Annotated in this window: 50 protein-coding genes, 1 rRNA gene and 1 pseudogene (1 of these 52 running past the window's edge); 19 read left to right on the top strand and 33 right to left on the bottom strand. The window is 65.1% G+C overall.

What is annotated here, in order from left to right; translation table 11 throughout:
* The 10 genes from DK926_RS22015 to DK926_RS21970 form a co-directional block, all read right to left on the bottom strand.
* A protein-coding gene (locus DK926_RS22015) for an excalibur calcium-binding domain-containing protein (protein ID WP_114332203.1) crosses the window boundary here: on the bottom strand, positions 1-539 show its 5' portion. 178 nt of this gene lie to the left of the window's left edge; only the first 539 of its 717 coding nucleotides appear in the window; the start codon lies at positions 537-539; its stop codon lies beyond the left edge, outside the window.
* Between the two features lie 171 nt (positions 540-710).
* Positions 711-1,814, bottom strand: coding sequence for a hypothetical protein (locus DK926_RS22010; protein ID WP_243636962.1), 1,104 nt, complete (start codon positions 1,812-1,814; stop codon positions 711-713).
* 103 nt (positions 1,815-1,917) lie between these two features.
* Positions 1,918-3,321, bottom strand: a complete 1,404-nt coding sequence (locus tag DK926_RS22005; RefSeq protein ID WP_114332201.1) for a dicarboxylate/amino acid:cation symporter — start codon at positions 3,319-3,321, stop codon at positions 1,918-1,920.
* 197 nt (positions 3,322-3,518) lie between these two features.
* Complete coding sequence (locus DK926_RS22000; protein ID WP_114332171.1) at positions 3,519-3,707, bottom strand: hypothetical protein; 189 nt, start codon at positions 3,705-3,707, stop codon at positions 3,519-3,521.
* A gap of 246 nt (positions 3,708-3,953) precedes the next feature.
* A complete protein-coding gene (locus DK926_RS21995) occupies positions 3,954-4,307 on the bottom strand; it encodes a VOC family protein (protein ID WP_114332200.1) in 354 nt (117 codons plus the stop codon).
* A 122-nt stretch (positions 4,308-4,429) separates the two neighbouring features.
* On the bottom strand, positions 4,430-6,013 hold the full coding sequence (locus tag DK926_RS21990; RefSeq protein ID WP_114332199.1) for an FAD-dependent monooxygenase: 1,584 nt from the start codon (positions 6,011-6,013) through the stop codon (positions 4,430-4,432).
* 116 nt (positions 6,014-6,129) lie between these two features.
* Positions 6,130-6,900 (bottom strand): SDR family NAD(P)-dependent oxidoreductase, encoded by a 771-nt coding sequence (locus DK926_RS21985; protein ID WP_114332170.1) that lies wholly within the window; start codon positions 6,898-6,900, stop codon positions 6,130-6,132.
* Positions 6,901-6,904: 4 nt separating this feature from the next.
* On the bottom strand, positions 6,905-8,239 hold the full coding sequence (locus DK926_RS21980; RefSeq protein WP_243636961.1) for an MFS transporter: 1,335 nt from the start codon (positions 8,237-8,239) through the stop codon (positions 6,905-6,907).
* A 40-nt stretch (positions 8,240-8,279) separates the two neighbouring features.
* Positions 8,280-9,728, bottom strand: a complete 1,449-nt coding sequence (locus DK926_RS21975) for an FAD-dependent oxidoreductase (protein ID WP_114332196.1) — start codon at positions 9,726-9,728, stop codon at positions 8,280-8,282.
* Positions 9,721-10,545 (bottom strand): SDR family oxidoreductase, encoded by an 825-nt coding sequence (locus DK926_RS21970; protein ID WP_243636960.1) that lies wholly within the window; start codon positions 10,543-10,545, stop codon positions 9,721-9,723. The genes DK926_RS21975 and DK926_RS21970 overlap by 8 nt, the downstream gene beginning before the upstream one ends.
* 209 nt (positions 10,546-10,754) lie before the next feature.
* On the opposite strand from DK926_RS21970, the gene DK926_RS21965 reads away from it, so the two are divergent.
* Positions 10,755-11,417 (top strand): helix-turn-helix domain-containing protein, encoded by a 663-nt coding sequence (locus DK926_RS21965; protein WP_240930920.1) that lies wholly within the window; start codon positions 10,755-10,757, stop codon positions 11,415-11,417.
* Here DK926_RS21965 and fahA read toward each other — a convergent pair.
* The 5 genes from fahA to DK926_RS21940 form a co-directional block, all read right to left on the bottom strand.
* On the bottom strand, positions 11,414-12,580 hold the full coding sequence (fahA, locus tag DK926_RS21960) for a fumarylacetoacetase (RefSeq protein WP_114332169.1): 1,167 nt from the start codon (positions 12,578-12,580) through the stop codon (positions 11,414-11,416). The two genes, DK926_RS21965 and fahA, sit on opposite strands and share 4 nt — an antisense overlap.
* A gap of 54 nt (positions 12,581-12,634) precedes the next feature.
* On the bottom strand, positions 12,635-13,456 hold the full coding sequence (locus DK926_RS21955; RefSeq protein ID WP_114332168.1) for a hypothetical protein: 822 nt from the start codon (positions 13,454-13,456) through the stop codon (positions 12,635-12,637).
* Positions 13,423-14,616 carry a homogentisate 1,2-dioxygenase gene (locus tag DK926_RS21950; RefSeq protein ID WP_114332167.1) on the bottom strand — a complete coding sequence of 398 codons (1,194 nt, stop codon included), beginning with the start codon at positions 14,614-14,616 and terminating at the stop codon, positions 13,423-13,425. Before DK926_RS21950 ends, DK926_RS21955 begins: the two co-directional genes overlap by 34 nt.
* Positions 14,617-14,695: 79 nt before the next feature.
* The gene (locus tag DK926_RS21945) at positions 14,696-15,223 is read right to left on the bottom strand and encodes a MarR family transcriptional regulator (protein ID WP_068427152.1); all 528 of its coding nucleotides are present in this window, start codon (positions 15,221-15,223) and stop codon (positions 14,696-14,698) included.
* Positions 15,224-15,262: 39 nt separating this feature from the next.
* Positions 15,263-15,676 (bottom strand): nuclear transport factor 2 family protein, encoded by a 414-nt coding sequence (locus tag DK926_RS21940; RefSeq protein ID WP_114332166.1) that lies wholly within the window; start codon positions 15,674-15,676, stop codon positions 15,263-15,265.
* A gap of 137 nt (positions 15,677-15,813) precedes the next feature.
* Between DK926_RS21940 and recC the strand changes: the two genes are divergently transcribed.
* The 3 genes from recC to recD are packed head-to-tail and all read left to right on the top strand — an operon-like array spanning position 15,814 to position 24,217.
* Positions 15,814-19,083: an exodeoxyribonuclease V subunit gamma gene (gene recC / locus DK926_RS21935; protein ID WP_114332165.1), complete on the top strand. Its 3,270-nt coding sequence runs from the start codon at positions 15,814-15,816 to the stop codon at positions 19,081-19,083.
* Positions 19,032-22,355, top strand: a complete 3,324-nt coding sequence (locus tag DK926_RS21930) for a UvrD-helicase domain-containing protein (RefSeq protein ID WP_114332164.1) — start codon at positions 19,032-19,034, stop codon at positions 22,353-22,355. Before recC ends, DK926_RS21930 begins: the two co-directional genes overlap by 52 nt.
* Positions 22,352-24,217 carry an exodeoxyribonuclease V subunit alpha gene (gene recD, locus DK926_RS21925; RefSeq protein ID WP_114332163.1) on the top strand — a complete coding sequence of 622 codons (1,866 nt, stop codon included), beginning with the start codon at positions 22,352-22,354 and terminating at the stop codon, positions 24,215-24,217. Before DK926_RS21930 ends, recD begins: the two co-directional genes overlap by 4 nt.
* Here recD and DK926_RS21920 read toward each other — a convergent pair.
* The 3 genes and pseudogenes from DK926_RS21920 to DK926_RS21910 form a co-directional block, all read right to left on the bottom strand.
* Entirely contained in the window at positions 24,179-25,045 is an 867-nt protein-coding gene (locus tag DK926_RS21920; protein WP_243636959.1) for a hypothetical protein, read from the bottom strand. The genes recD and DK926_RS21920 overlap by 39 nt on opposite strands.
* A 116-nt stretch (positions 25,046-25,161) precedes the next feature.
* A pseudogene (locus tag DK926_RS21915) lies at positions 25,162-26,524 on the bottom strand (sulfite reductase subunit alpha).
* 75 nt (positions 26,525-26,599) lie between these two features.
* Positions 26,600-28,060: a DUF2079 domain-containing protein gene (locus tag DK926_RS21910; RefSeq protein ID WP_243636958.1), complete on the bottom strand. Its 1,461-nt coding sequence runs from the start codon at positions 28,058-28,060 to the stop codon at positions 26,600-26,602.
* A gap of 201 nt (positions 28,061-28,261) precedes the next feature.
* Between DK926_RS21910 and DK926_RS21905 the strand changes: the two genes are divergently transcribed.
* Positions 28,262-28,486 carry a DUF2510 domain-containing protein gene (locus DK926_RS21905; RefSeq protein ID WP_068427164.1) on the top strand — a complete coding sequence of 75 codons (225 nt, stop codon included), beginning with the start codon at positions 28,262-28,264 and terminating at the stop codon, positions 28,484-28,486.
* Positions 28,487-28,493: 7 nt separating this feature from the next.
* Here the strand turns inward: DK926_RS21905 and DK926_RS21900 are convergent, their stop codons facing one another.
* A complete protein-coding gene (locus DK926_RS21900) occupies positions 28,494-29,486 on the bottom strand; it encodes a S1 RNA-binding domain-containing protein (RefSeq protein ID WP_114332160.1) in 993 nt (330 codons plus the stop codon).
* 74 nt (positions 29,487-29,560) lie between these two features.
* Here DK926_RS21900 and DK926_RS21895 point away from each other — a divergent pair, with 74 nt between their 5' ends.
* A complete protein-coding gene (locus DK926_RS21895) occupies positions 29,561-30,538 on the top strand; it encodes a sigma-70 family RNA polymerase sigma factor (protein WP_114332159.1) in 978 nt (325 codons plus the stop codon).
* 42 nt (positions 30,539-30,580) lie between these two features.
* On the opposite strand, the gene DK926_RS21890 is transcribed toward DK926_RS21895, so the two are convergent.
* Positions 30,581-30,988: a VOC family protein gene (locus DK926_RS21890; protein WP_114332158.1), complete on the bottom strand. Its 408-nt coding sequence runs from the start codon at positions 30,986-30,988 to the stop codon at positions 30,581-30,583.
* 203 nt (positions 30,989-31,191) lie between these two features.
* On the opposite strand from DK926_RS21890, the gene DK926_RS21885 reads away from it, so the two are divergent.
* Positions 31,192-31,929 carry an SDR family oxidoreductase gene (locus tag DK926_RS21885; protein WP_114332157.1) on the top strand — a complete coding sequence of 246 codons (738 nt, stop codon included), beginning with the start codon at positions 31,192-31,194 and terminating at the stop codon, positions 31,927-31,929.
* A gap of 93 nt (positions 31,930-32,022) precedes the next feature.
* On the opposite strand, the gene DK926_RS21880 is transcribed toward DK926_RS21885, so the two are convergent.
* From DK926_RS21880 to DK926_RS21850, 7 genes are all read right to left on the bottom strand, one after another.
* Positions 32,023-32,286 (bottom strand): hypothetical protein, encoded by a 264-nt coding sequence (locus tag DK926_RS21880; RefSeq protein WP_114332156.1) that lies wholly within the window; start codon positions 32,284-32,286, stop codon positions 32,023-32,025.
* 354 nt (positions 32,287-32,640) lie between these two features.
* The gene (locus DK926_RS21875) at positions 32,641-33,402 is read right to left on the bottom strand and encodes an aldolase/citrate lyase family protein (protein WP_114332155.1); all 762 of its coding nucleotides are present in this window, start codon (positions 33,400-33,402) and stop codon (positions 32,641-32,643) included.
* Positions 33,403-33,416: 14 nt separating this feature from the next.
* Entirely contained in the window at positions 33,417-34,373 is a 957-nt protein-coding gene (locus tag DK926_RS21870) for an aldo/keto reductase (protein ID WP_114332154.1), read from the bottom strand.
* Positions 34,370-35,209, bottom strand: a complete 840-nt coding sequence (locus DK926_RS21865; protein ID WP_114332153.1) for an ATP-binding cassette domain-containing protein — start codon at positions 35,207-35,209, stop codon at positions 34,370-34,372. The genes DK926_RS21870 and DK926_RS21865 overlap by 4 nt, the downstream gene beginning before the upstream one ends.
* The gene (locus tag DK926_RS21860) at positions 35,206-36,051 is read right to left on the bottom strand and encodes an ABC transporter ATP-binding protein (RefSeq protein ID WP_114332152.1); all 846 of its coding nucleotides are present in this window, start codon (positions 36,049-36,051) and stop codon (positions 35,206-35,208) included. Before DK926_RS21860 ends, DK926_RS21865 begins: the two co-directional genes overlap by 4 nt.
* Position 36,052: 1 nt before the next feature.
* Positions 36,053-36,985: an ABC transporter permease gene (locus tag DK926_RS21855; RefSeq protein WP_114332194.1), complete on the bottom strand. Its 933-nt coding sequence runs from the start codon at positions 36,983-36,985 to the stop codon at positions 36,053-36,055.
* Positions 36,982-38,001, bottom strand: coding sequence for an ABC transporter permease (locus DK926_RS21850; protein WP_240930905.1), 1,020 nt, complete (start codon positions 37,999-38,001; stop codon positions 36,982-36,984). The genes DK926_RS21855 and DK926_RS21850 overlap by 4 nt, the downstream gene beginning before the upstream one ends.
* Positions 38,002-38,285: 284 nt before the next feature.
* On the opposite strand from DK926_RS21850, the gene DK926_RS21845 reads away from it, so the two are divergent.
* The 8 genes from DK926_RS21845 (at position 38,286) to DK926_RS21810 (ending at position 47,237) form a co-directional block, all read left to right on the top strand.
* Positions 38,286-39,863, top strand: coding sequence for an ABC transporter substrate-binding protein (locus DK926_RS21845; protein WP_114332151.1), 1,578 nt, complete (start codon positions 38,286-38,288; stop codon positions 39,861-39,863).
* Positions 39,864-39,882: 19 nt separating this feature from the next.
* Positions 39,883-41,115 (top strand): exo-alpha-sialidase, encoded by a 1,233-nt coding sequence (locus tag DK926_RS21840; protein WP_114332150.1) that lies wholly within the window; start codon positions 39,883-39,885, stop codon positions 41,113-41,115.
* Positions 41,094-41,786, top strand: a complete 693-nt coding sequence (locus tag DK926_RS21835) for an SDR family oxidoreductase (protein WP_347812650.1) — start codon at positions 41,094-41,096, stop codon at positions 41,784-41,786. Before DK926_RS21840 ends, DK926_RS21835 begins: the two co-directional genes overlap by 22 nt.
* A gap of 91 nt (positions 41,787-41,877) precedes the next feature.
* A complete protein-coding gene (locus DK926_RS27120; RefSeq protein ID WP_114332149.1) occupies positions 41,878-43,056 on the top strand; it encodes a four-carbon acid sugar kinase family protein in 1,179 nt (392 codons plus the stop codon).
* Entirely contained in the window at positions 43,053-44,066 is a 1,014-nt protein-coding gene (gene pdxA, locus DK926_RS27115) for a 4-hydroxythreonine-4-phosphate dehydrogenase PdxA (protein WP_114332148.1), read from the top strand. Before DK926_RS27120 ends, pdxA begins: the two co-directional genes overlap by 4 nt.
* Before the next feature lie 28 nt (positions 44,067-44,094).
* A complete protein-coding gene (locus DK926_RS21820) occupies positions 44,095-44,856 on the top strand; it encodes a DeoR/GlpR family DNA-binding transcription regulator (protein ID WP_243636955.1) in 762 nt (253 codons plus the stop codon).
* A gap of 49 nt (positions 44,857-44,905) precedes the next feature.
* Entirely contained in the window at positions 44,906-46,072 is a 1,167-nt protein-coding gene (locus tag DK926_RS21815) for an FAD-dependent oxidoreductase (RefSeq protein ID WP_114332146.1), read from the top strand.
* Between the two features lie 70 nt (positions 46,073-46,142).
* Positions 46,143-47,237 carry a hypothetical protein gene (locus tag DK926_RS21810; protein ID WP_114332192.1) on the top strand — a complete coding sequence of 365 codons (1,095 nt, stop codon included), beginning with the start codon at positions 46,143-46,145 and terminating at the stop codon, positions 47,235-47,237.
* 57 nt (positions 47,238-47,294) lie between these two features.
* Here DK926_RS21810 and DK926_RS21805 read toward each other — a convergent pair whose 3' ends face one another.
* From DK926_RS21805 to DK926_RS21790, 4 genes are all read right to left on the bottom strand, one after another.
* Positions 47,295-48,734 carry a gluconate:H+ symporter gene (locus DK926_RS21805; protein ID WP_068427188.1) on the bottom strand — a complete coding sequence of 480 codons (1,440 nt, stop codon included), beginning with the start codon at positions 48,732-48,734 and terminating at the stop codon, positions 47,295-47,297.
* A 76-nt stretch (positions 48,735-48,810) separates the two neighbouring features.
* Positions 48,811-49,434 carry a bifunctional 4-hydroxy-2-oxoglutarate aldolase/2-dehydro-3-deoxy-phosphogluconate aldolase gene (locus DK926_RS21800; protein WP_114332145.1) on the bottom strand — a complete coding sequence of 208 codons (624 nt, stop codon included), beginning with the start codon at positions 49,432-49,434 and terminating at the stop codon, positions 48,811-48,813.
* A complete protein-coding gene (locus DK926_RS21795) occupies positions 49,431-51,026 on the bottom strand; it encodes a D-aminoacylase (RefSeq protein ID WP_114332144.1) in 1,596 nt (531 codons plus the stop codon). The genes DK926_RS21800 and DK926_RS21795 overlap by 4 nt, the downstream gene beginning before the upstream one ends.
* A gap of 8 nt (positions 51,027-51,034) precedes the next feature.
* A complete protein-coding gene (locus DK926_RS21790; RefSeq protein WP_114332143.1) occupies positions 51,035-52,306 on the bottom strand; it encodes an alanine racemase in 1,272 nt (423 codons plus the stop codon).
* Between the two features lie 126 nt (positions 52,307-52,432).
* Here DK926_RS21790 and DK926_RS21785 point away from each other — a divergent pair, with 126 nt between their 5' ends.
* From DK926_RS21785 to DK926_RS21775, 3 genes are read left to right on the top strand one after another with little or no spacing between them, the layout of a single operon-like run.
* Entirely contained in the window at positions 52,433-53,440 is a 1,008-nt protein-coding gene (locus DK926_RS21785) for a sugar kinase (RefSeq protein WP_243636954.1), read from the top strand.
* The gene (locus tag DK926_RS21780) at positions 53,437-54,231 is read left to right on the top strand and encodes an IclR family transcriptional regulator (RefSeq protein ID WP_114332142.1); all 795 of its coding nucleotides are present in this window, start codon (positions 53,437-53,439) and stop codon (positions 54,229-54,231) included. The genes DK926_RS21785 and DK926_RS21780 overlap by 4 nt, the downstream gene beginning before the upstream one ends.
* On the top strand, positions 54,228-54,629 hold the full coding sequence (locus tag DK926_RS21775) for a RidA family protein (RefSeq protein WP_068427194.1): 402 nt from the start codon (positions 54,228-54,230) through the stop codon (positions 54,627-54,629). Before DK926_RS21780 ends, DK926_RS21775 begins: the two co-directional genes overlap by 4 nt.
* A 40-nt stretch (positions 54,630-54,669) precedes the next feature.
* Here DK926_RS21775 and DK926_RS21770 read toward each other — a convergent pair whose 3' ends face one another.
* Positions 54,670-55,836, bottom strand: coding sequence for a hypothetical protein (locus tag DK926_RS21770; RefSeq protein ID WP_114332141.1), 1,167 nt, complete (start codon positions 55,834-55,836; stop codon positions 54,670-54,672).
* A 77-nt stretch (positions 55,837-55,913) separates the two neighbouring features.
* Complete coding sequence (locus tag DK926_RS21765; protein WP_114332140.1) at positions 55,914-57,065, bottom strand: nucleotide pyrophosphatase/phosphodiesterase family protein; 1,152 nt, start codon at positions 57,063-57,065, stop codon at positions 55,914-55,916.
* Positions 57,066-57,551: 486 nt separating this feature from the next.
* Here DK926_RS21765 and DK926_RS21760 point away from each other — a divergent pair.
* Positions 57,552-57,671: ribosomal RNA gene (locus tag DK926_RS21760) — 16S ribosomal RNA — on the top strand; the annotation flags it as partial.

The following is a 57,671-nucleotide window of genomic DNA, read 5'->3' as shown; positions in this document are numbered from 1 at the left end:
GACTCGGCCATGTAGACCGGCGCGGGAGCGGGCGCAGGGACGTACGCCTGGGTCGTCGTCGGGGGAGGTGCATAGACGGTCACGGTCTCCGGTGCCGGCGCGACGGTCGTCGGGACAACCGTGGTCGTCGTGGGAGCAATCGATGTCGTGGTGGGGGCTGTCGTCGTCGGACGTGCCGTCGTCGTCGAGACGTCGGCGATCGCGGGTGCGGCGAACGCTGCGGCGGCGGGAGCTTCCTCCGGCTCCGGCGTCGGAGCGGTGATACCGAGTGCCACCAACGCCGGAAGGAGAGCGACGGCCGGCGTCGCCCAGATCAGTCGGCCGCGCGAGGGCGCGACGAACAAGTACAAGCCGCCTGCAGCTGCCGCACACAGTCCGACGACGAGGCCGGCGAGGGAGAAATCGACAAGAGAGGTCAGCACGAACAGGACGCCGAGCACGAGCGCGACCCATCCGATGATCTTGCCGAAACGTGGTCGTGGAGTCTTCGGGCGCTCGGCACCGGGAAAGACATAGGGCTGGGAAAATGGATCGGTCATGACGGAGTCCTCGGGAATCGGGCTGTGGATACGGCGCACGAGCACCGCGGATCGACAGACCTGACCGAGGGGCTCCGAGCAGGAATCCGGCGGCCGCGGGCTGCTTCACGACTGACATCGCCGAATTCCGAGCACCATGTCGGTCGACGCGCCCGTCTCGTTACAGACCGATCAGAACTCTTTCCGAAGGTCGTCCTCCCCGAACGGCTCGGCGAGTTCGACGCCCGCGAGAACTGCACGCCGGAGGGCCTTCGGGACCTCGAGCGAATCGTCCTCTCGAGCGAGGACTTTCTGCTCCTGCAGCGAACGCACCCGGTAGTCGATCAGCTGTGCGGTGCGGAGATCCTCGTCCTCGAGCCCCTCGTAGTCCTCGTCGGCGTTGTCGAGAGGGAGGTCGTCGGTCATCGCAGCCAGCAACGTCTGCACGGCGAAGGTGTTGGCGAGACCCATCGAAACGTCGTCCTCGCTCGACGTCAGCTGATGTCGGATGTGGTGGGTGAGCAGGTCGCGGAGGGTGCCCAGCGACCGGGAGCGTAATCCGTCGACAGCAGGTCCCGGAACGACGGTCTCACCGTCGACCGCCAGAACGTCCGATGCGAAGGCTACGGCCCATCGATCGAGAGCGGTGAGGTCCACGAGCTCGGTGTTCTCGTTCGAGTCGCTCAGCGCCGTTGCCAGTTCGGGAACGTCCATCATCGACAGCCCGGGCCCGACTCGGTCGACGATCTCGTCGAGGCCTGCAATCAACGGGAGAGCGGACAATGCGGTCGATTCGTCGTCCTCGGAGACGTCGGGAAGCTCGATGTCCTCCGGGGCGAGGATGTCGGGATCGTTGTCGATGAAGTCGGTGAGGTCTTCCATGACGTGCGCGAAGTCGTCGTCCGACCCGCTCCACCCGTCCGACTCGTCGAGGTAGGTCAGGAACTCGAGGACGGTCAGAATCATGTTGGATGCCGCTGCGGGGCCGTTGTCGGGATCGGAATCCTCGATGCGGGTGGCGGCGTCGACGAGGAAGTGCGCGTCGTTCGGCGTCCACGCGGTGGGGGAGAACCCGGGGTTCGCTCGAAGCATCTGGCCGAGCGTGGTTCGCACGAGGGAGACGATTCGATCGGCGTGTTCCGCCATCTCACCTTCGTCGAGCCACACAGCGAAATCGTCGAGGACGGCGGACGGCAGGGCCGGTGTGCGCGTCGACGACGACTGCTGACGTCGTTGTCGTGCCTTGATCTTGGCTGCGCGCTTCTGTCCTCGACTTGCCGGTCCTTTTGATCCCATGACGTCGAGAGTAATCGGGTCGCTCGTGCCGTCACACATCGATGGGCCGTGGCAACCGTCTACCGGCTGCCACGGCCCATCGATGTCCGTCGAGAGAAGTTGACTACCTTGCCAATTCGACGTCCGTCGCGGTTGCGTCGTCGTCCGCGAACGGGTCGCCGTTGCGTGGGGCGTTGTACCGATCCAGGTCGAGGATGCCCTCGCGCTTGGCGACGATGGCCGGAACGAGCGCCTGGCCGGTGACGTTGACGGCCGTGCGGCCCATGTCGACGATCGGCTCGACAGCGAGGAGCAGTCCGACACCGGCGAGCGGAAGTCCGAGCGTCGACAACGTCAGGGTCAACATGACGGTGGCGCCGGTGGTGCCTGCCGTTGCGGCGGAACCGATCACGGACACGACGATGATCAACAGGTAGTCCGTGAACGTCAGTCCGACGCCGTAGAACTGAGCGACGAAGATGGCAGCGATCGCGGGATAGATTGCGGCGCAACCATCCATCTTCGTCGTGGCTCCCAGCGGCACGGCGAACGACGCGTACTCACGGGGCACGCCCAGGTTGCGCTCGGTGACGCGTTCGGTGAGCGGCAGCGTGCCGATCGACGAGCGCGAGACGAACCCGAGCTGTGTGGCAGGCCATACGCCGGAGAAGAACTGACGAACCGAAAGGCCGTGAGCACGAACGATGATCGGGTACACGACGAAGAACACGATTGCGAGCCCGACATAGATCGACACCGTGAAGACGCCGAGCGAACCGATCGCGTCCCATCCGTAGGTTGCGACGGCGTTGGCGATCAGTGCAGCGGTGCCGATCGGTGCGAGGCGGATGATCCACCACAGAACCTTCTGCACGATCGCGAGCAGCGATGCGTTGAAGGTCAGGAACGGTTCGGCCTTCTCGCCGATCTTGAGTGCGGCAATTCCGATCGCAGCGGCAATGACGAGCAACTGAAGGATGTTGAAGCTCAAGGAAGACGTTGCGGTGCTGGCGAATCCGTCACCGGCAGCCGTGGTCGTCACGGACGTCTTCGAGCCCAGAGCGAAGAAGTTGTTCGGTACGAGCCCGGTCAGAAACGACCACCACGAGCCGACACTGCTCGGATCCTTGGCCGACGACATCTCGACGCCGGTGCGTGAACCGGGTTGCGCGACGAGGCCGATCACGATGCCGATGATCACTGCGATGAACGCGGTGATCGCGAACCACAGAAGTGTCTGCACGGCCAGCCGGGCAGCGTTGGCGACCTGACGAAGATTTGCAATGGAGCTGACGATCGCAGTGAAGACCAGAGGTACGACGGCGACCGTGAGCAGCTTCACGTAACTGGAGCCGATGGTCGCGACGGTGCCGACGAGCCAGTTCTCGTTGCCGTCGGCGGCGTCGGGCATCGACCGAGCAATGAGGCCGATGACCACACCGAGCACGAGGCCGGCGACGATCTGAGGTCCGAAGGACTTCGCCCATGCGGGCACGCGAGATGGACGGGTAGCGCGGGGCGCAGACATGAACATGCCTTTCGAGAAAGAGAAAACGAGGAAGAGTCCCCGAATCAGAGAAGAAGGTGCCGAGTCGAATCGGTCACCGACAGATAGCGCTCGCCTGCAAACGGAGGTCGACGTAGCGTCGACTGGTCAGGAAGGGCATCACTTACTGGAGGTTACCCCTAGGCCCGAACGCCACCCCCAGCGCCCGGGCCAAGGCATCACCTACGGCGGGAGATCGTGAAGGTGTCGACGACGGTCGGCTTGCCCCATACGAACGGCGGAGGGCCACCCGTCAGTCGGCGCGCAATCTTGCGGTTGTCGTCGAAGACCTGCTGTATCCAGAGTACGGCCGTCGCCACTGCCACCTGCACGAGGTGCGCGACCGTCTCTGCGAAGCTCTGCAGCACCGTGTGGGGAGGCTCCACATCGGTCGGGATCGAACCGAAACATGGCCTGCCCGATGTCGCTGAATGCCTCGTCGATCGACGTGGCGGCCATCGCGATTCCAGTTGCCGCGCGCCGGACGCGGTCGCAGTGCTCGTAGTCGTAATCGTGCTCGTCGTACTCCCGCTGTGTAGTCATGCGCGGGAAGGTAGCGGAACCTACCGACAAGAATGTTCGAAAGATGTTGCGCGACAGTAAAAGTCAACGATTCAATAATTTACTCGGAATCCGCCGATGAGGGTGATGGCGTTGCCGTCGGGGTCCTCGATCGCCGACAGTCGCACGCCCTTGCTCGCGTCGACGATGTCTGCAGCGACGATTCCACGCGTCGCGAGTTCTTCGATGTGCTTCTCGAGATCGTCGACGGCGAAGTTCAGCATCGACGAGCCGGCACGCACGGGATCGACGGTCACCTGCACCCAGGCGCCCTCGATGACCTGCCACTCGACGAGGGTAGGCATCGGGTTGTTGTCCGCAGGTCGAGAGAAGAACGCTTCGTAGAAAGCATTCGCCTTGTCGAGGTCCGCGACGGGCACGACTGCGAGGACGTGTGCGAGAGCCATGGTTCTCCGATCGAAGTCGAAATACGGTCGGAGAGGTCGACCGTCGTCGACCCTGAAAGTCATCGTGCGTGCGAATGTACAGCCGGCTGTACATTCGCGCGCACGTGCGGCGCAGCCGCCCGTCAGGCGAACGTCTTCTTCAAATGCGCGACCACGCCCTCGACGGTGGCAGGCGATTCACGATGGCCGAGGTAGCCGTCCGGCCGAATGACCAGGGCAGAGGGGCCGTCGATGCCGTACGCCTTGGCGAACTCGCCATCGGCGTCGACGACGACGGTCAGCACCGACTCGACCGGCCCCGACGACAGCAGATAGACGTCCACCAAGCCGTGCGCGGCGGCTGTCGCGGCGTCGGCGAGATCCTCCATCTCGTCCGGTGACCCGTCGGCATAGAGCAGCAGGGTGTGATTCACCCCGCCGAACAGTTCGAACAGCCGAACGGGATAGGCCACCATGTCGCGGGTGAGACCGCGGGCGTCGGGCGCACGCTCGCCGGGCTGCACCGTCGTCGCCGACGCGTCGGCCTCGGAGATCAGGGGGCTGTCGGCGTAGGAGATCAGCAATTGAGCCTGCCTGCGCATGGCCGTCTCGACCGACGTCTCACCGGCCCCGATTCCCTCGCGCGCGCTACGTACCGTCCGACCGACCACTTCTTCGCCGACGGGTCGGCGTTCGGCGTCGTAGGTGTCGGTCAGTCCTGGCGATGCGACGCCGCGGACGGCCAGCGCGACCTTCCACGCGATGTTCTGGGCATCCTGGATTCCGGTGTTCATACCCTGTGCGCCGGTCGGTGGATGGATGTGTGCGGCATCCCCTGCGACGAACACTCGACCACGACCGTAGGCGTCGACGATGCGGTGGCTGATGCGGAACACCGACGACCAGCGCAGGTTCGACGCGGTCGTCGGTTCGGGGGACAGCTGGTCGAGGACGGCTTGGATGTGTCGTAGCTCGGGTGTGGCGCCGCCCGAGAAGCCGTGTGCAATGCCGTCGGCTCCCGCGTCGGGTGCCGAGAGTTCCGGAGGCACGAGCATCGACATGCGGTAGCGGCGTCGACCCGGAAGCGGAATCGCGACGAGGATGCCGTCCTGGGATCCGTCGTCGGCGGTGTGCGAGATGCGAATGCCGTAGCCGGAAGGCAACGACCAGTCCACCTCGACGTCGCCGAGCATGTAGCCCTCGGCGAATGCGTCGCCCTCGAAGGTCAGGCCGAGTTGTTTGCGCACGACACTGTGTGCGCCGTCGCCGCCGATCAGATACTGCACGCGCTGGGACGTTCCGTCGCTGAGCGTCGCGGTGACGGCATCGTCGTCCTGCGTGAAACCCGCGAGGGCAACTCCGCGTTCGACGGTCCCGCCGAGTTCGGCCAACCGTTCGCGCAGGATGCGCTCGGTCTCGTACTGAGGGAGCATCGCGAAGCCGTAGGGGACGTCCGCGGGCAACGAAAGCTCGATGCGTCCGACCTCGGAGCCGTTCTGGAACATGATCTGCCCGCGCATCATGATGGCCGCGTCGAGAACGGCGTGCAACACACCGATGTTCTCGAACACTTCGAGCGTACGAGGCTGAATGCCAACGGCTTTTGCGTACTGCGGCGGTTCCGTCAGCGGGTCGATCACACGGCACCCTATGCCCCGTCTGCGCAGCTCGATCGCGGCCGTGAGGCCGATCGGCCCGGCTCCTGCCACCAGTACCTCGACGTCCATGTCGCCACCCATCGTCTCGTGGTCCTTCTTGCCCGACATTGTCGAGCGGGGATACGGCTACGAGAGAGGTAAACGCCGGAAGTCATGCGGAACGGGTGAGGAGCCGGACCGGTGGGTCAGAGCTCGCTGGTGATGCGGTGATAGATACCGCCGGAGGTCAGGCCGCCGTCGACGACCATCTCTGTTCCGGTGATGTAGCGGGACGCGTCGGACAGCAGGAACGCAACCGACTCGGCGATTTCCGACGCGTCGGCGACGCGTCCGGCGGGCACCGACTTCAGGCTCGTGTCGACGAAATCGGACGACCCCGAATGCAGCAGGGGAGTGTCGACGAGTCCCGGGTGAATGGAATTGACGCGCACCCCGTGTTCGGCGAACTCGAGCGCGCCTACCTTGGACAGCCCGCGGACACCCCACTTGCTGGCGCCGTATCCGGCCGCGAAGTAGCCGACCATGCCCGCGATCGACGAGACGTTGACGATCGAGCCGCCGTCGCCCCTCTTCAGAAGCGGCGCACAAGCTTTCATGCCGTAGAAGACGCTGGACAGGTTGATGTCCATGACCCGTCGCCAGTCCTCGATCGTGGTGTCCTCGATCCCGAACCGGTGGCTGACGCCCGCGTTGTTGACGAGGCCGTGCAGATCGCCGTCGGCTGAGTCGATACGGGAGGCGAGTTCGGTCCACGACGCGGGTTCGGTGACGTCGAGCTGGAAGAACTCCGCCTGTCCGCCGCCGGAGACGATTTCGTCGACGACGGACAGCCCGGGTTCGACAGCGATGTCGGTGACCCACACCTTGGCGCCACGAGCGGCCAGCATCGAAGATTCGACTCGTCCCATACCGCTGCCGGCACCGGTGACGACGATGGATGTGCCGTCGAAGTTCATGGCTCTATCCCGTCTTCAGCTCGGTGCCCTTGGTCTCGGTCACGAAGAAGACCGCGACGAAGGTGAGCAGCGCGCAGAAGACGAAGTAGCCGGCCGGGGCGAGGGCGTTGCCCGTCAGCGAGATCAGCCACGTCGCGATGAACGGAGCCGTACCACCGAGCAGCATGTTGGTGGTGTTGTTGCCCAGAGCGAGACCGCTGTAGCGAACCGACGTCTTCAACATCTCGACGTAGGTGACGTACGACGCGCCGTTGACCACCGAGACCGCGATGAACAACACCGACTGGCCGACGACGGCCTGCCACAGGCTTCCGCCCGCCATCATCATGAACATCGGAACGCCGAGGATGATCGACGCGAGGCTGCCGCCGAACAGCACGGGCTTGCGACCGTACCTGTCGGCCATGTACCCGGCGATGGGGAGCGTGATGACACCGAGCACCAGAGCCAGCGACGTCGACAGGAACGCTGCCTGCGCGCTCTGGCCACCCTCGGTCTTCAGATACGTGGCCGCGTAGACCGAGGCGATGTAGTAGCCGCCCGTGATGAGAGCACCGAGGAAGATGATCTTCACGACGCTTCCGCCGGACGTGCTCAGGAGCTCCGAGATGGGCAGCTTCTTCGTCTCGCCCTTGTCCTCGAGCTCTTTGAACTCCGGGGTGTCGTCGAGCCTGCTCCGAATCCAGATGCCGACGCCACCGATGACGAGACTGAGCAGGAACGGGATGCGCCACGCCCACGAGAGGACCTGCTCTTCGGTGAAGATCGTGTTCAGTCCGAGCGCACACAGCGACGCCAGCAGCGATCCGAGGTAGGTGCCGGTATTGACCATCGACGTCTGCGTGGCACGCCAACGGGTGGGTGCGGACTCGGAGACGAACGCGTTCGCGCCGCCGAGCTCACCACCCGCCGCGAAGCCCTGCAGGCATCGGCAGAGCACGAGCACCGACGTCGCCCACACTCCGAGCGTCACGTAGGTGGGAAGCAGGCCGATACCTGCGGTGGCGATGACCATCAGCAGGATCGTCCAGGACAGGGCGTTCTTGCGGCCGTACTTGTCACCGATGTGTCCGAAGAAGATGCCGCCGGGCACGCGCAGGAAGAACGCGACGGCGAACGCCGCGAACGTACCGAGCAACGCTGCGGTCGGATCCTCGGATACGAAGAACAGTGCGGCGATCGTGGTGGCCATGTAGCCGTAGATGCCGAAGTCGTAGTACTCGACGACGGTTCCGACGACTGCAGCGCGGATCACCGTCAACGGGGATTGCTTCACCGTGGTCGGCCCATCGGCGTGGTTGCTGTGCTCGGGGTGCACGGCGCTCTCGTTCGTGGTCATGACTGCTTCCTCAAAGGGTCAAGGGTAGGGAGTGCGGGGATCAGATCGGCAGAGCAGCTGCGGTGGACTTCACGCGCGCTGCAGTGCGGCCTGCGATGCGGCCCATCGTCAGCGCGTTCGCGACGGCGTTGCCGCCACCGACGTAGCGAAGGCCGAGAACGCCTGCCCCTGCCTCACCGGCTGCGAACAGTCCGGGGATCGGAACACCGTCGGTGTCGAGAACGGCTGCGTTCTGGTCGATTTCGAGGCCGGCATGGGTGCAGACCAATTCGGCGGGAAGGATGCGTGCGGCGTAGAAGGGCCCTCGATCGATCGGGTCCGGATCCGCCGTACTGCCCTTGTTCGCCAACGTGCGATGGCGTAGGAAATCCGGGTCCTCACCGTTCGGCAAGTTCTCGTTCCACCGCGCGACCGTGGCCTTCAGGGTGTGTGCGGGTACCTGCATCAACGTGGCCAGCTCGTCGAGCGAGTCCGCGCGCAGGGTCCGTCCCGCCTCGGCTTCCTCGGCGACGCGGTCGGCGGCCCAATCGGCATACCCGACAGGCAGATTCACGCGGGCGTTCTCGTCGAAGACAATCCACGCCGATCCACCCTGATGATCGATGATTCCCGTGGAAACCGCATACGAGGCGTCCTCGTCCATGAACCGTCGACCGGCGGCGTTGACATAGACGCGCGACTTCGGCGGAAAGCCCGACTGCCAGTGGTGGTACCGCTGGAAGTAGACCGTCGGGAGCATGAGGCCCCAGCCGTCCCCGGTGATCGACGCGTCGACCGCGTCGGCGAACCGCAGATGGTCGCCGCGGCTGCCGTCGGCCGCGACCACGAACAACGATTCGCCCGCTTTGTTCGCAACCGGGTAGTGCTTGTCGACGAACGTCGGATCCTGCGCGAAACCTCCGGATGCGACGACCACGGCACCCGCTCGAAGTTCGACGTCGTCGGCGATCACACCGACGACGCGGCCGTTCTCGGTGAGCAAGGCCTGAACCCGGGTGTCGAGAACGACCTCGATCCCGTGCCGTCGTCGCGCGGCGTCGAGTACCTGGACGAGGCCGTATCCCTGATCCTTCGGCACGTGCCCACGCCAGACGTCCTCGACACCTGCCTGGCTGAGCCCCGGCTGGTGCGCGTTGCCGGACACCTTCGCCGGGATCTCGACACCGAGATCGATGAGCCACTCGAGCGTCGGGGCCGCGTTCTCGCAGAACGTACGGATCAGTCCGGGAGCCAGCATCCACTGGTTCAGATCCATGTAGTGCTGGAAGTACTTCTCGGCGCTGTCCTCGATGCCGAGTTCGCGCTGGACGGACGTTCCGGCTGCGGTGAACAATCCAGCGGACAGGGCCGTCGAGCCTCCGAGCTCCTTCATCGCCTCGAACAGCAGCACGGACGCGCCGTTCTCGGCGGCGGTGACGGCCGCCGCGAGCCCCGCACCGCCACCACCGATGACGACGACGTCGTAGTCGATGTCGGTCGAATCAGACATGGCGCGATCCACCGTCGACGGCGATGCTGTGCCCGGTCACGTAGCGGGCGCTGTCCGACAGCAGGAACAGAAGCGGTCCGAAGACTTCCTCCGGGGCACCGAGGCGGTGCAGCGGAACCGCGTCGAGAGCCTTCGCGAGGGCCTCGGGATCTTCCTGGACCCACCGCGTCATCTCGGTGTCGATGTAGCCCGGCGCGATGGAGTTGACGCGGATGCCGATGTCGCCGAACTCGACGGCGAGCGACTCCGTCAGATGCGCGACGGCTGCCTTGGATGTGCAGTAGGCGCCGCGACCCTTACGGACGCGCAGAGCCGACACCGAGGACATGTTGACGATGGCGCCGCCCTCGCCCATGTGGCGGGCCGCGGCCTGTGAGCCGAACAGCACTCCTTCGACGTTGACGCTCAGCGTCGCGTTGATCTGCTCGGGCGTGATGTCGGCGGCCAGCGCGAACGGGAAGATGCCTGCATTGTTGATCCAGAAGTCGATACGACCGAACTCGGCCAGAGCCGTCTGCGCAAGAGCTTCGTGGTCCTCGGCAACGGTGACGTCGATGCGGGCGCCGACAACCTTGCCCGGCTCGGAGACGAGCGCGTCGGTGGCCAGCTCGCCGTTCAGCTGCTCCGCTGTTTCCTTCATCTGCGCGTCGTTGATGTCGGCGCCGACGACGTTCACACCGCGAGCCGCGAGGCCCTTGGCGAACACCGAGCCCATTCCGCGTGCCGCGCCGGTGACGACGGTGACCTTGCCCGCGAGTTCGGGGTAGACCGCGGTCATCGTGCGGTCGACGACGCGTCCGGGATTGGTGCCTGTCATGAATTCTCTCCTCGTGCAACAGATGTCTCGATCGGGTCGGTCGTGCGGTCCCGTCGGGGAGGGCTTGCGACGTCCCGAGATGTGTGCGATAATCGCACGCAGCGTGCGATACGTATCGAACTGTAGGTGGTCCACCTCACACACGTCAATAGGGGCGACTCATGACTCACGTTCAGCCAGGTCGAGAGGCTGTTCAGCTCGACTCGGGCATGTCCAAGACGCTGCATCACGGCCTCGTCGTTCTGGAATTGCTGGCCGAGCGACCGAACGGTCTCTCGATCACGGAGATCGCCGACGGCATCGGGGTGCATCGCACGGTCGCTCATCGACTCGTGCGGACGTTGGAAGCGCACCATCTGTGTCGGCGTGACGACTTCAAGCGAATCACGTTGGGCGCCGGTCTCGTCGCGCTCGCCGAACCCGTCGAGCAGGATTTGCGGACCGTGGCGCGCCCGGTGCTCGAAGAACTCGCCGATCAGCTCGGCGCGACGGTCCACCTCGTCGTGCGCGAAAACAGTAGCGAGGTAAGGGCATTGATGGTCGTCGAGCCGCGCGGAGCGAAGGTACACGTCGCGTTCAAGGGCGGCCAGGTGGACCCGATCGACCGAGGCTCGGCAGGTTTGGCGATGTTGGCATCGTTGCCGGCCGTGGAAGGCGAGCGCGAGGAAGTGACCCGGGCCCGCGCCGTCGGCTACGCGGTCACCCAGGGTGAGGTCATTCCGTCGGTAGGTGGTGTGTCAGCGGTGATTCCGGGCCGCCGCGGCGACGCGTTGGCAAGCCTCGGCGCATCAGTCTTCGAGATCGACGACGAGAAGCGCCTCGGTGCAGCGGTCGTCGCCGCGGCGGCACAGTTGGGGCGGTTGTTGCGTTAGGCCGGAACGATACAGCCTCGGACGTCACCGAAGCCGATGCGGGGCCCGTTCGGTCCGGGTGCGCTGGCGGCGATGACGACGTCGTCGCCGTCCTCGAGGAACGTGCGGGTCTCGTCGCCGAGTGAGACCGGTTCCTTTCCGCCCCAAGTCAGTTCGATGAATGCCCCGCGTTGGTTCTTCTCCGGACCGGAGATGGTGCCCGACGCGAACAGATCACCCGTGCGTGAGGTGGCGCCGTTGACGGTTTCGTGGGCGAGCATCTGGGCGGGGGACCAGTACATCTCGCGGTACGGCGGGTGCGCGACGTCGTATCCGTTCCACGTGACCGTCAGATCGATATCGAGTGCCCAGGACTGTGTTTCGCGCAGATACTCGAGCGGCTCGGGATCCTGCACAGGCGTCGAGACACGAGCCGCTTCGAGCGCGAGCAACGGCACGACCCACGGCGAGATCGACGTCGCAAAGCTCTTTCCGAGGTTCGGCCCAAGCGGAACGTATTCCCACGCCTGGATGTCGCGTGCGGACCAGTCGTTGACGATCACAGCGCCGAACACGTGCTCCGCGAACCGATCCGGTGTGATCGGTGCATCCGACGGGACGCCGACGACGAAGCCCATCTCGGCCTCGATGTCGAGGCGCGCGCTCGGACCGAAGGTCGGCGACGCCTCGTCGGGCGCTTTACGCTGGCCGTTCGGGCGCGTGATGTCCGTTCCGGACACGACGACGGTGCCGGAGCGGCCGTGGTAGCCGACGGGGAGGTGCTTCCAATTGGGCATCAACGGATCCGAATCGGGCCGAAACAGACGACCCAGGTTGCTGGCATGATGTTCCGACGCGTAGAAATCGACGTAGTCGGCGACCTCGATCGGTATGTGCATCGTCACCGCGTCGACGGGATGGACTGCCTGGGCCGCAACGGAATCATGGGTGATGGCGTCGCTGATCGCGTCGCGAACCTCGACCCATCTGGTGCGGCCCTGGGCCATGAACGGATTGAGCGACGGGTTCGCGAAAACGTGGTCGCCCAGGGCGACAGCGAGGTCGATGACGTTGTCGCCGTACCGAATTCCGACTCGTGGGTCGGTTCCGTCGGTCGAGAAGACGCCGTACGGGAGGTTGTCGATTCCGAACTCGGAATCAGGGGAAATGTCGATGTGTGTCATGAAGGCTCCTTCGGAGTCGTGAGCAGAAATGCGTAGAGGGCTATACATTCGCGCTCACGTGGGGTCGATGAGTCCTAGTGCGACGAGGTCGTCGAGGGGTTCTCGGATACTGCAGGTACCGAACGACAGAAATACTCGTTCGGTGTCGATCGCAGCGACTTCCTTCGCGACGACGTCAGGATCGCGGATCGCGAGGATGCTGCTCAGTTCGTCCGTCCCGGCGCCGCCTGCCGCGGCCTGCGCTGCCAGCAGCACGTTGAGATAGCCGTGCTGCTCGAAACCGCTGCCTGCGCCGGTGTTCCGGATCGCGTGATGCAATCCTGCGGTGGCTTTGAACCGAATTCCGCGACGCGACGCCTCCGCGAAGGCGGCGGCCAGTTCCGCTTCGCCCGGATACAGATCGGCCGTGATGCCTCCGGTGCGAAACTTCGCGCGGTAGCCGCGGCGTTCGACCGCGTCGAGGATCTCGGGTCGACGGTCGTCGCGGGGGATCTCGACGTAGACGTCGATGTCGTCACCGACGGCGTCGAGTGCAGTCAGGTCGGTGCCGTCGGGAATCGCCACCTCGACAGCAACGACGGATACACCCGGAATCGACCGCGCCGCTTCGATTCCGGGGACAACGCTCGACGGGCCCCCGGGCGCCGTGAGCGAGACGTGCATCGGCGCCGGGACCGACGTCAGTTCTCCCAGCCGGGGGATCGGGAAGACGAACGGTCCGACGAGATCTGCAAACGCCGCGTCGCGGTAGCCGAGGTGCTGCGGCACCGCGACGCCCAGAGGTGCATTGCCGGGTGGGAACAGGGCCGCGTCGTCGCACAGGCCCTGGAATTTCGCGGGGATCACGACGCGGGTCCCCTGCCGGCCCACGTCCATGCGTACGCGGTGTCCTCGCAGGCGAGCGCGCCTTCGCCGAGTTCGAGCGGACGGAACGTGTCGACCATGACGGCGAGCTCGTCGAAGAACTCGACGCCGATGCTGCGTTCGTACGCGCCGGGTTGCGGGCCGTGTGCATGGCCGCCGGGGTGGATCGAGATCGAGCCCTGTCCGATACCCGAACCCTTGCGGGCTTCGTAGTCACCACCGACGTAGAACATGATCTCGTCGGAATCGACGTTGGAGTGGTAGTACGGCACCGGAATCGACAACGGGTGGTAGTCGACCTTGCGTGGCACGAAGTTGCAGATGACGAAATTGTCGCCCTCGAACGCCTGATGCGCAGGCGGCGGCTGGTGCACGCGACCGGTGATCGGCTCGTAGTCGGAAATGTTGAACGTGTACGGGTACAGGCAGCCGTCCCAGCCGACGACGTCGAACGGGTGGTTCGGGTAGACGTAGCGGGTGCCGACGATGCCGGTGGAGCCGCGGTGCTTGACGAGGACCTCGACGTCGGTGCCCTCGACGAGCAGCGGTTCGCTCGGCCCGTGCAGGTCGCGTTCGCAGAACGGTGCGTTCTCGAGAAGCTGGCCGTACTTCGACAGGTAGCGCTTCGGCGGCACGATGTGGCTGTTCGCCTCCATCGCGTAGGCGCGGACCTCGCCGTCGGGAACCCAGCGGTGCGTCGTCGCGCGGGGGATGAGTACGTAGTCGCCTTGACGTGCCTGCAGTGCGCCGAAGACGGTTTCGACCGTGGCGCTGCCGGATTCGACGTACACCATCTCGTCACCGATCGAATTGCGATACAGCGGCGACGGTTTCGCTGCGACGACGTACGAGATGCGGATGTCGGCATTGCCGAGAATCAGACGACGGCCGGTGACCACATCGGTCTCCGCGACGACCTCCGGCGGGAAGAGATCGTGCAGCTTCAGGTGGCGCGGCTTGAGCGGGTGGTTCGGCGTCGTCGACTGATCGGCCAACTCCCACACCGTCGCATCGACGATCGCCGACGGAATGTAGCGGTGATAAAGCAACGACGAATCGGAGGAGAAGCCCTCCTCGCCCATCAGTTCCTCGTAGTACAAACCGCCGTCGGGAGTCCGATGCTGCGTGTGACGCTTCGGCGGTACCGATCCGAGCTGCCGGTAGTAGGCCACGGGAATCTCCTAGATGTGTCCAGAGCTGATAGTAAACACATTAACTAGTTGGACGTGACCCACGCAACCCCGTAGGACGTCAGTTGCGCCCTCGGACATCGAACTGGCTGCGGTTGGTGATCAGCTTGTTCAGCAGCATCACCAGAATGCGCTGCTCGGGCTCGGTCAGCACGCTCGCCCAAGCGTTCTCGCGTTCGTTCTGGTCGGCGAAGGACTCGACCATGCGGGCGTGGCCCTCCTCGGTGAGTGCGAGACGCACCGAACGGCCGTCCGTTTCGTCCGGGGTGCGTGCGAGCAGGCCGTCGGAGATGAGGGTTTTCGACAGATTCGACACCGCGGCACGGCTCATGCCGGTCAGTTCGGCTGCGCGTTTCGGTTCGATCGGGCCGGCCAGCCACGTCACGAACAGCAGACGGAACGACGACCAGGACCAGCCGCGCGGCCGATGGATGGATGCCTCGAGGTCGTACGTAACGATGTTCGACGCGCGGTTCAGTGTCAGCAGTACCTCGGTGGCGAGCTGGTGCTCGAAACCGTATTCGGACGCGAGCTTGGTGTTGGCGGTCTCGATGAACGACCAGAAATCGGGTTCGGCGGAATCGGTCACCCGACCACTGTAGTCAGTGGCATTTAGTTAACAGATATATCAAGTGTCGTCGCGCGACACGGTGCGGTTCGCGATGAGCCACCGGCCGTCCCGGAGAACGACGCGATCGTGCACGGCGGTGAGGCGAACGATTCGCGTGTCACCGCCGCGGGGAGTCGCGACGATCTGCAGGTAGCAGTCGACGGTCAGTTCGTCGTCGGCCACGCGATCGATCGCCAGGTTCGTGATGACGTGGCGACGCCTCTCCTGGGCATCCGCTGCGCTGTCGGAGAACCGTTGCGCGAATGCGGTCAGCGCTGCGGTACCGACCTCGGGTTCGGGGTAGCTGGGCGAATCGAAGACGCCGTCCCCGGTGAACGTGGCGGCCCACTCGGCCGCTCGCCCCGAATCGATCGCGTGACTCTGGCGACCGTAGAGCAGCTGGACGGCGACGGCGGTGGCGGTATCGATCATCGGTGTAGTCCTCGAATCCGACGGCGTTGGTGCGATAAACGCACGCGCAGTGCGATTGAACGCGTCGAGAGTATGTCGGTGCCTCGAGTAGGGTCAAGTAGCCGGATCGGGGAGAAGCGGGAAAGCGGGGAACGACGTTGGTACTGAAGGTCCATCGCGCGGCACGGTCCAGCGCGCTCGCCTCCGGGCTGGTCGAGGTTCTGTCCACCCCGCTCGCCGATCCCTTCGTCGCCGAGGTCGTCGCCGTGCCTGCACGTGGTGTCGAGCGGTGGTTGACGCAACGGCTGTCGATGTCGCTCGGCTCGTCCAAGGCGGACGGAATCTCCGCCAACATCCAATTTCCCTCGCCCGCATCACTTGTCGACCAGGCTCTTGCTGCGGTCGACGGGCTCGACGCAGACCAGGACCCCTGGGCCAGAGGCCGGATGTTGTGGACGATTCTGCAACTCGTCGACGAGTCTCTGGGGCAGCCGTGGTGTTCGGTACTGGCTGCCCATCTCGGCCACGGTGTCGACGAGGAGCGAGCGGGACGGCGTTGGTCCACCGCGGCGCACCTGGCCGATCTGTTCCGAAGCTACGCCGCCGATCGGCCGTCCATGCTCGTCGACTGGGCTGCAGGCGTCGACACCGACGGGCTGGGTGCATCGCTGACGCCGGACCTTCTCTGGCAGGCAGAGTTGTGGCGGGCGGTGCGAGCGCGGATCGGTTCGCCGAGTCCGGCGGAGCGGTTGGAGCCCAGTTGCGCTGCGCTCGTTGCCGATCCGTCGCTTCTGGACTTGCCGGAAAGAATCTCGCTCTTCGGCCCCACTCGCCTGACCACCGATCAGCTTCGGGTGATCGCCGCGATGGCGGATCGACGCGACGTCCACATGTGGATTCCGCATCCCAGCCCTGCGATGTGGGACGGTCTGACTGCGGCGCCCCGACCGCGTCGTCGGCGCGAGGACCGGTCGGCCGTCGCAGTGTCGCATCCCCTGCTGTCGAGCCTTGCACGTGATGTTCGCGAACTGCAGGGGCGACTCACGAGTCTCGACGTCGCGATCGATCATTCCGTCGTGCCGGACGACGCGACGCGCGCGACGCTGCTCGGGCGGGTGCAGTCCGACATCGCACACGACCGGACACCGACCCGTTCCGCGGAACCGGACGGCACCATCGCGGTACACGCCTGCCACGGCGCACCGAGACAGGTGGAAGTACTTCGTGAATGCCTGCTGCGCCTGTTCGACGAGGATCCGACGTTGCAACCACGCGACGTTCTGGTGATGTGCCCCGACGTCGAGACCTATGCGCCGCTGGTGCGGGCTACGTTCGGACAGCGTGGGCTCGGACATCCGGGACACGAATTGAGGGTTCGTCTCGCCGACCGCGGTCTGCGGCAGACCAACCCGTTGCTGGCAGTCGTCGCGGCGTTGCTCGACCTTGCCGTCGACCGGGTCACGGCAAGTCAGGTGCTGGACCTCGCGGCCTTCGAGCCTGTGCGACTGAGGTTTTCGTTCACCGACGACGACCTGGAACGGCTACGTGAGTGGACGCAGGCATCCGGTGCGCGGTGGGGGATCAATTCGCGGCAACGCACGAGATACGGACTGGGCGACTTCGGTCAGAACACCTTCAACTTCGCGATGGACCGGCTGCTGCTCGGCGTCGCCGCCGACGAGACCGCGCACGAATGGCTCGACCTCGCACTTCCGCTGGACGACGTGGACGGCAACGACATCGATCTCGCCGGAAGACTCGCGGAATTCGTCGACAGGCTCGCCGTCGTCGTGCGGGATCTGCAGGGGCCGCAGGCGACAGCGAGGTGGCGAACCGCTCTCGTGCGTGCGCTCGACCTACTCACCGACACGACCAGTGCTCAGTCATGGCAACGGGCACAAGCGCTTCGAGAACTGCACGACGCGACCCAGCACGGTGACGAATCCGAACTCCGGCTGGCCGATGTGCGCGCGATGCTCACGCGGGCGCTGGCCGGACGACCGTCGCGTGCCAACTTCCGTACCGGAGAGCTGACCGTGTGCACGATGGTGCCGATGCGCTCGGTTCCGCACCGGGTCGTCGTGCTCCTCGGTCTCGACGACGAGGTATTTCCCCGCGCGGGTGGCGTCGACGGCGACGACATCATGGCGCGCAATCCAGCTCCCGGTGAACGCGACGTTCGCAGCGAAGACCGCCAACTGTTGCTCGACGCGGTGATGTCGGCAGGAGAGAAGTTGTTGCTGTTCTACACCGGCGCCGACCCGGTGACCGGGATGGTCAAGCCGCCCGCGATTCCGCTCAGCGAATTGCTCGACGTCGTCTCGACCACGGCCGGCGCCGACGTGGTGCGTCGGCACCCGCTGCAGCCGTTCGACGCGCGGAACTTCGACCCGCGCGCACCCCTCAGTTACGACCGTGCAGCGCTGGACGGCGCGCGTGCAGCGGAGCAGGAACCCGTACCCGCACCGGCATTCCTTGACGCTCCTCTGCCACCGAGGCAATCCGACGACATCGATCTGAACGAACTCATCGCCTTCGTCGAGCATCCGATCGCGGCATTTCTGAAGCAGCGCATCGGAATTCGAGTGCCTGATCTCGAAGACGACGTGTCCGACTCGCTGACCGTCGCGCTGGACGGGCTGCAGAAGTGGGACATCGGCGACCGGATGTTGGCCGAGAGGCTGGCGGGAACTCGGGTCGAGGATTTCCGCGCTGCGGAGTGGCGTCGGGGAACGCTGCCGCCGTTCGCACTCGGAGAGGCGCAGCTGCAGGACATCACGCGGGGTGTCGATGCGCTGGTCGAGGTCGCCGAAGACGTGCACGGTGGTGATCCGGACGTTCTCGACATCTCGATCCGTCTCGAATCGGGGCGGCGTATCACCGGCACCGTCACCGGAATTCACGGCAGCACGATTGCCAGGACGTCGTACTCGCGGCTGGCAGCGAAACATCGCATCGCCGCGTGGGTGCGGGTGCTCGCCGCGCAGGTTCAGGACGACTCACGGCGGTGGACGGCCGTCACCACCGGCCGAGGACCGGGTCGTCGTGCAGCGTGGCGGTCGACGATCGACGCGCCGATGGATGCTCTGGACCAACTCGAACGGCTCGTTCGACTCCGCGACGCCGGACTGGCGAGCCCATTGCCGGTCGGTCCTGCGGCGTCGGCTGCGTACGCAGAGAGGCGTTGTCGCGGTGCCTCTCACGACGAAGCGATGGATGCCGCCGAGAAAGCCTGGAACGACAAGTTCGGCGACGTCACCGACAAGAGCATCGGCTACGTGTACGCCGGCGCCCCGTTCACGGCCGTTTCCGACTCACCGCCCCGTCCTGACCTGCCGCGATGGGGTGACGAGACGACGGCGTTCGGAACGGTCGCATGTCAGCTGTGGAGTCCGCTTCTTGCCGCCGAGACCGAGGGGCAGCCGTGAACGACTTCGATCTGCTCGCACCGTTGCCCACCGGCACGACGGTGCTCGAGGCCAGCGCGGGAACGGGCAAGACCTATGCCATCGTCGGTCTCGCGACCAGGTACGTCGCGGAGGGCGTCGCAGACATCTCGCAGTTGCTGCTCGTGACTTTCTCGCGTGCGGCGACGCAGGAACTGCGCGAGCGGACACGCAATCGCTTCGCGGAAGTGGCTGCAGCGCTGCAGGATCCGTCGGCGTCGACGCACGCGGATGCGCTCGTTCGCTTTCTGGCGGACGCGTCGGAGCACGAGGTCTCCGTACGTAGGCTCCGGTTGCTCAGGGCGCTGTCGGACTTCGACTCGGGCACCATCGCGACGACACACAGCTTCTGTCAACGCATGCTCGACGGTCTCGGCATCGCCGGAGAGCGCGAGCCCGAGGCAACATTGGTCGAAGCCGTCGACGACCTGACCGCCGAGGTGGTCGACGACATCTATCTGCGGCGGTACGCCCGGTCCGAATTCGACCCGCCGATCGGACCGGCCGACGCGCGGCAAGTGGCGCGGCAGGCAGTACGGGACAGGCAAGCTCGGCTGGTTCCCGAACCGGGCGAGGATTCCGAGGCAGGGCATCGAGTTCTGATCGCGGAAGAGGCTCGCGCGGAGGTGCAGCGGCGCAAACGGGCTGCCGGAGTGCGCGATTTCGACGACTTGCTCGGCCTTCTCCACGGCGTACTGACGGACCCCGAACACGGCGAGTCCGCGTGTGCCCGAGTGCGGGAGCGATTCCGAGTCGTCCTCGTCGACGAATTCCAGGACACTGACCCGCTGCAGTGGGACATCTTGCGACGCGCGTTCCACGGGACGTCGACGCTGCTTCTGGTCGGTGACCCCAAGCAGGCAATCTATGCCTTCCGCGGGGCCGAGGTGCTCAGCTACCTCGACGCCGTCGCCGTCGCGGATCGACATCTCGAATTGAAAACCAACTGGCGCAGCGACTCCGGATTGTTGCAGGCGCTCGAGACCGTGTACGCGGGTGCCGCGCTCGGCCACGACGACATCGTCGTCCACCCCGTCGGATCGAGCAACGACGGGTCACGAATGGCGGACGCCCCGCCGCTGAGGGTGCGCTACTTGCCCAGAACGGGGGCCGGTCCGCTGGGCCGAGCGGGCTTTCCCGTCGTGGGTGTGCTGCGGGATCGCGTCGCCGACGACGTCGCCGCCGATATCGTCGACCTGCTCGAATCCGGGACGCAACTGACGCTGAATGCGTCGGGACGCGCCGTCGAACCCGGTGACATCGCCGTACTCACACGAAACCGCGGGCAGATCGCGATGGTGCGTGACGCGTTGGATCGGGCGGGAGTGCCGTCCGTTCTCGCCGGTGGCTCCAGCATCTTCGAGACCCCGAGTGCGACGCAGTGGCTGTGGTTCCTGCAAGCGTTGGAGCAGCCGCATCGATCCGATCGGGTGCGTCTCGCCGCGCTGACCCCGCTGCTGGGTTGGACCGCGAAGACTCTCGACGAGGGCGGCGACGATGCGGTGGCCGACGTCAGTACCAGCCTGCGTGAATACGGAATGCTGTTCGCGCAGGCCGGGTTCGCTGCCGTGTTCGAGAAGCTGTCGTCCGAGACGCGTCTCGAGGCGCGCCTGCTCGGATTACGTTCCGGGGAGCGCCATCTCACCGATCTCCGACACGTCGCGCAGCTGCTCAATCGTGCGGCGGTGGAAGAATCGTTCGGTCCGAGCGCGCTGACGCGATGGCTCACCGACCGCATCGAGGATCCTGCGTCGGGCAGCGTCACCGATCGCAGTCGGCGGCTCGACAGCGACGCGGCCGCCGTCCAACTGGCGACGGTACACGCCAGCAAGGGGTTGGAATTCCCGATCGTCTACATCCCGTACGCCTGGGACGCGGCGAAGAATCCTTACCCGAGCACCCTGCTGCTGCACGATGACGACGGTCGCCGCGTTCTGGACGTCGGTGGGCGCACCGGACACGGGTATGCTGCGCGAAAACTCTTGTCGGACAAAGAGGAAGCCGGGGAAGAGCTCCGCTTGCTCTACGTCGCGTTGACGCGTGCACAGTGTCAGGTCGTGCTGTGGTGGGCTCCGTCGTTTTCGACATCGGCATCCCCGCTCCATCGGCTGCTCTTCGCGCGCGTTCCCGGCATCGCTCAACCGGACGAGAAGTCGAAGGTGCCCGACGACGCCGCCGTCGGACACCTCTTCGAATCCTGGGCCGGATCGGCAGGGGGACTGATCTCGGTCGAAGCCACGCGGGGAGCGTCGCCGCGACCGATTCGGGCAACGTCGGCAGGTGCCGGCATCGAACTCGATGCAGCGACATTCCGCCGCACGCTCGACATGCAGTGGCGTCGGACGTCGTATTCGGCGTTGACGGCGTCGGCGCACGACGCGCCGGGTGTCTCCAGCGAACCGGAATCGCCCGTCAAGGACGACGAACCCGAGGAAGCGCCGCCGATCGACGACGCACTGGACGGAATACCGTCGCCGATGAACGGACTACCTGCAGGTGCGGCGTTCGGCACGTTGGTGCACGAGATCCTCGAGCATCTCGACACGTCGGCCGTCGATCTGGACGCCGAGGTGCTGGCGAGATGCACCGAGGCCGTCGACGAGCGTCTCGCGGACATCGACCCGCGCGCGCTCGCCGACGCGCTCCTGCCGGTGCTGCGTACACCGCTCGGCTTCGGCACACTCGCCGACATCGCGCCGACGGACCACCTGGCGGAGTTGGACTTCGAACTTCCGCTGGCAGGTGGCGACGACCCCGTAACGAGGATCGTCACCCTTCGCGGCATAGCTGCGCTGATGCGCGAACACCTGCCGTCCGACGATGCGCTCTCCTCGTACGCCGAGCAACTCGAGCACCTCGAATCCTCGCCGCTGCGTGGATATCTCACCGGAAGCATCGACTCGGTGTTGCGCATCGCCGGTCCGAGGTACGTCGTCGTCGACTACAAGACGAACAGACTGTCGCGGGGTGATCTGACGGTCATGCATTTCACCCGCGAACGCATGGCGCAGGAGATGCTGAGGTCGCACTACCCGCTGCAGGCGTTGTTGTATTCCGTTGCGCTGCATCGGTATCTGCGATGGCGCCAACCCGGATACGATCCCACACGGCATCTCGGCGGTGTTCAGTACCACTTCGTCCGGGGCATGGTCGGTCCCGAGACCCCGGCGGGTTGCGGTGTGTTCGACTGGAACCCACCCGTCGAACTCGTGACATCGGTATCGGATCTATTGGCGGGAATCGAACCATCATGATCGACGCGCAACTCGTGCAGCGCGCCAAGGGCCGGCTGCGTGTGTTCAACGAAGCGGGCGTGCTCGCGGCCGCGGATGTCCATGTCGCACTGCGGCTCGGCGCACTCGGGGGAGAATCGTCCGACGACGTCATGTTCGCGACGGCGCTCGCGGTCCGCGCCGTACGATCCGGCTCGGTCTGCCTCGACCTGCACCGGCTACGCGACATCCCGGTCGACGAGGATTCCGACATCGATGTCGACGCCCTGCCGTGGCCCGAGTTGGCCGACGTGCTGGCCGCGCTGCGCGCGAGTCCACTCGTCGTCGGCGGACAACGGGGTCCGCTGCGGCCACTTCGGTTGGTCGACACGGACGAAGGTGAGCTGCTCTACCTCGATCGGTACTTCCTGCAGGAGCGCACCATCCGGCACGTGCTCGACAGCAGAGGACTCACCCGGCCGCGCGTGGACGCCGAAGTGATTCGCGCGCAACTGGATTCGCTGTTCGTCGACGCCACAGGTGCACCGACTCCAGCGCCGGATCGCCAGCGGATCGCCGCAGCGCTCGCGGCGACACAGTGGACAGCCGTCATCGCCGGTGGTCCGGGAACCGGCAAGACACACACCGTCGCGCGAATCCTCGCGATGTTCGTGCGCCAGCTCGGCCCGTCGATCCGTATCGGTCTCGCAGCGCCGACCGGTAAGGCCGCGGCTCGTCTGCAGGAATCGGTCACCGAGCAGTCGGCGGAGCTCGGGCTCCCCGACGGCCTGACCGCGATGACCCTGCACCGGTTGCTCGGATGGCAACGAGGAAGCAAGAGCCGATTTCGGCACAACGCGTCGAACCGGTTGCCGTACGACGTCATCGTCGTCGACGAGACGTCGATGGTGTCGCTGACGATGATGTCTCGACTGCTCGAGGCCGTCCGAGCCGATACCCGGTTGATCCTCGTCGGCGACCCCGATCAGCTGACGTCGGTCGATGCAGGCGCTGTGCTGGCCGATCTCGTGGCGCGACCCGTGCGAGCAACCACGGATCCGGCGCTCGCCGACGTCATCGCCGGAGACCTCGACGCGCAGGACGACCCGAACGAGGCAGCGCTGGCACCGGTCGAGCGACACCGCCTGAGCAGCGGCGTGGTCCGGCTGAGCCGTGGGCGACGGTTCGGCGGTGCCATCGCCGAGCTCGCCGTCGCCGTGCGCGACGGTCGGGCGGACGACGTGATGACCTTGCTCGACAGCGGCCACGAGCAGTTGTCGTTCCACGCGCCGACGGACCTGGACGCCCTGCACGCGGACATCCTGAGCACCGCAGCCGCGGTCACCGACGCTGCGCGTGCAGGTGCCGCGTCGGATGCGCTGACGAGACTGGAGTCGCATCGACTGCTGTGTGCGCATCGGCAGGGACCGTTCGGCGTGCAGGACTGGGCACGTCGGGCGATGGAATGGGTGGGGGAGGCGTCGGGCGCTTTTCTCGATCCCACCCGCTGGTATGCGGGTCAGCCCCTGCTGGTCACGGCCAACGATCACGAGGCACGGATCTACAACGGTGATACCGGAGTGGTGGTCGACGTCGGCGACGGTTCGCTGATGGCAGCTTTCCAGCGGGGTTCGCTGCCCCAACTGGTGCATCCGAACGTGTTGTCGTCGGTGCAGACGGTGTACGCGATGACGATTCACCGCAGCCAGGGAAGCCAGTACGACACCGTCTCGGTGATGCTCCCGGCTCAGGCGTCGTCGCTGCTGACGCGAGAGCTGCTGTACACCGCGATCACCCGCGCCCGACGACACGTGCGGATCATGGGTACGGAAGCCGCGGTGCGGGCGGGCGTCGAACGTCAGGTGCTACGAGCCAGCGGACTTCGCCGCACTGTCCGGCCCTGACGAGGTGGCGCTGCCACCGACCCGCAGGCTGTCCGCAGTGTGCGACCACGAACGGGCCTGGCGCCGCCACACCCGCGAGGACATCTCGGATCCGTCGGTGCGGCAACGGTCGGCGTGCTCTGCGCATTCGCGGGCATGAGCGCGGGCGAGAATGCGGAGTTCGCGCAGATCGGCGGTGCCGCAGACCGATCTGACGGTCGCCGAGTCCACGATCGATCCGACGAGCTCGCAGAAGGTGTGCAGCGACCGAAGGGGGGTCGGCAGCGAGTCGACCGACGGTGTGACGGATCGCGTGGTGGCTGCACGAGGACGGACGTCGTCGGTGACGTGTGTCAGCGCAACCGGGCCGCTGCCTTCTTCGCCGGGGCCGACCGTCCACGCGCTGAGAAACGACGGATGCGGGACGTTCCAGACTTCACGGAACGTGGCAATTGCGACGGTTGCGAGCAGGTCGGCCTCGTCTCGTGGGCCGTCGAGCGTGTAATCCATGATCGTTCCGTCGGCCATCGGCCGGCCGGGCTCGGACCATCCGAGGCCGTGCAGCCTGCGATCGCACGCGTCGCGGTCCGGGTCTTCCGGATACAAGTAGGACGGGAGAGCCGCGACGCACACCATGCGCTCGGCGTCGACCGCCACTACGTCGACGTACGGGCGCTGACCACGTTGGCCATGTGATGCCTGGGCCGATGTGATGGTGATGTAGGTGCCCTCCGGCATGGTCGCGACATGCACCGCGAGATTGCTCTCGAATCGATGCCATGCGTCCGCCACGACCGCGTCGAACCCCGCGTCGAACCCGCCGACGCGGCCTTCACGTCCAGCACCCACATGCGCTCCTTCGTCGATCACCGTGTGCACTCTCGAAGTCCAGCAGAAGTGAAGATAGCCGGTGGGTCCGACAAAAAGCGTGAGGCGCTCGCGATGGCGTGCAGGGTGACGAGGACTCAGTAGACGTCGCGCAGGTAGCGCTTGTCACGCTTGAGTTCGGCCACGTAGTCGTCGGCCTGATCGGATGTGCGCCCGCCGTGCTCGACGATGACATCGTGCAGCGCGGCGTCGACGTCCTTGGCCATGCGCGTCGCGTCGCCGCAGACATAGAAGTAGCCGCCCTCTTCGAGCCAGGCGTACAGTTCCTTGCCGCTCTCGCGCATCCGATGCTGGACGTAGATCTTCTCGTTCTGATCGCGCGAGAACGCGAGGTCGAGCTTGGTGAGCACGCCGTCGCGCGAGAAGCCGTCCAGCTCGTCCTCGTAGAGGTAGTCGCTGCCGCGATGCTGGTCGCCGAAGAACAGCCAGTTGCGTCCCGACGCGTTACGCGCACGTCGTTCGTGCAGAAACGCGCGGAAGGGCGCGATGCCGGTGCCGGGCCCGACCATGATGACGGATGCATCGTCGTCGGTGGGAAGCCGGAAGGACTTGTTGGCCGACAGGAACACCCCTACCGTTGCGCCCTCGGGCACTCGGTCCGCGAGGAAAGTCGAACACACACCACCGCGATCGCGCGCGGCCGACCGGTAGCGCACACTCGACACCGTCAGATGCACGGTGCCTTCGTGCGCGAGCGGCGACGACGAGATGGAGTACACGCGGTGCTGCAGCGGTCGCAGGAGGCCGAGCAGTTCCGCCGGTTCGAGCGCCAGCTTGTCGTCGAGAGCGAGCACGTCGAGGACGTCCTTACCCCAGGTCCACGCGTCGAGTGCTTCGCGGTCTCCGGTCGACAGGACATGGCAGAGCTCGTCGTCGCCGGTGCGCTCGGCAACCGTTTCGAGGAGATCCATCGACGGAACGCCGATCTCGTACGAATGGGTGAGCAACTCGTCGAGTCGTTGTTCGGCGCCTTTCACGGCGACGGTCGTATCCGGTGACACGCCCACACGGCCGATCAACGCGTCGACCAGTTCGGGATTGTTGACCGGCTTCACACCGAGGCCGTCGCCGACGTCGTAGTTCAGGCCGCTGTCACCGAGCGCGAACGCGTAGTGCCGTACTTCCTTGGTGGACTCGGGGCCGGACAGGACGCTGTTGGCCAGCACCGTCGCTCGGTACGGGTTCTTGCGGTTCCACGGCGAGCGCTTCGAGGCGGCTCTGGCAGGCGTGGCCGCAGGTGCCTCCGGCGCGACGTCGCTGTTCGGACGGTCGACCGTCCTGGTTGCCCCCTGTGCTTCCCGTCGTGCGTCGATGTCTCGTCCCGCCTTACCGTATCCGTCGTAGCTGGTCTCACCCAGCGCCACTGCGAAAACAACCTATCCAGTGTAGGGGCTGAACCGGCGGCCACAGCGTCTGGGAACGTTGTGTGTTGTCCGGCATTTTCTCGTCGACCTCGGTGCACGTCACAATCGGTTCCGCAGGTCGGCCGGCTCGGTGATCTCGATTCGGCCGCGACTACGGCTGTACCCGCTGCAGAACTTCGATGCCGTGGGCTTCGGATCGGACCACGTAACCCGACACCAACGCCGCGTCGACGGCTTCCGCATCGCCCTTCGCGTCCGTCGGCCATCCGGCGGGATCCGCGCGATTGACGACGATCCAGTCGGGCGTCGTCGTATCGGTCGATCGCTGTGGGAACACCGAGACATCGTGCGTCGCGACGAACTGCGGAACGAGGTTGTTCGACGCGGCGATCGTCTCGTCGTCGGGAATCATGCGTGCGACCTCGGCGGTCTCGACAGCCTGCGGGTCGATCCGCCAGCCGTCCGGAGTGACCAGGCGCGCCATCGGTAGGAACGGCAGCGCGACGAGTGCGACGACCGCGACCGCAGTGAAGATCGTGCGTTGACCCCGCAACGAGAGTTGTCCGTGGCGTCGACTACGAGCGACAGCATCGACGAGTGCCGCGAACACGACGACCATCAGGATCGCGTTGTAGTGGAAGATCGGTTTCCAGAAGTTGGAGTTGTCGCTCAGGAACCGCCACGCGACGGTGGGAACGGCGACGAGCAGCAGCGGCGATCGCAGCGCCGCGAAGGCGGTCACGGCCAACAGAAGAAACGCAGTGGCGGCGCGGGAGTCGCCGTCGACGAAGCCGTGGGCCGTGTCGGCGATCCCCGATCCGAGCGGCGGCATCTTCGAACCCTGGCCGTACGAGTCGTTGCTGCTCAGCAACGGGATGATGACCTTGACGGCCAGAACGAGCCAGCCGAGGCCCCACACGATGGTCAGCAGGCCGAGCAGGCGGGTGCGGCCCACGGTCCAGAACGCCACCAGGGCGCCGATGACGGCGACCGTCAGACCCATGTCCTCCTTGACGAAAACGAGAGGTAGCGCCCACAGCAGCGCAGGCAGCCACTTGCGTTGTCCGAGAGACACCATCGACATGGCAAGCAACGGCATCGCGAACGCGATCTCGTGGAAGTCGAAATTCAACGCAGCCTGTACGCCCCACGACAACCCGTACGCGACGGCCACGACGACGCCGACAACGGCGCCGAATTCACGGACAGCCCAGCGTGTCAAGGGAACTGCCGCAGCCGCGAACAGCACGGCCTGGGCGACCAACAGCGTCTCGGCCGACGGAAAGACCCGATAAACCGGCGCCAGCAGCGCAGTGATGGGGGAGAAATGATCTCCGAGGGTGTTGTACCCGGTACCGAGCAGATTCGACGTCGGGGCATGCAGTTCCGCGTACGACGAGATCTGCTGAACGAAGATGCCGAGATCGAAGCCGGACGTCCGCAACTGGCGGTGTCCCATGACCGACAACATCGCGTACAGCGGCGCGAGCAGCACGAACGCTGCAGCAGGCACCACGCGATCGGCGGTGAGAAGGCGTCCGGGCGTACCGACGGGCGGCGAAACAAGTTCTGGTTCGGCCTTCGTGAGCTGGGGTGCTTCGGTGGCTGTCACAAAGAGTGCGTTTACCGGACGGACCTAGGACGAACCTGAGAATCGCAGGTGGAAGGGGTGGTCGGTGCTTCGATGTCCAGATCGGGCACCCTCGCATCGAAGATGTGTCACTATGGCGCGGAGAATTCGGGCCGATGGGGAGTCGGCGGGGGCGCTTCGGTGAGCACAGGATCGTGCGCGTGCGTAGGGCGGGGGAAGTAGATGGATCTGTTCCAGATCGTCGTGATCACCATCGTGGCGGTCGCCTCGGTTGCGGTCATCGCCGGTTTCCTGGTGATGGTGGTCGGCAGCGAACGTCGGGCCACCGGGCGGGCGAAGACACGTATCGCTCCCGGCTGGTACCCGGACGCGCACGACGAGTCGCTTCTGCGGTACTTCGACGGCCGCGTGCCCACACAGAAGACCGCCAAACGCGAGGTGATCTGACGACCGGTCAGGCGTCCTGCTCGGCCCGTCTCCGTCGTCTGCGTGACCGTCGTGACGGGGGTTGCGACGAAAGATGGTAGTAGAGGGCGTCTTCGGAGTCCTCGACCACGACACGCACCTCGTCGCCGACCTCGAGATAGTCGTCGACGGCGATGCGATCCTTGACGCCGATGACGGCCTTGACCGAACGAGCGGGAATGAGTCCCCGCCTGCCGTCGGGCCCGACGGCGAGGGCGTACCTCGGGCCCGTCCGCGTCACACGCGCCGAGATGATCTCCGGATCCTTCGGCACCAGCGTCGGCTCGGCGACCGGATCGTTCGAGACGGCCGTTTGCGAATCCAGTTGTGCTGCAAGCTCGTCGGCCATCAGATCGACCTGCAGCAGAAGTTCCGCCATCTGGCGTGCGCGGTCGACATGCTTCTTCGACGCTTTCAGCGGCTCACCGGGTTTGTACATGTCCTCGTGCGTCAGTTCGCCCCACGCGTCCTGCAGCCGCGTCTTCACCTGAACCTCGACCTTGACGTCGAGGTCACCCTGATGCGTGGCTACCCGCACGAGCAAGATCGCGTGATAGGCGCGATATCCGTTCGGCTTGGGGAATTCGACGTAGTCCATCGGTTCTCTGGCGAATCGCACGGAACAATCGGGGTCGTGGCACGCCGCCTCCAACGCGTCGACGAAGGCGTGAAGATCGCGGGGACTCTTGCACAGAACCTTGATCCCGATCAGATCGCCGAGCGCGTCGACGACATCGTCGACGTCGGTCGGCGGAGCAATACGCCCCTCGGCGATCTTGCGTCGCAGTTTGTCCGCGGCACGTGCGGGATCCTTGATACGTGCGGTTCCGGCGTTGAGACGGTCTCGGTCGACGTTGTCGAGAATCTCGTCGGCGATGGTCTCGAGAAAGTTTTGAGCTGTCACGAGCGCCGCCTGCCAGGCTCGCCCTCGCTGCAGATACAGGTCGTCGACGAGTTCGTCGATGGTGCTCGCCGCGGTCACCTGACGAAGGCTAGCGTAGGGAACCCGAAATCTTTCCTCCCACGTGTCGGTCTCGAGCACTATCGTGTTGAGGCATGACGGCCACGGTTGCTGAGGGTGACGCGTTCGTTGCACAGTTCGACCCGTACCGGCGCGAGCTGCTCGCGCACTGTTACCGGATGACGGGGTCGATCCACGATGCCGAAGATCTCCTGCAGGAGACCTACATCCGAGCCTGGCGCGGCTACAGCAAGTTCGAAGGCCGATCGTCGATGCGGACGTGGCTCTACCGGATCGCCACCAACACGTGTCTCACCGCGCTGGAGGGAAAGTCGAAGCGGCCGTTGCCCACCGGGCTCGGTGCGCCCAGTTCCGATCCGACCGACGACCTTGTCGAACGGCACGAGATTCCGTGGCTCGAACCCATTGCGGACTCCGACTTGAGCGACTCCGGTGACCCCGCATCGATCGTCGTCGGACGCGAGTCGATTCGCTTGGCGTTCATCGCTGCACTGCAACACCTTTCGTCCCGTCAACGGGCCGCGCTACTGATGCGCGAAGTACTCCAGTGGAAAGCGTCGGAGGTAGCCGAGGCGCTCGCGACGACCACGACGGCCGTCAACAGCCTGCTGCAACGTGCGCGCGCCCAGCTCGACGAGATCGCACCCTCCGAAGACGGCGTCGTCGAGCCATCGTCGGCGCAGACACAGGAACTACTGAGGAAGTACGTCGACAGCTTCGAGAACTACGACATCGCCCAACTCGTGGAGCTGTTCACGCAGGATGCCGTCTGGGAGATGCCGCCGTTCGTCGGGTGGTACCAGGGTGGCGAGAACATCGGCGCCCTCATTCGCGGAAACTGCCCAGCCAAGGGCGCTGGCGACATGCGGATGGTCGCCACCTCGGCCAACGGGCAGCCGGCGTACGGGCTCTACATGCGCGACGCGTCGGGAACCCATGTGCCGTTCCAACTGCACGTGGTCGACATCGCCGACGGCAAGGTCTCGCACGTCACGTGTTTCTTCGATCTGACTCTGTTCGAGCGTTTCGGGTTGCCCGAGCGTCTTCGATAGACGGCGCGCTGGGCTCGCTACCGAGCCCAGCGCCCTGACCACCTACTCCGACGGCACCGCGCTGGGGTCCATCCACATGACCTCCCAGACGTGATTGTCCAGGTCGCGGAACGCGCGGCCGTACATGAAGCCGTGGTCCTGTGCCTCCATCCACGAGGTACCGCCGGCGGCGATGGCCGAATCGACGAGTGAATCGACCTCGTCCCGGCTGTCGGCCGAGATGCACATCAGCACCTCACGCGATCGAGTGGTGTCGGCGATGTCGTCCGAGATGAAGTCCTTGAAACGGGCGTCGGAGAGAAACATCACCGTCGCCTGGTCGCTGATCACCATCGAAGCAGCGTTTTCGTCACTGAACACCTCGTTGAATTCGAAGCCCAGTGTCGAGAAGAAGTTTCTCGTCGCCGCGACGTCCTTGACCGGCATGTTGGCGAACAGCATTCGTGCCATGGGAACAGCTCCTCAGTACGTGATCGTGTGGGTGAGAGCCGCGATTGCCCTCACTCGTATGGACGGGACCACATCCAGAAACTCATCGCAATTCGGGCAAGCAATTTTTCGCAGCATTCGGCGGTGCGACAAGTCTGTAGCAAGATGGACCCACGGGAACGAGCCGACGGCGCGTTCCCGTTGTTCGTCGAAGAGGAGAATTCATGGATTTGGGACTGGCGGGTAAGGCGTTCGTCGTCACGGGCGGAACCGAAGGACTGGGTCTGGCCAGTGCGCGCGAACTGCTGCGCGAGGGAGCGAAGGTGACGGTGACGTCCCGGTCTCAGGACAAGGTGGACGACGCCGTCTCGGAACTCGGAACTCACCGGCCCAACGCGGTGCATGGAATGGTTGCCGACAACGGTCATCCCGCGACGGCGGGTTTGGTCGTCGACTCGGCCCTCGCGCACTGGGGCAAACTCGACGGCCTCGTCGTCAGTGTCGGAGGGCCACCGCCCGGTACTGCTCTCGGTTCCTCGGATGCCGACTGGCAGAACTACTTCGATTCGGTCTTTCTGGGGGCGGTCCGACTGGTACGCAGCGCAGCAGCTGCGATGACCGAAGGCAGTGCCATCGTGCTCGTCCTGTCCAGTTCGGCAAAAAGTCCGATCACCGGATTGGGAATCTCGAACGGTCTTCGTCCCGGTTTGGCGATGGCGGCAAAGGATATGGCCGACGAATTGGGCCCGCGTGGAATTCGCGTCGTCAGCGTGCTTCCGGGTCGGTTCGACACCGCGCGCGGCGGCGAAGTGAGCGGCGAGGCCGCCTCGCAGATCCCGCTGGGGCGAATCGGTGATCCCGAGGAGTTCGGACGGACGGTGGCGTTTCTCGCATCGCCTGCGGCGTCGTACATCACAGGGTCGGCGGTTGCCGTCGACGGAGGCGCACTCCGCGCCCTCTGAGCGCGTCCCGAAACTACTCAGCCCCGGAAGACAGTCGAATGTCTTCCGGGGCTGATGTGCGCACGAAGGAGGGGGATGGGATGCAGCGGGGGTTTAACCTGCCACCGAAGCGATCCGAGCCAGCATGCGCCTCAGGACCGATCCGTCGGTTCCGAGACCGTCGAAGGTGGAGCCGGTCTCGTCTGCGCCGTTCGCGGTCTTCGCGGCGAGCTGTCGAACAAGTTCACTGCGACGTTCGATCGCGCCGAGAATATCGGCGTCGAGTGCGACTACCTGCTCGTGGAGCTTCTCGATCTCCCCTGCACCCGACGGGGTCTCGTCGGCGCTGACATCGAGTGAATCGATCTGCAAAGTCACATCGTCTCCTTTTGTTCGCGTCCTGGGGAGGAAGTCGCTCGGCCCCGTGGATCTGTTACATGGTCGCTCTATGTGTCAACGATGTTTCGTAGCCCTTAACAACATGCCCACCGAGATGGCCTGCGCCAACCCTTCGACGGTGTGATGCTGCCAACAATCCGAACCGAGAGGCCCGGGTCGGCTTTCGACAACCCAGTCCCACAACGCACCGAAGGCACGGAAGTAATCCCGTGCCTCGCGTGCGTGAGTCGTTCCACAGTCAGTATTCGGAGCCGAGCGCGATGTGTATTGCGACCGTCGTGCGCAGAAATGTAGAGCCCGCTCTACATTTCTGCGCACGGGTGCCGGCGGCGCCTACCCTCGGGCGGCCTTCAGGTGATCCGACGACACCGCCTTCAGGTGCGTCAGATCCGACGCGACGGTGGCGAGCGTGTATCCCTCGGCGAGCCGACGTGCCGCGACATCACCGGACGGTGTGTGAATGCCCGCGGCAATTCCGGCAGCAGCTGCGGCCTTCTGCACGCGGACGAGTGCAGCCTCGAAGGCCTCGTCGACCGAGGTATCGCTGGGAGATGCCCCACCGACTGCCAGGCGCAGGTCCGACGGCCCCACGTAGACGCCGTCCAGACCTGGAACCGCGCAGATCTTCTCGACGTTCTCCAAGCCCTGCGGCGTCTCGATCATCGCCAAGACGACGGTGTCGCGGTTCGCATCTGCCGGCGTCGGACCGATGCGCAGCTGTGAACGCATGGGTCCGTACGACCGGATTCCGGCCGGAGGGTAGGTAGCTGCCGACACCGCGGCGGCTGCGTCCTCGGCGGTGTCGATCAGAGGGACGATGACACCTGCGGCTCCCGCGTCGAGCGCACGGCCGATCGCCGTCGCGTCGTTCGCCTCGACGCGAATCATGCCGGCGGGCCCGTTCGCCGCGTCGATGGCGGTGAGTCCGGCGAGCATTCCCGAGTAGCCGATCAGTCCGTGCTGGAGATCCAAGGCGATGTAATCCCAGCCGACGTGGGCAAGCCATTCGGTGGAGACCGGGCTGTCGATGACGGACCAGTATCCGAGGATGCGCTCCCGGTTTCGGACGCGGGCGGCGAATTCCTGTGCAGTCATGTCTGGTGCGCCTTTCAGCGGTTGTAGTTCGGCATCGGCCCGCGCAGCGCGGCACCGACCTCGTCGCATGCGGTGACGACGTCGTCGTCGAGTGGACCCTTGCGGATCGCCGCGATGTTGGCGACGAGATGGTCGACCTTCGAGCCCCCGAGGAGAATCGGCCCCGTCGCAGGCTTGGACACGAGCCAACGCATCGCGAGTTCGGTCATCGGCATCCGCGCGTCTTCCGCGATCTTCGTCAGCTGTGCGATCGCGTCGAAAATTGCTGTGTTCCAGTACCGTTCGCGGTACATGGCCGCGAGTCGGGAATCGCCGAACCGGCCGTCGGTCGGTTCGGCTTCGAACGAGTGCTTTCCGGTCAGCAACCCCCCGCCGAGCGGGTTGTAGACCATCGTGACGAGGCCGGTGACCTCCGCGAACTCGGCGTACTCCTCTTCGATCCTGCGAGCGAGGAGGTTGTACAGCTGCTGCGCGACGATCGGTCGCGGCGCACCGACTGCGTCGGCGACGTGGTTGATCTCGCCGATCTGCCACGCCGCGAAGTTCGAGACACCGAGCGCGCGAATCTTGCCTTCTTTCACCAACTCCGCGACCGTGGAGAGCGTGTCGGCGAGGTCGGCCGCGCGATCGGGCTGATGCAGATAGAACAAGTCGACGTAGTCGGTGTTCAGTCGCGTCAGGCTGGCCTCGACGCTGAGGCGGAGTCCGGCGGGGGAGAGCGGACTGTTGTCGCCTGCATCGGGATTCGGCATCCCTGCCTTCGTCGCGACGGTCACCTGGTCGCGTCGTGACGCCAGAAGACCGGCGAGGATGCGCTCCGATTCGCCTCCGGCATACCCGTTCGCGGTATCGATGTGGGTGATGCCCGCATCGAGCGCGGCGTCGACCATCCGGGCTGCGCCGTCCGCGTCGACGGTGTCGCCGAACGTCATCGTTCCCAGAACGAGGGGCGAGATGTCGAGCGAAGTCATGCTGTTACTCCTACAGAGGTCTGGGCGAGACGCGAGACGATGTGTCGCGGCTTGATTCCGTGCATCGCGGCGGGGTCCAGAGCCGCAGCGCGCAGTGCACGAGTGTACGGCTCCTTCGGCCTGGCGAGGACGTCGTCGGTGTCGCCTGCTTCGACGATTCGGCCCTTCGACATCACGACGACGGTCTCGCTGATCTCGCGCACCACACCGAGGTTGTGCGAGATGAACACGTACGTGAGGCCTGTGTCGCTCTGGATTTCGCGCAGCAGATCGAGTACCTGCGCCTGCACCGAGACGTCCAGTGCGCTCGTGGCCTCGTCGCACACGAGGATCTCCGGTCCGGCGGCGAGCGCACGCGCGATACCGATGCGCTGACGCTGACCACCCGAGAATTCGACGGGTCGACGATTCAATGCGGTCTTCGGCAATCCGACGCGGTCGATGAGCTTGGCGGCCTTCTTCGCTCGCTCGGACTTGCTGCGAATGCCCTTCAGTCGCAATGGCTCACCGACGATGTCGACCGCGGTCAGATGAGGGTCGAGTGAGCCGTACGGGTCCTGGAACACCATCTGTACGCGAGACCGGAACGGGCGCAACGCCTTTTCCGACAGCTGAGAAATGTCGGTGCCGTCGACGACGATCTTTCCCGACGTCGGCGTCAGCAACCGGACGATCGATTTGGCGATGGTGGACTTGCCGCAGCCCGATTCGCCGACGACGGCCAGCGTCTTTCCCTTGTCGACGGAGAAGCTCACCGAGTCGACGGCACGGAAGACACCGTCACCGACGGGGTACTCGACGACGAGATCTTCGACGGACAACAGTGGCGCGGTCATACTGCTACCTCTCTCGGTGCGGTGCCGTAGGGAGCGGGGTCCGGCGATCCGTCCCACGACCCCAGGTGCGGAATCGCGTCGAGCAGCTTCTTGGTGTAGGGATTCTGCGGCGATGCGACGAGTTCCTCGGCGGCGCCGTTCTCGACGAACACACCGCTCTTCATGACGTAGATTCGATCGGAGACGAGCCGCGCGACGCCGAGATCGTGTGTGATGACGAGCATTCCGATGCCGGTGCGTTCCTGTAGCTCCAACAACAGGTCGAGAATGCTGGCCTGAACGGTGACGTCGAGGGCGCTGGTCGGCTCGTCGGCGACGATCAGCTCGGGGCCCGACGCCAACGCGCTCGCGATCAGCACGCGCTGCAGCATGCCGCCGGACATCTGATGGGGATACTTCTTCAGCTGCGTCGACGGATTCGGGATGCGCACCTGCTCGAGAAGTTCGATGCACCGAGCCGTCTGCTTCGTCTTCCCGGACACACCGCTGTGTCGGACGGCTTCGGCGAGCTGGCTGCCGATGGTGTGGACCGGCGACAGTGCCGTCATCGGATCCTGTGGGATCAGTGCGATGTGCTTGCCGCGAATCTTGCAGAGCTGCTTGGTCTTACCGAGGATTTCGGTGTCCTTGAAGGTCACCGATCCGGAGAGCACCGCGAGATCCGTCGGAAGGAGCCCGAGCAGTCCCATGGCCGTCGTCGACTTTCCCGAGCCCGACTCGCCGATGATGGTGACGGTTTCGCCGGCGTCGATGCAGAAGGAAACGCCGTCGACGGCGCGCACGACGCCCTTGTCGGTGACGAGTTCGATCTGGAGGTCGTCGACCTTCAACAGAGTGCCCATGTCAGGCGCCTTTCTTGAAGCGGGGGAAGATTCCGAAGCGGCCGAGTCCGGCCGGGCGGTCTCGCAGGCCGTCGCCCAGTAGGTTGACGCCGACCACGAGCAGCACGATGACGAGGCCCGGCAGGGTGACGAGCCACCACGACGTCGTGATGTAGTCCTGGCCGTCGGAGATGATGCGTCCCCACGTCGCGAACGGGCGCTGCGGTCCGGCACCGAGGTAGCTCAGTGCGCTCTCGAGCAGAACGGCCTGGGCGAGGAGGAGAAGAACGACGAGCGACGCCTGCTTGAAGATGTTCGGCACGACGTGGCGAAGCAGAATCGCGACACGTCCGAGGCCCAGTACTCGCGCGGCGGCCACGTACGGCTTCTCACGTTCGACGAGCACCAGAGAGCGCGTCAGACGGGCGATCTCGGGCCATTGCGCGATCGCGATGACGAACGTGATGACGGGGATCGACGGACCGAACAGTGCGACGACGAGCAGAAGCATCATCAACAGCGGAAGCGACAGCTGCGCTTCGAGCAGCCGGGACACGACGGTGTCGACCCACCCGCCGAGGAAGCCTGCGAGCGAGCCGAGAATCAGCCCGATCAGGCCGGAGACGAGTACGGCAAGGATGCCCACGGTGAGCGACACCTGTCCGCCGTAGAGGACACGGGAAAGAAGGTCGCGACCGAGTTGGTCCGTGCCGAACAGATGCCCGTCGGTCAATGGTGGCAGCCGACGCTTCGCGAGGTCGGTTGCGTCGGGAGATGCGAGCGGAAGCACCCGCGCCAGCGCGACGGGCAGAATGACCGCCAGGGCGCAGAGCGTGCCGACCCAGATCTTGACGCGGCTGTCGCGGCTGCGGCGCGTGGCACCTGCGGTGGCGAAGTCCTTGGCGGTGACGGCACTGGGCCGGGAGGTCTTCGGGGTGTCGACGACGGTCATCAGTTGGCTGCCTTCCCGAGTCGGACGCGGGGGTCGAGGAGTGGGTAACAGAGGTCGACCGCCAGCTGTACGAGCACCGCGAGAACCGCGGTCACCAGCACCGTTGCCTGGATCAGCGGGTAGTCGCGTGTTTCGAGTGCGCGGACGACCAGGGAACCGACGCCGGGCCACGCGAACACGACCTCCACGACGACGACACCGTTGAGCATCGACGCGAAGCGCGTACCCAAGGCGGTGACGACGGGGATCGACGAGTTGCGGAGCGCGTATCGCCACGTGATCTCGCGCTCGGAGACGCCGCGCGAGCGAGCCACGGTGACGTAGGGCGACGCGTAGGCGTTCACCATCTCGCGTCGGACCATCCTGGAGATGAGTGCGATCTGCAGTACCGCGACGGTGAGGGCGGGCAGAAGCAGGCTCGACCATGTCGTGAACCCGGCGGCCGGAAGCACCGGCACCAGGACGGCGAAGAACGTGAGAAGCATCAAGCCGGTCCAGAAGTCGGGCATCGACTGACCCGCGATCGTGACGATGTTGGCGCCGAGTTCGCGGCGGGTGTCGGCCCGGCGTGCCATCCAGATTCCCAGGGGAATCGAGACGATGGTGGTCAGCAGGATCGCCGCGAATGCCAGCGTGACCGTGTACGGAATGCGTTGCAGGACGACGTCGAGCGCAGGTGCCTGGAACGAGTACGACGTACCGAGGTCGAGGGTGAACAGACCCTTCAGGTACAGCAGGTACTGGGTGAAGACCGACTGGTCCAAGCCCAGGTTCGTGCGAATCTGTGCCAGATCCTCGGTGGTGGCGAGCGGGCCGGCCATAGAGTAGGCCGGATCACCCGGGGCCATACGGATCAGCACGAACACCGTCGTGAGTGTCAGGAAGATGGTCAGAAGGCTCTGTCCGAGCCGGCGCACCACGTACCGTGCCGTCGGCGCGGTGAGGAACGCCGGGAGCGCCGAGTCCTTGCGGGACTTGGCGGCGGGAACGCTCGGGGGAGCGGCAGTGAGCTGCGTCATTTCCCCACCTTCGTTCCGCGAAATGCCTGGGTCATCGTCGACCTTTCGATAACACTGCTGCGTTCGAATACTTCGCGGGTGGCACACACGTGCCTCCCGAACGTTTGTAACTCAGCTCACAATGTCACTACTGCGCGATTTGCGCAAGTCCGAATTAGTTTCTGCGTATTTCGAGCAATTCGGTGTACAGTCTGGGTTGTGTCCACGATCACTTTCGTCGAGTCTGCCCGCGCGGCATCGATTCGACGCCCACATCTCGATGTGACAGTCACGAGGGGTCAACGATGACCGAAAGCTTTGTCAGTCAACCGTTCTCGCGACGGAACCTGTTTCGCGGCGGGTTGATTCTCGGCGCGGGCCTGTCCCTGGGCGGCGGACTGACCGCGTGCGCAACACCTACGGGCAAGCCCGGTCCCGACACCGTCAGCCTGGCGATGAACCGTTCGATGGTCAGCCTCGACAACAAGCTCCTGCAGTTCGACGCGGCACTGACGGTGCAGCGGGCGGTGCGCGAGGCGTTGACGACGATCGATACGTCGCTGAAGGTGCAGCTCGTTCTCGCGGACAGCTTCGAGCTCGTCGCCCCGACGCAGTGGCTCGTCCACCTGCGCCCGGGCGTCACCTACTCCGACGGCAGCCCGGTGCGCGTCGAGGACGTCGACACCGCACTGAAGATGTACAGCCAGGTGAGTGGTTCGTTCGTGGGCGGCTTCTTCCCCGAGTGGCCGACCGTCGGCAAGATCGACGAATCGACCTTCACGCTCGATACCGAACGACCGGTGCCGGTGCTGGACTACTTGATGTCGAACATCCTCATCACGCCTGCGGCTCAGAACGTTCCGGAAGACCTGCAGGGTGGCGTCGGAACCGGCCCGTACATCGTGACCGAGGCGGATCGCGGCACCGGCAACTACTCGCTCGCCCGCAACACGAAGTACTGGGGCGCGGCGCCGTCGGTCGAATCGGTGAACATCCGTTTCGTTCCGGACGAGTCCAACCGGGTCGTCTCGCTGCGCAGCGGGGAGGTCGACGTCATCGACGCGATCACGCCGGACGCGGCCGACCAGCTGGCCGGGCTCGCGGGAGTGACGGTGGAACGCGTCGACGGGGTTCGGTTGAACCAGCTGTTCTACAACTTCCGCAAGCCGCAGGGGCATCCGCTCGCCGACGCGCGCGTCCGAAAAGCGTTGAGCTATGCGATCAACGGCAACGCGCTCATCGATCAGGTGATGCAGGGAGCGGCGACGCCGTCGCGCGGCGTCGTACCGGGGATCCTGGACGGTGCGATCGAGACCGGCGAATACGTCTACGACCCCCAGCGCGCTCGGGCTGAACTCGATGCGCTCGGTGTGCGTGATCTCGAACTCAAGATCATATGGGAGACAGGTGAATTCGCCGCCGACACCGACATCATGGAATCGGTGCTGCAGATGTTGTCGGCGGTCGGCGTTCGCGCGACGCTGCAGCAGTTCGAGCCCGGTGGCGACATCTCGACGTGGCGACAGGGCAAAGCCGGCGACTGGGACATCCTGGGTAACGGCTTCCCCAGCCCGACGGGCCTCGCGGTCACGATCATGCAGGGCATGTACGCGGGAACGGCCGCGAAGGAAGAGACGCGAGACACCTACCACGGCTACATCTTCCCGGAGATCTCCGCGCTGATCGCGAAGGGCTCGGAGGATCCGAATCCGGTGACGCGCAAAGAGACTCTCGCCGACGCGCAGCGTCGCATCTGGGAGACCTGGCCGTGCCTGTGGTCGTTCGTGCCGAAGACGGTCATCGCACGCAACAACCGAATCGACGGAATCGGTCTGCGGCCCACCAACTCGTACGACATGGCTGCGGTCACCCTCCGAGCTTGATCGAAGAAGAAAGAAGAACATGAGCGACACGAGCTTCCTCACCCCCGGCGACCTCCTCGCCGACGGCGTACTCCGCGACACCGACGAGACGGGGCGTTCCGACTCGTTTCTTCCTGCCCCGCAGGTGCAGAACCACGCCGCGAATCTGGCGGTGTTGCCCGACGGGTCGCTCGCGTGCGTGTGGTTCGCCGGAACGCAGGAGGGTGTCCCCGACATCAGCGTGTGGTTCTCGCGACTGGAATCGGGGGCGCAGGTGTGGAGCGAACCCGTGCAGCTTTCCGACGATCCGACGCGGTCCGAGCAGAATCCTGTTCTGTTCGTGCGTGATTCGGGCGTCGTGTGGCTGCTGTGGACGTCGCAGCATGCAGGCAATCAGGACACGGCACGGGTACTTCGTCGCATCTCCACCGACGGTGGCCTCAGCTGGGGTGATGCTCATGTTCTGATTCCCGAGACGGATGCCGGAGGCGTGTTCGTGCGTCAGCCCGTCATTGCGCTGTCGTCGGGTCGCCTGCTGCTACCGGTCTTCCACTGCGTCAAGATCGAGGGGCGAAAGTGGGTCGGTGACCGCGACTACAGCGGCGTCATGATCTCCGACGACGACGGTGAGACCTGGCGTGAGTCGGTCGTGCCGGACAGCCTCGGGTGCGTGCACATGAACATCGTCGTGCGCGAGGACGATTCGCTGGTCGCCCTCTACCGCAGCCGGTGGGCCGACTTCGTCTACCGCAGTGTCTCGACCGACGGTGGTGACACCTGGAGTGCTCCTGTGCCGACCGAGCTACCGAACAACAATTCGTCGGTTCAAGCCGTCGGTCTCGACGACGGACGGTTGGCTCTCGTCTACAACCACTCGTCGGCGCTCGACGCCACGTCACGTCGTACGTCTCTGTACGACGAGATCGACGACGACGGTTTGGCGGAAGACGGTCCCGCCGACGGTTCTGCCGCGGCGATCGAGGTCCCGATCGACGACGGGGACGCGCGGGCGGCGTTCTGGGGTGCTCCTCGGGCGCCGATGACGCTCGCGGTCTCGTCGGACGGCGGAATCACCTGGCCGGTTCGACGCAACCTCGACGAGGGCGACGGGTTCTGCCTGACGAACAACTCACGAGACGGCTCGAACCGCGAGTTCTCGTACCCGTCGATCACCGAGACCGCTGACGGGCGAATTCACGTCGCCTACACGTACTTTCGTCAAGCGATCAAGTACGTGCGGCTCGACCGAGCGTGGATCGGCGGGTCGGAGTGAGCGGACATGCCATCGTGACGGGAGTGAGCAGCGGGATCGGCGCGTCGATCGCCGCGAAGCTCCTGGGCGAGGGCTGGCGTGTGACGGGTCTGAGCCGGACGCGCCCGTCCGAAGGATTCGGCGGCGACTGGGTGGGGATCGACCTGTCCGATACTGCGGCCGTCGCAAATCTCGTTGCGACACTGGATGATCCGACGGCGGTGATTCACGCCGCCGGCGTCCAGCGATCGGGCCGCCTCGGCGTTCTGGACGCCGCACACGGCGAACAGATGTGGCGCGTGCACGTCGCTGCTGCGGAAGTGCTGGTGAACGGATTGGCGGACCGGATCGCCGACGGTGGGCGCGTCGTGTTGATCGGCAGTCGCACGATGACCGGCGTTGCCGGTAAGAGCCAGTACGTCGCGACCAAGTCGGCACTGGTCGGCATGGCCAGGTCGTGGGCGATGGAATTGGTCGACCGCGGCATCACCGTCAACGTCGTCGCCCCCGGCCCTACCGACACGCCGATGTTGAACGACCCCGGCCGCAAGAGCACTCCGCCCGTGACGCCACCGCTCGGGCACTTCATCGACCCTGTCGAGATCGCCGAGTTGGTCGCGTTCCTGCTGTCCCCGCATGCGCGGAGCATCACCGGACAAACCATCGTCCAATGCGCTGGGACGTCGCTATGACGGGGCGGTTTTCAGAAGTTCTGCGTGAAACACGCAGAAGTGGTAGCTTTAGGTGCGCGGAAAACGCAAAATCGGAAGGGAGGGCACGTCGATGAGCGAGCGTCCCGACCTCCTCGTGCTTGCCGACGATCTTTCCGGCGCCGCGGAGTGTGCTGCGGTCTTTCTGCACCGAGATGTCGACATCGCGCTCGACATCGACCGACTGCAGTCCGAGGCCGACGTCCGTGTTCTCGATCTCGGGACGAGGATCATGACAGCTGCCGACGCGGCTCGGCGACTGCGAGAAGTGCTCGACGGGGTGCCCGGGGACGTCCAGGTGGTCAAGAAGATCGATTCGATGTTGCGTGGCAACATCGCGGCCGAGCTCGAAACGCTTTCCGAGACAGGGCCTGTCGTAGTCGCGGCAGCATTGCCTGCACTGAACAGAACCACCGCGAACGGCGTCCTCCACATCGACGGTGTCCCACTGCATCTGAGCGGTCGGTGGGGCATGGAACGAACAGCACCACCGGAGTCCATCGACGACTTGCTCGCCGGAATTGCGACGGTCTCGCTGGGTGTCGGGGTGACCGAGGACGAACTGCGCTCCGCGCTGTCGTCGGGTGCCGTCGCGGTGTGCGACGCGTCGACGGACGAGGACCTCGATGCAGTCGTCGCCGCAGCGGCCTCGGTACCGGGCGTACGTCTCGTCGGCACGGCTGCGCTCGCTGCCGCCGTGGCCCGCACGCTGCCGACGCGTACCGTCGACATGAGAAATCCGGAGCCTGCCCCGGCGCTGGTCGTCGTGGGAACTGCGGAAGCCGTTGCCGTCGAACAGGTTCGATACCTCGAGCGCTCCGGCGCGACTCACGTGCAGGTCGACGTCGACGACCTGCTGAACGCACGTACCGATCCCGACACCGTCCGATCGGCATTGGCCCTCGGTGTCGCCGTACTGACGGTGTCGGGTCCGGTGGAACCGAGCAGGGCTAGCTCGGTGGCCTCGGCCCTCGGCGAACTCGTCGCAGCGGTGGTGCGCGGACGCTCGGTCGGTCTCGTTCTTACCGGAGGCGAGACCGCCCGACGCGTCATCGATGCACTCGGTATCACGACCTTGACGCCCGTCGCCGAAGTGCACCACGGCGCGGTCGTGTCGCGGACGAGCGACGGCACCCGAATAGCAACGAGGCCAGGCAGTTTCGGTGACCACGACAGTCTGGTCTCGATGAGCAACCATCTGCGCGGCATCGACGACAACGTTTTCTTCTCTCACAGTGAGGCATTGGCATGACAACAGCTCTTCCGCCCTACATTGCGGTGACCATGGGGGACGGCGCCGGAATCGGCCCCGAAGTGATCGTGCCCGCCATGATCGACCCGGCGACACTGGAACGCTGCCGTCCGGTCGTCGTCGGCGACGCCAAGCGGCTGGGGCTCGCGGCGGAGGTCCTCGGCATCGACGTCGAGATCGTGGCAGTGAACGCGGTGACCGAGGCCGAGTTCACGCCGTCGCGCATCAACGTGATCGACCTGGACCTGCTGCCCGACGACCTGCAGTGGGGCGAACTCTCCGCGGTCGCGGGCGACGCGGCCTACCAGTACATCCGGGTGGCGAGCGAACTCGCCGTGCGCGGCGAGGTCCAGTCCATCTGCACCGCGCCGCTGAACAAGGAAGCGCTGCACGCCGCCGGACACATCTTCCCGGGGCACACCGAGTTGCTGGCGCATCTGACCGGTACCGAGGAAGTGTCGATGATGTTGTCGACGCCGAAGTTGAAGGTCATCCACGTGACGACGCACATCGGTCTCCTCGACGCCGTCGCGAAGATCGAGCCGGGCTTGGTGGAGCGCACGATCCGGCGCGGCCACGAGGCGCTCGTTCGATCGGGCACGGCGAACCCGAAGATCGGAGTCTGCGGAATCAACCCGCACGCAGGCGAGAACGGGCTGTTCGGGTACGGCGAGGAAGATCTGAAGATCGTGCCTGCCGTCGAGAAGTTGAAGGCCGAGGGCATCGACGCCGTCGGGCCGTTGCCTGCGGACACCGCGTTCTTCCTCGCCGGCCGCGGTGACTACGACCTCATCGTCGCGATGTACCACGACCAGGGGCACGGCCCGGTGAAGGTGCTGGGAATCGAGGCAGGCGTCAACATCACGGTCGGACTTCCTGTCATCCGTACGTCCGTGGACCACGGAACAGCTTTCGACATTGCAGGTAAAGGAATCGCCGAGGCCGGTAGCATGGTCGAGGCACTGCGGCAGGCTGCCGAATTGGCAACCAGCCCAGCGTTACTGAGCTGAATCGAACGCCGGACAGGCAGGGGTGGCGGTGCGGGAATCGGAGATCAGGCGGAACGAGATCGTCAGGCTGGCCAAGAACGGCGGCCTGACGAGCGTCGACGAATTGTCCTCGTTGTTCGAGGTCACCGCGTCGACGATCAGGCGCGACCTCAATCACCTGACCGAACGCGGACTGCTCGCCCGAACATACGGCGGCGCCATTGCGTTGAACGGGCACCACGAGGCGTCGATCAAGCAACGGTCGCTCGAAGGCTACGACGCGAAGCGCATCATCGCGGCGTGGGCCGCCGAGCAGGTTCTGCCCGGGGAGACGGTTCTGCTCGATGCCGGAACGACCGTCGGCGCCATGGGTGAATTCCTCCGTGGTGCGACGGATCTGACGGTCATCGCCGCAGGCCTGACGGCGTTGGAAGCGCTGGCCGACGCGGAGTCGGTGCGCGTCGAGTGCCTCGGCGGCACACTGCGGCACCTGAGCCAAGGTTTCGTCGGACCGTTGGCGGAGGCGTCGCTGCAGAGGGTGTCGTTCGATCGTGCGTTCCTCGGAGCCGATGCCGTCACCGCCGAGTTCGGCATCTGCGAGGCGGGTTACGACCAGACTCGCCTGAAAGAACTGATGATGGAACGCGCGGGCAAGATCTACGTTCTCGCTCATTCGACGAAGCTCGGGCAGAAACCTTTTCACGCGTGGGCTCCCATTCCGGCGGGGACGACGCTCGTCACCGATTCGGGCGCCACACCTGAGCAGATCGAACCGTTCGAGAAAGCCGCGATCGACGTGGTGATTGTCTGACGTGCATCCGGGGTAGCCAACACCCGTTGTCTACTGCAAGGAGTGCACGATGCGTTATGACTACCTCATCGTCGGGGGCGGTATGGTCGCCGACAACGCAGCACGCGGTATTCGTGAGAAGGACAGTTCCGGATCCATCGGGATTCTGAGCGCCGATACCGACGATCCGTACACCCGCCCCGCGCTGTCCAAGAAGTTGTGGACGGACAAGGATTTCGGTCGCGATCAGGTTCCGCTGAACACGGTGGCCGACACCGGCGCGGAGATCCACAAGTCGACGCGTGCCGCGGCGGTCGATCGCGAAAGCCGTTCCGTTACAACAGAATCCGGTGACACGTACGGATATGGCACCCTGCTGTTCGCAACCGGAGCGTCGCCCGTGCAATTGGAACTGGCGCCCAGCCCACGCGTCATCTATTTCCGCACCTATGCGGATTACCGTGCGCTACGCGAACTGTCGAAGACCGCGTCGCACATCGCCGTCGTCGGTGGCGGCTACATCGGTACCGAAATCGCATCGGGACTGTCGCTGAACGGAGTGAAGGTCACCCTCGTCACCTCCGACGACGTGCTCGGCGGGCACATGTTCCCCGAAGTCCTCGCGGCCTCGTTCGACGAAGGTTTCACCGAACACGGCGTCACCGTCCGGCGCTCGGTCAAGGTCGAATCCGGAGCCGAGGCGTCGGCACGCGTCCAGTTGCAACTCGACGACGGGTCGAGTGTCGAAGCCGATGGCGTCGTGTTCGGACTCGGTGTGCGCCCGAACGTCGAACTGGCCGAGGCCGCGGGCCTCGAGGTCGACAACGGAATCATCGTCGACGAATACCTCCGCACCGGCGATCCCCACGTGTATGCGGCAGGCGACGTCGCCAACTACCCGGACGCCATCCTCGGGCGTCGTCGGATCGAGCACGTCGACAACGCCAACGAGATGGGCAAGGCCGTCGGACGACTCATGGCCGGTGGCACGGACCCCTACACGTACACGCCGTACTTCTATTCCGATGTCTACGACGACGGCTATCAGGCCGTCGGAACCGTCAGTACGTCGCTGAAGACGGTGGAGGACTGGAAGACCAAGCCCAAGGAGGGCGTCGTCTACTACGTCGACGACGACGGCGTGGTCAACGGCGTCCTGATGTGGAACGTCTGGGAGGGTCTCGACGAGGCGAAACAGCTCATCGCCGACGGCGCGAAGCCCCCGTCCGGCAACTAGGCGCCGTTCGCGGCACGCGGCGCACGAATCTGGGACAGTGGACAGGGTCCAGGAGACCCAGGAGTCGAACATGACCGAACATCCCGCGCTCGGAAGCGACCGAGAGCGCGTCGAAGAGCAGGTACGACGGTGGTGCGACGACGCGCGCCTCGACGGGCGGCGCCCACCACTGTCCGACGCCGCGGCCGTCGCCATCGCCGCGGGCAGGCTCGACGAACCGACGCGGACGATTCTCGCGGCACGACGCCGCTCGGGGAGGACACTCCCGTCGATCGGTGGGTTCGCTGCGATTCGGGTGCTCGCCGACGAGCGGGAGCGGTGGCTCGCCAAGGACACCCGGAACAAGCCCGGCTCGGCAATCGTCTACCGCATGCGGGCAGCCGAACTGGGCAAACGGCTCGACCATCTCCGTACCACCGTCGTGATGTCCAACAAGCACTACGCAAACGGTGTCCGTGCCGTCCGACGCGAACGCCGCGACGGACTGCATCTGGACCTCGACCAACGGGATGCCTTGTTCGATGCACTGCGTCACACGCCGGTCCCGAAGGCGGAGGCAGGAACGGTCGTCGAACGCGCGGGGTTCTCTGCGCTCGACTCCGCCGCCGACAAGGTGGTGGACGCGTCGAGGAACACTCGGTTCCGTGAACTCGGCGGCCGTGCGTCCAGCCTGATCACGCAGTTCACCGATAGACGCGACGACGTGTTCGACGACAGGTACGAGACGCTGCTCTTCCTCGCGGGCGCGTCGTACGACCGCGTGCAGGCGTCGCCTGCGTGGCGCTCGGAACATTTCGTGGTGCAGCGCACGCAACTCGATCTCGCGGACGAGCTGACCCAGGTTGCCGTCGACGCGAACGCGCTGCGCGAGATCTCCTCGGAACTCGAAGGCGTCGCCACGATGATGTTCGACGACGTCACGCGGGACCAGGTGGCGACGCGTCGCGCCGCCTTGGACGCCGTGTGGAGGCAGTTGATCGATCGTGTCGCAGCGCTCGTTCGGGTCGCGGACCTGGTGACCCGTGCCGAGGGGGAGGTGCGCACGATGGACGTCGTGCAGAAGGCACGCAGTCTCGACGACCGCATCGACGCTCTCATCGCGCGGGCGGGCAATCGCGAATTGTCCGCGGACAACACGCATTTCGTGGGCGATCAGCTGCGGTGACCATGTGCGCGAAAATGCATAGCGGGCTATGTATTTTCGCGCACATGACTGCCGGCCCTAGGCGACGATCGCGAACAGCACCGCTGCCACCGCGAAGCTGACCACGGACAGGATCGTCTCGAGCACCGTCCATGTCTGCAGCGTCTGCTTCACCGTCATGTTGAAGAACTTCGCGATGATCCAGAAGCCGCCGTCGTTGACGTGGCTCAGGATGATCGATCCCGCCGCGATGGACATCGCGACCAATGCCGTGGCCATCGGCGAGTAGTTCTGTGCCGCGACGAGCGGTCCGACGATGCCGCCGGTCGTCACGATCGCGACCGTCGCGGAACCCTGTGCGATGCGCAACGCGCAGCTGATGACGTAGGCCAGGACGATGATCGGGAGTCCCGCTGCGGACATCGCGTCGGCGAGCGCGGTGCCGATGCCGGTTGCGGAGATGACCTTGCCGAAGAACGCACCTGCGCCGACGACGAGAAGCAACATGCCGACGGGTCGCAGCGATTCACCGGTCAGTGTGCTCAGTTCCTGGACTGTGGACCCACGCCTGATGCCGAGCACGTAGAACGCGATGAGGACGGCGATCAACAGTGCGACGGCAGGCGTGCCGAGGAACGTGAGAACCTCGAGCAGATTGCCCGGCTCGAGCAAGATGCTGCCGAACGTCGCTCCCAGGATGAGCACGAGCGGCACCGCGATGATAGCCCCGATGACGGCGACGGACGGGGGAGTGGTCACGACGGGACGCTTCGTGGTGACCGACGTGCCGCCGCCCGCGCTGTCGCCGTTCTCGTCGGCTTCGTTGATGAAGTCCTCGGGCACGTCGACGATGACGCGCTTGCCGATCCAACTACCCCACGCAAGACCTGCGGCGAGGAACCCGGGTATACCGCACACGAATCCCATCAGGATCAGCCAGCCGAGGTTGACCTCCAGCAGACCACCGAGCGCAACGGGTCCCGGGTGCGGCGGCAGGAACGCGTGCGTCATCGACAGGCCGGCAAGCATCGGAAGGGCATACAGCACCAACGACTTTCCGCCTTGGCGCGCAGCAACGTAGACGAGCGGGGCGAGAACGAAGATGCCGATGTCGAAGAAGACGGGAATGCCGAAGATCAGGCCGAGCAGACCCATCGCGACAGGTGCACCACGTTCACCGAAGATGCCGAGCAGTTTCGACGTCAACGCCTGTGCGCCGCCGGATCTTTCGAGTATTGCGCCGAGCACGGTGCCTAGTCCGATGATGACGGCGATGTGCCCGAGGATGCCTCCGAATCCTGTTTCCAGCAGGGACTCGTTGCTCTTGATCGCCGTGCCGACGATCTCCGAAACCGGAAGTCCCGCTGCAAGAGCCAGGCCGAGACCCACGATCAGCAGCGCGACGAACGGTTCGAGTTTGACCTTGATGATGACGACGAGAAGCACTGCGATGGCGACGCCACACAGTACGAGAAGGCCAGGTGTCGACGTCCTGAGCCAATCGACGACGCTACTCATGGGGTGCCTTTCAATAGCGGGAGTGGAGCCTGCGGTACGACCCAGATGGGCGGGAGATGTAGCGGAGAGGTGGGGTTCATTGCTGGGGACCGAGAGATTCGACGAATGTTTTCGCACGTGAGGCGATGTCGTCCCAATTGCTCGCCGCGACGCTGGCAGGGGGGACGACGTCGGTGCCCGCGGTCACCGCGACGGCACCGTGCTTCAGGAACTCGGCCGCGTTGGACGCGTTGACGCCCCCGGACGGCACGAGTCGGGCGTCCGGAAGTGGGCCGAGAAGGTCCTTGAAGTGCGCAGGCCCGAGTGCACGGGCGGGAAATATCTTGACTGCTGCTGCGCCGAGGTCGATCGCGTTCATGACCTCGGTCGGAGTCAACGCGCCCATCATGACCGGAATGCCTTGTGCTACGGCCACTTCGGCTACTTCCGGGCGCAACCCGGGAGTCACGAGGAATTGCGCACCGGCATCGATCGCAGATCGCGCCTGCTCGCCCGTCAGGACGGTGCCCGCACCGATGACGGCGCCGGCGTCGGCTGCGTCCCGAAGCAGCTGCAGAACCCCCGGCGTCGTGAACGTGAGTTCGACGGCACGTATCCCGCCGCGCGCCACCGCGTCGGCCAGAGCTGCGGGGTCGGAGATCGACGGGGCTCGCACGACGGCGAGTGCACGGTCGTCGAGAATGGTCTGTAGTGCGTTCATGTCATCCGTCTCAGTGAATGCCCGGCCAGGTTGCCGGTCGGTTGTCCGTCGTCGATTGCGAGTGCGCCGTTGACGATCACATGGCTGATCCCCACGGCCTGTTGTTTCGGCTTCTCGAAGGTAGCTGTGTCGGAAACCGTTGCGGGATCGAACAGTACGAGGTCTGCGGCGTTGCCCTCGGCAATGGTGCCGCGATCGCTCAAACCGAGACGTCCGGCGGGCCGGCCCGTCAGATGGTTGATGCAGTCTTCGAGCCCGAGGAGTCGTTCTTCCCTGACGTAGTGTCCGAGGTACCGCGGAAACGTGCCCCACGCGCGAGGGTGGGGGCGTTCTCCGACGAGGATCGCGTCGCTGCCACCCATGTGGTGCGGGTGCGCCATGATGGCACGAACGTTGTCCTCGTGACCGACGTGCTGCAGGATGGTCGTCGCAAGTTGGTCTTTCTGCAGGATGTCGAAGAAGACGTCGACGGGGGCCTCGCCACGGTCGGCTGCGATGTCGATCATCGTCCGTCCGACGTAGGGGTCGAGTTCCGGATTCGCGACGCCGCTGAGTTGGATCGTCTCCCATTCGACCGTGACCCCGTGGCACCCGTCCGAGCCGTTGACGTCGACGTCTTCGGCGATGCGGGCGCGCATCTCCGGGTCGTCCATCCGGGCCAACGCCTGGTCCGGCCCTCCCGACATCGCCCAACTCGGCAGGAGCGCCGACAGAGTGGTCGCACCGGGAAGATACGGATACGTGTCCAGGGTGACGTCGCACCCGTCGGCGATGGCAGCGTCGACCATGGCCAGAAATTCACCTGCCCGACCGCGGTTCACCCCGAAGTTCATGGTGGCGTGGGTCAGGTGCAGGGCGCATCCCGTCTCGCGGGCGAGATCGAGCATCTCCTTGTAGGCCTCGAGCGCACCGGCACCGTACGACCGGGTGTGTGGTGCGTAGAAGCCGCCGAACTCCGCGACCACTTCACACAGCGCACGAAGCTCGCTCGTGTCCGCGTACATACCGGGGGTGTAGGTCAACCCACTCGACATTCCGACGGCACCCTCGGCCAACCCTTGCGCGAGAAGCTCTCGCATGTGAGCTGTTTCGCGTGCGGTCGCGGGTCGCTGATCGCCGCCGACGGCAAGGTAACGCAGCGTTCCCTGCGGAACGAGGTACGCCGCATTCGGGGTGATGCCTCGGTCGAGACGCGCCAGATATTCGGCGACGGACCGCCACGAGAAATCGAGGTCCGACGGGTTTCCGTTCCACCCTGCGATCTGCCGACGAACGATGTCGAGTGTCGCATCGTCGATGGGTGCGTACGCAATTCCGTCCTGGCCGATGACTTCGGTCGTGACGCCCTGGCTGATCTTGGGGAAGTGACCGGGATCGGTCAGCAGCCCGAGGTCGGAGTGCGCGTGCATGTCGATGAACCCGGGCGACAGGACATGTCCCGGAGGCACGTCGATGATGCGATCCGTCCCGTCCAGAAGTCCTGGGGCGGTGACGGATTCGATCCGTCCGTTCTTCACGAGCACGTCGCGCCGGATACGCGGGGCACCGGTTCCGTCGACGACGTCCGCACCGCGAATGAGCAATTCGGTCATGATCGGTCCTAGAAGAAGGTGTGGACGAGGTCGACGACGCGAGGGTCCTCGGCATCGGCGTCGTCGATCACAGGAATAAGCCGCCATTTGTCGAATGCCGTACAGGGATGCGAGAGACCCAGTCGTACAACGGATCCGATCGGTGCAGCTGCGTCGTCGTCGGGGAAGCGGAGGAATGCGTGCTGATCGTTGAGGGCGGTGACCTCGGCCGCATCGATCGACTGAGGTGTCGGAAGGCCCTCGTCGAACGGCAGGTCTCGCTTACCCGCGTCGAGCAGCGCCAGACCGGGCTCCGGCCGCGAGACGACGCGAGCCCACCCGTGCATCGCCGACGTCAGCGCATCGTCGGAGCGCGCAGGGATCATCGGCGAAATCTGCGAGTAGAAACCGTCGTCGTGGATGATGTACGCCCCGGAACGGAGAACGACCGACGTCGGAACGCCTCGCGCACCGTCCTCGTCCGCGAACGACGCCAACCGCTCGACCACGAGATCCTGATACGCGCTGCCGCCTGCAGTGATAACCGCGGTGCCGGAGTAGAGGCCGGCAGCGTCGAGTTCGCGGTGCAGCGCGCCGACGGCGTCGAGATACGTTCGAACCGCATCTAGGCCGCTGTCCGATCGGTCGTGGCTCAGTGCCCCCTCGTATCCGCCGACGCCGACGAGGTTCAGTCGTGGAGAGTCGGCGACAGCTTTCGCGACGGACCGCGCCTCCTCGATGGTGCGCGCGCCGGTACGGCCGTGTTCACCACCGAGTTCGACGACGATGTCGACGGGTCGCGTGCCCGTGGCGTTGTCCAGGATGTGGTTCATGGCCCGAACCGTGTCGAGGCCGTCTGCCCAGCAGACGAATTCGAATTCCGGGTGCTCGTCGAGTTCGCGCGCGAGCCACGTCAGGCCGACTGGGTCGACGAGGGCGTTGGCCAGCATGATCCGGTCCACACCGAAACTGCGTGCGGTCTGAACCTGCCAGATGGTTGCGAGTGTGATGGCCCAGGCGCCGGATTCGAGCTGACGTCTCCACAGGGTCGGCGCCATCGTCGTCTTGCCGTGCGGGGCGAGCTTCACGCCGGATTTCTCGGCCCACGTCGCCATGACGTCGACGTTGTGCTGCAGTCGGCCGTCGTCCAGCGTGAGCAGTGGGGTCTGGAATTGGCTGAGAGTCGGTCGCGTCGCGAGGAATTCGCGGATTCCCAGTCCCCACGCCTGCGGGGGAACAGATTTGTGTTCGGGTCCGAGCACTCGCGACGCAAGGGCGTCGACGACATTCGAGTCGATCAAGACAAGACCTCCAGGCCTGACTTCGCTTTGCGTTGCGTATTTTGCAACGCAAGTTGCGCAAAATGTTTGTGCTCAGTAGTGTGCAACGAACTGGGGGAAAGTCGCAAGCATTCGAAGGAGATCGATGTGACGTCGCCGCGAGCGATCTGCGTCGGCGAGGGGTTGGTGGTCCTCGTTGCGGAACCGGGCCCATTGGAGAATTCCGAAACGTTCACCAGGTCGGCCGGTGGTGCGGAAGCCAACGTGGCGAGAGTGCTCGCTCAGTTGGGCGTGTCGTCCTCGTGGATCTCGAGGGTGGGCAACGACGGCTTCGGCCGTTACCTGCTGACGCAGCTCGTCGACGCCGGCGTCGATGTCTCCGCTGTCGTCCTCGACGAGAGCCGACCGACCGGCATGTACGTCAAGCAGCGCGGCGGTGGAACGGGGTCCGAATGGGATCTCCCCGACGGGGACAGTCGGATGACGTATTTCCGGACCGGTTCCGCTGCAAGTGCGTTGTCGCCCCGCGACATCGGCGGGGGAGCTGCTGCGGATGCGATCGGGTCGGCCGAAATCGTGCATTTCTCGGGCATCACGGTCGCGTTGTCCGAGTCGGCCGAACGGATGACACGCGCGTTGATCGCCGGTGACGGTCTCGTCAGCTTCGATCTCAATTACCGGCCCGCGTTGTGGGCCAACAGGATCGACGACGCATCGCGAGTTCTCGCCGACCATGTGCGTGGCAGCGACGTGGTCCTGATGGGAGCCGATGAGGCGGGCGTGGTCTTCGGTCTCGACGATCCGGCCGCGCTGCGCGCCGAGTTTCCGGAACCGCGACATCTCGTGATCAAGAACGACGCGCATGTCGTGACGGCGTTCGACGCCGACGAGCGTGTCGACGTTCCCGCGCTCCGGCTCGATGTGGTGGAGAAGATCGGTGCGGGCGACGCCTTCGCCGGCGGATTCCTCGGTGGTTTGCTGAACGGGCTGTCGGCGGAAGGGCGAGTCCGCCTCGGGCATCTGTGCGCGGCGGGTGCGCTCACGGCTCGGGGTGACGTGGCGACGATTCTCGCCGGGCCCAGTCTCGATGCAGCAATCGGTCTGTCGGCCGACGAATGGACGCGAATTCACTACGGGGAGTTGGTGAGTGCATGAGTCAGAGTCTGTCGCGAGCGTTGACGATCCTCGGTCTGCTCGGCGACGAGGGTCGATCGCTGGATCAGCTCGCCACCGAACTGGGTGTCCACAAGACGACGGTGCTGCGTCTGCTGCGGACGATGGAAGCCGACCGGTTCGTCCAGCACGACGCGGAGCATCGGTACATGCTGGGATCGAGATTCTTCGAACTGGCCAGTCACGCGCTCGAGCAACGTGACGTCAGGACCGTCGCGCGCCCGCATCTGGCTGCGCTCAACGCGTCGACCGGTCAGACCATCCACCTCGCCACCTACGAGAACGGCGAGGCCATCTACATCGACAAGTTCGACGCCAAGCAGAGCGTGCGCATGTACTCGCGCGTCGGCAGACCCGCAGCCTTGCACTGCACCGCGGTGGGCAAAGTCCTGGTATCGGCGAGGCCTCGGTCCGAACAGGTCGAGATCGCGAACAATCTCGGGTACCAGCGATTCACCGACAAAACGATCGATTCGGCCGAGCGCTACCTCGCCGAACTGGAACTCGTTGCGCAGCAAGGCTTCGCGGAGGATCACGAGGAACACGAGTCGTTCGTCAACTGCGTGGGCGTGCCCGTGCGCAACGGAGTGGGCGACACAGTGGCCGCTGTGTCGATGTCCGTCCCCGACATGCTGTTGGACCACGCTCAGGTACTGGCAACGCTGCCCGAGATCTTGGCTACCGCAGCGGCGATATCGGCAGACCTCGGGTGGAGGTCTGCCACAGAAACTTCGACCATCGAAGACAACATGAACGTGAAAGGAATCCGATGAGCGAGAAGATCGCAGTCCGCACCGATGCAGCTCCCGCACCCGCACACACCTTCTCCCAGGGCGTACGCAAGGGCCCTTTCGTGCAGGTGTCGGGGCAAGGACCCGTCGACCCCGAGACCAACGAGTACCTGTACCCGGGGGACGTCGCTGCGCAGACGACGCGCACGCTCGAGAACGTGCGCGCCATCGTCGAGGCGAGTGGAGCGACGTTCGACGACGTCGTCATGCTCCGCGTGTACCTGACCAAGCGCGAGGACTTCGCGATCATGAACGACGCGTACGGCGAGTTCGTGCAGAAGCACACGAAGGGTGACGTGCTGCCCAGTCGTACGACAGTGTTCACTGGGCTGCCCCGCGAGGAAATGCTGGTGGAGATCGACGCGGTGGCCATCGTCTGACGCACTACGCGTTGCTGATGCGTCGGGTGTTCCGACCGCATCAGGCGTTGTCGAAGAACGCGGCGGTGCGGAGCGTGAGGCGGAGTGTGGCCACGATGCGGTCCCATGGAACGGCCTCCGCTTCGTACTCGTCCATCGCGTCGGTGTCGCCGCGTTCTTCTGCTTCGAGTGCGCACTCTCGCCACGACCGAGCTTGGTCGGAGCAGAACGCTTCGTAGCCTGCGATCTTGGTCCTGTCCTGGCCGCATACCGATACGACGAGTTCCACGTCGACGGCACCCTCGGCCGCGGAGTCCAACTCGAGCAGAGCCAACAAATCGGGCGGCACGTCGCAGTCGGCGTCGTGGTGCGCATCGTCGTCCGAGGCCGTGAAATCCGGTTCGGGGCGGGGATCCGGTCCTGTGTACGCGACGACTCCGCCGAGGTGGTCGGCGAAGGACGCGTCGACGCGCATGACGAACTCGGCCAGACGATGAAAAGCGGCGTCGAGATGTCGAGGCACTAGAGGTTGTGCGTCGACGCTGGCCGCGACGTGCACGCGGTCGTCGACCAGGAGGAATTTCAATCGGGAGTGGCGGCGATTGAGGTCGGCGACCAATTCGGCTGCACGCGTACGACCCGAGATCCGCTCTACGACTGGCGCGTGGATACGTACTTCGGTCGGACCGGCCACATAGACGTATGCGGTGACCAGCCCCAACATGATGGCGACGCTCTTGTCGGCGGAGAGCTCGACGTCGAGTCCCGTGACGTTGCGCAAACAGCGCAGAACCACGCGCTCGAGCTCGTCCTCGCGATCGGTCGTTACGGCAGTGGTCGGGTCGTATGCTTCGGCGCCCCTGGAATCCTCGTCACCGTCGAGAAACGCGGGGTGCGTAACGCCCCACACGGTTCTGATTTCGCCGACGGCCAGGTATGCCAGATGATCGGCCCACGCGGCCGGTTTCTCGACGACGTTCGTCGACGATTCGGCATCGTGCGCCCATGGCGGAACAGGTGCCGACAACGCGGTCGTGGTGCAGGCAATCGTGTCCGACGGCGTCCTGCGAAAGGTCATGGTCGGCCGTCGTCGGTCGTCCGGAACGAATGCCGGACACAGCGTGATTTCGGCGGTGCCGTGCGCAAGCCGATCCGCCAACCGGCGAGTGAATGCACCCCAGTCCTTCCCGGTCGCCTCGTCAAGATCCAGCCCATCGAACGTCGACATGTGTTCCCCGTTTCTGCCGCTTCGGACTTCTCGAACGGGTGGGAAGGTAGACGGGGGTACCGACAGGTTTCGGGCTGTCAGTGACAGGGACGGACGATCAGCGCTGGAACCAACAGCTCTGCCGACGTCAACGAGCCGTGATGACCGCGGAGTCGAGCCGCTATCGACTCGGCATCGGTCCGCACCAAGGCGGATCGATCGTGCGCAAGCGCAAGTAGGTCGCCGATCCGCCCGTACGCCGCCTGCGACACGGCCGGGCCGAACCAGCCGTTGTCGACGGCCTCGTCTTTGGTGACGACAGTGAAACTTCTCCCCAGTTCGGCCTTCCACGCGTCGTACACGTCCGACGTTGCTCCCTTCCGGGTGTAGACGTACCTCATTCGTGCTTCGCCGCCCAGCTGTCCGACGCCGGCGCGTAGGGCAGGCGACGCGTCGTAGTCGACACGGTCTCCGATTTCGACCATGCCGTGGTCGGAGACGACCACCAACGCTCCGTCCGTCGGAACCGTCTCGGCCAGCGATTGTGCGAGCCGATCGACCTGACGGAGCTCCGCCCGCCACGCGTCGGAACTCGGTCCGCGTACGTGTCCGACGAGATCGAGGTCGCCGAAGTACGTATAGGCCAATGTCGGACCAGGGGAGGACAGAACGTCGGCGACATTCCCGACGAGGTCACCGGCCGTGATCGACGTTCGGAACGACGCCCCGCGCAACGATGCACGCGTCAGACCGGAGCCGTTCTGCAGCGCGGGGCCGACGTGGAAGATCCCGACGCCCGACGCCACACCGTGTTCGAACGAGGTGCGTGTCGGTTGAAAAGTCTCCGGAACGAGGTCGGGGGGAAGTTCGTCGGAGCTCGACGACCCCTGCAGTGCCCACTTCAGGGAGTTCATCAGCCTCTTGTGGCCGGGTGGTGAGACGAGATAGCCGACGATTCCGTGCTCACCGGGAGGTAAGCCGGTGCCCAAGGAGCTGAGACTCGTGGCGGTCGTGCTCGGAAAGCCGGCGGTGATCGAGTTGCTCGTGTGCGACGTCAGAAACGGCGCGTCGTCCGGGTGTGCCGCCAACTGCTCGGCGCCCAGGCCGTCGACGACGAGAAGGCAGATGCGTCGGGCGCCCTCGAGTTCGAAACCGATTCTGTCGGTCGTACCCGGGACGCCGAGATGGGCGAGGATCGATGGGACGACGTCGGCAAGCGACGCGGATCCATATCGGGGTTGCAGAAGCATGCCACCACCGTAGGACGCCGGGGCAATCGCTCGCTGTGTGTTGTTAACAGTTTCAGCGCGCTGACCAGGCGATTTGCGCAAGTGTTCTCGTTGGCGTAACTTTTGTCGAGTCAGAGCGACACGGACACCGACCCGAGCCGAGAGGCGCGGGACACGAGGTTGGACGAGGTTAGCACTGACAGCCCCGGATAAGGTAAGAAAGTAACCGCGTCCGGGATACGAACGTGTAAGCCCCAGAGCAATCGCGAAAGCGAGAGCGATGGTGTGCGCGTGTTCTTTGAGAACTCAACAGTGTGTCGATGAATGTCAGTGCCGAATGTTTTTGGCGCTCATGCCTTGTGGGGTGTGGGTGTGACGTCTTCTTGCTTCATTCTTCCCGTCTGGGGTGAGGGGACATTTTTTGCTAGTTGAGTTTTTTTGCTAGTGATTTGGCTCTTTGGTTTTTGAACTGATTGCGTGGTTTTCGGACTGCGTGGTTGAGAGTCTTTTACGGAGAGTTTGATCCTGGCTCAGGACGAACGCTGGCGGCGTGCTTAACACATGCAAGTCGAGCGGTAAGGCCTTTCGGGGTACACGAGCGGCGAACGGGTGAGTAACACGTGGGTG

It is taken from the genome of Rhodococcus sp. Eu-32 (genome assembly GCF_003336925.1).
In the GTDB taxonomy this organism is placed as follows: domain Bacteria; phylum Actinomycetota; class Actinomycetes; order Mycobacteriales; family Mycobacteriaceae; genus Rhodococcoides; species Rhodococcoides kyotonensis_B.
This window is presented reverse-complemented; position numbering and strand designations above follow the sequence as displayed.

Coding starts and splice junctions, on each gene's coding strand:
- DK926_RS21800 (WP_114332145.1), bottom strand. CDS start 49,434: ATGAACGCACTACAGACCATTCTCGACGACCGTGCACTCGCCGTCGTG.
- DK926_RS21845 (WP_114332151.1), top strand. CDS start 38,286: ATGACCGAAAGCTTTGTCAGTCAACCGTTCTCGCGACGGAACCTGTTT.
- DK926_RS21810 (WP_114332192.1), top strand. CDS start 46,143: ATGACCGAACATCCCGCGCTCGGAAGCGACCGAGAGCGCGTCGAAGAG.
- DK926_RS21890 (WP_114332158.1), bottom strand. CDS start 30,988: ATGGCACGAATGCTGTTCGCCAACATGCCGGTCAAGGACGTCGCGGCG.
- DK926_RS21975 (WP_114332196.1), bottom strand. CDS start 9,728: ATGTCTGATTCGACCGACATCGACTACGACGTCGTCGTCATCGGTGGT.
- DK926_RS21795 (WP_114332144.1), bottom strand. CDS start 51,026: ATGACCGAATTGCTCATTCGCGGTGCGGACGTCGTCGACGGAACCGGT.
- DK926_RS21905 (WP_068427164.1), top strand. CDS start 28,262: ATGGATCTGTTCCAGATCGTCGTGATCACCATCGTGGCGGTCGCCTCG.
- DK926_RS21955 (WP_114332168.1), bottom strand. CDS start 13,456: ATGGACGTGGGCCGGCAGGGGACCCGCGTCGTGATCCCCGCGAAATTC.
- DK926_RS21780 (WP_114332142.1), top strand. CDS start 53,437: ATGAGTCAGAGTCTGTCGCGAGCGTTGACGATCCTCGGTCTGCTCGGC.
- DK926_RS21840 (WP_114332150.1), top strand. CDS start 39,883: ATGAGCGACACGAGCTTCCTCACCCCCGGCGACCTCCTCGCCGACGGC.
- DK926_RS21985 (WP_114332170.1), bottom strand. CDS start 6,900: ATGAACTTCGACGGCACATCCATCGTCGTCACCGGTGCCGGCAGCGGT.
- DK926_RS21990 (WP_114332199.1), bottom strand. CDS start 6,013: ATGGACGTCGAGGTACTGGTGGCAGGAGCCGGGCCGATCGGCCTCACG.
- DK926_RS21940 (WP_114332166.1), bottom strand. CDS start 15,676: ATGATCGATACCGCCACCGCCGTCGCCGTCCAGCTGCTCTACGGTCGC.
- fahA (WP_114332169.1), bottom strand. CDS start 12,580: ATGACACACATCGACATTTCCCCTGATTCCGAGTTCGGAATCGACAAC.
- DK926_RS21995 (WP_114332200.1), bottom strand. CDS start 4,307: ATGGCTCTCGCACACGTCCTCGCAGTCGTGCCCGTCGCGGACCTCGAC.
- DK926_RS21970 (WP_243636960.1), bottom strand. CDS start 10,545: ATGACAGGCACCAATCCCGGACGCGTCGTCGACCGCACGATGACCGCG.
- DK926_RS22005 (WP_114332201.1), bottom strand. CDS start 3,321: ATGTCTGCGCCCCGCGCTACCCGTCCATCTCGCGTGCCCGCATGGGCG.
- recD (WP_114332163.1), top strand. CDS start 22,352: ATGATCGACGCGCAACTCGTGCAGCGCGCCAAGGGCCGGCTGCGTGTG.
- DK926_RS21770 (WP_114332141.1), bottom strand. CDS start 55,836: ATGTCGACGTTCGATGGGCTGGATCTTGACGAGGCGACCGGGAAGGAC.
- DK926_RS21870 (WP_114332154.1), bottom strand. CDS start 34,373: ATGACTTCGCTCGACATCTCGCCCCTCGTTCTGGGAACGATGACGTTC.
- DK926_RS21805 (WP_068427188.1), bottom strand. CDS start 48,734: ATGAGTAGCGTCGTCGATTGGCTCAGGACGTCGACACCTGGCCTTCTC.
- DK926_RS27120 (WP_114332149.1), top strand. CDS start 41,878: ATGAGCGAGCGTCCCGACCTCCTCGTGCTTGCCGACGATCTTTCCGGC.
- DK926_RS21775 (WP_068427194.1), top strand. CDS start 54,228: ATGAGCGAGAAGATCGCAGTCCGCACCGATGCAGCTCCCGCACCCGCA.
- pdxA (WP_114332148.1), top strand. CDS start 43,053: ATGACAACAGCTCTTCCGCCCTACATTGCGGTGACCATGGGGGACGGC.
- DK926_RS22010 (WP_243636962.1), bottom strand. CDS start 1,814: ATGGGATCAAAAGGACCGGCAAGTCGAGGACAGAAGCGCGCAGCCAAG.
- DK926_RS21930 (WP_114332164.1), top strand. CDS start 19,032: ATGTCAGCTGTGGAGTCCGCTTCTTGCCGCCGAGACCGAGGGGCAGCC.
- DK926_RS21865 (WP_114332153.1), bottom strand. CDS start 35,209: ATGACCGCGCCACTGTTGTCCGTCGAAGATCTCGTCGTCGAGTACCCC.
- DK926_RS21885 (WP_114332157.1), top strand. CDS start 31,192: ATGGATTTGGGACTGGCGGGTAAGGCGTTCGTCGTCACGGGCGGAACC.
- DK926_RS21980 (WP_243636961.1), bottom strand. CDS start 8,239: ATGACCACGAACGAGAGCGCCGTGCACCCCGAGCACAGCAACCACGCC.
- DK926_RS21965 (WP_240930920.1), top strand. CDS start 10,755: ATGTCCAAGACGCTGCATCACGGCCTCGTCGTTCTGGAATTGCTGGCC.
- DK926_RS21860 (WP_114332152.1), bottom strand. CDS start 36,051: ATGGGCACTCTGTTGAAGGTCGACGACCTCCAGATCGAACTCGTCACC.
- DK926_RS21765 (WP_114332140.1), bottom strand. CDS start 57,065: ATGCTTCTGCAACCCCGATATGGATCCGCGTCGCTTGCCGACGTCGTC.
- DK926_RS21850 (WP_240930905.1), bottom strand. CDS start 38,001: ATGACGCAGCTCACTGCCGCTCCCCCGAGCGTTCCCGCCGCCAAGTCC.
- DK926_RS21895 (WP_114332159.1), top strand. CDS start 29,561: ATGACGGCCACGGTTGCTGAGGGTGACGCGTTCGTTGCACAGTTCGAC.
- DK926_RS21815 (WP_114332146.1), top strand. CDS start 44,906: ATGCGTTATGACTACCTCATCGTCGGGGGCGGTATGGTCGCCGACAAC.
- DK926_RS21875 (WP_114332155.1), bottom strand. CDS start 33,402: ATGACTGCACAGGAATTCGCCGCCCGCGTCCGAAACCGGGAGCGCATC.